The following is a 57,671-nucleotide window of genomic DNA, read 5'->3' as shown; positions in this document are numbered from 1 at the left end:
CCGCGGAGCTCAGCCGCCGATGAGGTCTGCGGCGAGCTGCACCACCCGGTCGTCCTCGGCCACCGGCGTGAACCCCAGCCGTACGACGACCAGGTCCTCGGACGGCACGACCACGATCCACTGGCCGTCGTGGCCCTCCGCGAAGTAGGCGTCGGCAGGCAGGGTCGGCTCGACCAGCGTGCCGTCCGGGAGCTCGTTGGCCCACCAGCCGGCGGCGTACCCCTCCCGCTCGCCACCCGCGTCGACCGCGGTGGTCGTCTCCGCCATCCAGCCCTCCGGCAGCAGCTCCTCACCCTCCCACTCGCCGTCCTGCAGCGCGAGCTGACCGATCGCCGCCCAGTCACGCGGGGTCGCCCACAGGTAGGAGGAGCAGACCGGGGTGCCCGACGCGTCCGGCTCGAGCACCGCGCTGGACATGCCGAGCGGGGCGAAGACGGTCTCGCGGGGCAGGTTGGCGCCCAGACCGGTCCGTTCGCCGAGGATGTCGCAGAGGAGGGTGGTGCTCCCGGAGGAGTACTGCAGGTGGGTCCCGGGCTGGTGGGCCAGCTCCTGGCTCGCGACGTAGTCACCCATGTCGGGCTCGAGGTAGAGCATCCGCGTGATCGGCGTCCCGAGGTCGTAGGTCTCGTCCCACGCCAGCCCGCTGGTCATCGACAGCAGGTCGCGCACCGTGATCGTGGAGCGCTCGTCGCCGCGCCACTCCGGTCGCAGGTCGTCGTCGTCGAGGCTCACCTCGCCCTCCGCGACCAGGCGGCCGACGACCAGGCTGGTCACGCTCTTGCTCATCGACCAGCCCAGCTGCGGCGTCGTGGCGTCGAACCCCTCGGCGTAGCGCTCGGCCACCAGCTCGCCGTCCTGCATGACCAGCACCGCGCGGGTCCCCAGCTCCTCGCGCGCCCCGGCGTCGAGGTCGTCGCCGAAGGCGCGCGCCACCGCGGCCTCGGTGTCGGGGGCGGGTGTGGGCTCCGGCACGTCCGCGTACGGGTTGGTCGTCGTCACCGCCAGGGGGTCGGGCAGCTCGGGGGCCTCGTCGGCCAGGGTGCAGCCGAAGCCGTCCGTGGCGAACGCGCGCTGCCGGGCGAGCAGGCCCAGGATCGAGCCCTGCACCGCGCCGTCGTCCGTGGTCGCCGTCCGCAGCACCGGCACCAGCGGGTTGGGCGGGAGGTCGTCCTCGGGGTCGTCGCGGCCCGCGATGGTCTCCAGCGCGCACGCGTTGTGGGCGGCGTACCCGGTGCCGGTCAGGAGCAGCGGGCGCTGCCACCAGTAGCCGGCCACCAGGGCGACGAGGAGGAACAGGAAGAGGCCCAGCAGGAGCCGCCGCACGATGCGCACGGAGCGAAGGCTACGACCATGCCGCCGCGACGTCCGGTGGTGAGGGCATGCTGGTGCCCGTGCGCTTCACCGAGAACGAGCTGACTGTCGCCCTCACCGGCGCCGCCAAGGTGCTGGTCGCCGCCCGGAAGGACGTACGCCGGGGGCGTCTCGACGTCGACGAGACCTGGGCCGCGATGTCGGGCTACGAGCGCTTCCAGCTGCTCGACGGGATCGGCGACCAGCTGCTGCCCGTGCTGGTGGCGCTGCCCGACGTGGACGTGGAGCCCGGAACCGCTCCGACGTTCACCGACACCCAGGTCCGCGAGGCGGTCGAGGGCCAGCTGGGGGAAGGGGTGTCGGGCCGGCTGCGACGCAGCGTCGTGGTGCGCGCACGGGTTGCCCTCGTCCAGAGCGCGCTCGCCGCGCTCCCGCCGCGTTCCGACCCGGACGGGCTGGTGGTCCCGGACCACCCGCCGGAGTCCTGACGGCGCTCAGCCCAGGACCAGCCACACGCCGACGACGCCCGGGACCGTGCCGACGAGCAGCCACGGCGTCAGCACGGGCCGCCGGTGGATGGCCAGCCCGATCGCGACGCCCATCACGCCGAAGGCGCCGGCGATCACGCACAGGCCGACCCGGCCCACCGTGTCCTGCCCGTCGAGGAAGAACGCGGCGATCACCAGGCCGACGCACAGGTGCAGGATCGTCGTGACGGCGAGGACGGACATCACCCACTGCTGGACCCGCGCCAGCCGGGCGTCGGCCTCGGGGTCGCGCGGCGGCCGTGGCGCGGTCGGGTCCATCAGGTGACGGGCCCGACGGGGCTGGGTCGGCTCGGGCATCGTCCGATTGTGCCCGGTGGTCACGCCGCGGCCGGCTGCGCCTCCCCGATCGGGTCCAGCGCCCGGTCGCCGTCGTACGCCGCCTGGTCGAGCAGGCCCTCCCGCTTGGCGACGATCGTCGGCACCAGCGCCTGGCCGGCCACGTTGGTCATCGTCCGCATCATGTCGAGGATCGGGTCGACCGCGAGCAGCAGGCCGACGCCCTCGAGGGGGAGGCCCAGGGTGCTGAGCGTCAGGGTCAGCATGACGACGGCACCGGTGAGGCCGGCCGTCGCCGCCGAGCCGACCACCGAGACGAACGCGATCAGCAGGTAGTCGGACAGTCCGAGCTCCACGCCGAAGAACTGCGCGACGAAGATCGCGGCCAGGGCCGGGTAGACCGCCGCGCAGCCGTCCATCTTGGTGGTCGCGCCGAGCGGGACGGCGAAGGAGGCGTACTCGGGGGCGACGCCGAGGTTGCGGGTGGTGACGTACTGGGTGACCGGCATCGTGCCGACCGAGGAGCGCGACACGAACGCCAGCTGCAGGGCGGGCCAGGCGCCGGAGAAGAACTTGGCCGGGCTCAGGCCGTGGAGCCGCAGCAGCACCGGGTAGACGACGAAGAGCACCAGCGCGCAGCCGATGTAGACGTCGAGCGTGAAGACGGCGAGCGGGGAGACCAGGTCCCAGCCGTACGTCGCCACGGCCGAGCCGATCAGGCCGAGCGTGCCCAGGGGCGAGAGCCGGATGATCCACCACAGCACGGTCTGCACCACGGCCAGGAACGACTCGGCGAACGCGAGGAAGGGCTCCGCCTTCGCACCGGTCCGCAGCACCGCCACACCGATCAGCAGCGCGACCACCACGATCTGGAGGACGTTGAAGTCGAGGACGACGGCGCCCTCCTCCACCGAGCCGCTGAGTCCCAGGATGTTGGCCGGGACGATGCCGGTGAGGAAGTCGAGCCAGGAGCCGGTGCTGTCCGGCGCGGCCGCACTGCTGCCGTCGACGTTGGTACGGAGACCCGGGTCGGTGAGCAGGCCGAGGGCCATGCCGATCGAGACCGCGATGGCGGCCGTGATCGCGAACCACAGCAGGGTCTGGCCAGCGAGCCGCATCGCGTCGGTGACCTCGCGCAGCCGGCTGACGCTCACGACGATGGCGAGGAAGACCAGGGGGACGACGATGGTCCGGAGCAGCGTGACGAAGGTGCTGCCGAGGATCTCGAGGAAGGTGGTCAGCCCGGCGACGTCGTAGGTCCGGGCGACGAGCCCGAGGACGACGCCGACCACGAGGCCGAGCAGGATCTGCGCCCAGAAGGGGAAGGCGCGGCGGGGGGTGGGGGACACGGGGAGGACCTTTCCGAGAGGCTTCAAGCGGTGGGCACGACCTCAGGGCAACACGCCGCGCGGCCGCCGGGATTCCGTCTCCCGACGTGGCTCCGGGCACATCGCGGACCACGTGCTCCGGACGTGACGAGCGGCCGGTGGGAGCGCATCCCACCGGCCGCCCGGTTCGCCGGAGACGGGTCAGGCCCCGGCGTACACCTCCTCGCGGGTCTCGAGGGCACGGGCCTTCCGCTCCTGGGCCACGGCCCAGACGATGCCGGAGATCCACATGACCGCGACGACGGCCGCGATGAGGCCGACTGTGCCGCCGGTGGCGCCGAGCGCCTCGGCGATGGTCTTGGAGTTGGTGAGGACGATGAGGCCACCGGCCGCGACACCGAGGACGCGGGCGGGGAGGTGCTTGACCAGCCAGGCGGCGATCGGTGCGGCGATGACACCACCGGCCAGCAGCGCCAGCGCGTAGTCCCACGGGATGCCCGAGCTGCTCAGGGCGAACAGGAAGCCCAGCGAGCCGCCGACCGCGACCACGAACTCGGAGGTGTCGATCGAGCCGACGACCTTGCGGGGCTCGAGGCGACCCGACGACAGCAGCGTGGTGGTGCCGACCGGTCCCCAGCCGCCGCCGCCGATGGAGTCGAGCGTGCCGCCGACGAGGCCCATGGGGACGAGGAACTTCGCGCCGGGACGGGCCTTGAACTTCGGGCGGCGTCCGCCGAGCACGAGGAACCGGTAGATCACGTAGAGGCCGAGGGCCATCAGCAGCCCGGCGACCCAGGGCTTGGCCGTGTCGGCCGGCAGGCTGGCGAGGAACGTCGCGCCGGCGAAGGCGCCGACGAAGCCCGGCAGCGCGAGCGTGGACACCGTCTTCCAGTCGACGTTGCCCAGCTTGTGGTGGGAGAAGCCGGAGACCAGCGAGGTGCCGATCTCGGAGAAGTGGACGGCTGCCGAGGCTGCGGCGGGGGCGACCCCGACGGCCAGCAGGAGGGTGGAGGACGTGACGCCGTACGCCATCCCGAGTGAACCGTCGACGAGCTGGGCCAGGAGGCCCACGAATCCGAGGACGAGCAGCTTGCGCATGTGATGACCCGTTTCTTGATTGTTCCTGCTATTCCTACTGAACAACTCAAAATTATGGGGATGGTGGACCAGTCAGGTCAAGTCCCCGGATCCGGCGTGTCCGGCAGGATGGTCCCCATGTCGCAGTGGCTGGAGAGTCTGAGCACCCTGCAGGTGCTGTTGCTGGTGCTGGCCGTGACGTTCGGGCTCTCGGTGCTCGCCGTCATCGTGGGGGCCGTGCTCGTGCGGCTCGGCATGCGTCGCCCGGCGGTCGTCGAGTGGGCCTCGCAGCTGGCCGAGCGCGTCTTCACCCTGGTCAAGCGTCCGCTCACGATCGTGGTGCTCGACGAGGTGGCGGCGGTGCTGCGGACCGGCCACTACACCGAGAACATCTCGCGGGCGATCACCGAGAACCACGACCAGCTCAAGGCGCTCATCGCCGAGAAGGTGCGCCAGGACCCCAACGTGCGCCTGATCGGCAAGCTGCCCGGCTACGACGCGATCGTCGGCGAGGTCACCGAGACCACCCTGCGGGTCGTCGTCGAGATGCTGGCGGACCCCCGCACCGACGAGCTGGTCAGCGACCTGCTGCGCAACAACCTCGAGCAGATCAAGCAGGCGGTCCGCAGCGAGGCCCACGTGGACGTCGAGCCCCACGACCCGCCCGACCCGGTGACCCGACCGCGCCGGTGACCCGCCGTCAGTCGAGGCGGTCGAGCAGCTCGGTGACGCGGGCGTGCCGTCGGCGTACGACCTCGCGGTCGGCCTCCTGCGCGATCGCCACCTCCGCGCGCTCGAGCACGAGGTCGGCCTGGCGACGCACGGGCTCGCGCTGGTCCTCGTGGGTGAGGCAGGGCACGAGCCGCTCCAGCGACTCGAGCAGGTGGACGTAGACGACGACGTGGAAGTCGGCCGACTGCCGGATGGCGTCGAAGCAGACGCCCACCATCATCCCGAAGGTCACCGGGTCGCCGTGGATCAACCGGGGCCGACCACCGGGCCCTGCCAGCACGGTCGGGGGAAGCGAGCGCTCGGCGAGCCGACAGAGCGCGGCGCCGAGGTGGTCGGTGCAGGCGCAGGCGGTGATCGGGTCGTTGATGGCCGGTGACAGCGAGCGCACGGCGACCTCGACAAGCTGCTTCACGGGGAACTCGGCGTCCTGGTCGTGCGTGCGTCGCGGCCCCGTGACGAAGCCGTCGGCGATCTTCTCGCAGGTCTCGCGGGACAGGTCCGCGGCCGCGGTCCCGTCGCCGGTCCAAGCCGTCGCGACCGGGGTGCGGCCGACCAGGAACTTGCCGGGCCGGTGGTCGAAGCGGATCACCAGGTCCTGCTCCTCGCAGAGCTCGACGAGCTCCTCGAGGTCGATCAGCTGCAGGTAGCCGGTCGACGCCGCCATGATCGAGGTCCCCTCGCCCTGCAGCTCGACGTCGCTGTCGGCGCGGCGGACGTCGTCGGCCTCGGCCGGGTCGGGGAAGAGCGAGTCCATCGTGCGGCCGACGTCGCGGGCGATCAGGCCGACCAGGTTCATCGCCTGGATCGTGGTCGCGATGTGGTGCACGAACACGATCAGCATGACGACCGCGGCGAAGGTCAGCGCGATCGTGACCATGACCGAGATCCGGGGGAGGTCCTCGGGGCTGTCGCTGGTGCGGCGCAGCACGAGCACGGCGTAGACGAAGACCGCGACGAAGGAGCCCATCGCGGCCTGGTTGACGCGGTCACGCACGAAGTTGGTGAGGATCCGCGGGCCGAACTGGGTGCTCGCCAGCTGCATGGCCACGATCGTCACCGACAGCACGGTCGCGGCCACGGCCACCATCGAGGCGGCGACGGTCGTCAGCACGTTCTGGGCCCCCACCGGGCCGCCGGTGGTCAGCAGGCCTCCGAGCGTGCCGTCGTACCGGTCGTCCAGCCAGAGGGTCAGCGTGGCCAGCACGGCGGCGGCCAGGCACATGCCCAGCGGGACGAACCAGAAGCCCGCGCGGAGCCGCTCGTGGAGGCTCTGCCACCAGGTGTGCACGTGCGCTCCGCTCCTCGACCGTCGATGCTCGGAGCAGCATGGCCCACGACGGGCGGCTGCGCCATCCGTCGGCGGGTACGGTGCGCGTACGAGCTCCTCGGGAGGTGACGGCGATGAAGCGACAGCTGCCGAAGCGGCGCGACCTGGCCCCGCTGCTGAAGTTCAAGGAGCCCGTCTGGTCCCCGAAGGAGCGGCGCCTCGCGCGGGCACTCACGGTCGAGGACCTGCGGCGGATCGCGCGCCGGCGTACGCCGAAGCCGGCGTTCGACTACACCGACGGCGCCGCCGACGGCGAGGTGTCGCTGGCCCGGGCGCGGGAGGCGTTCGCGGACGTCGAGTTCCGTCCTTCGATCCTGCGTGACGTCTCGGACGTGGACACCTCACGGAAGGTGCTCGGCCAGCGGGTGGCGCTGCCGTTCGGGATCGCACCGACCGGCTTCACCCGGATGATGCACGCGGAGGGCGAGATCGCTGGTGCGACGGCCGCAGAGGCGGCCGGCATCCCGTTCTCGCTGTCGACGATGGGCACCACCTCGATCGAGGACGTGGCCGCCGCGGCGCCGGGCGGTCGCCACTGGTTCCAGCTCTACATGTGGAAGGACCGCGACCGCTCGATGGCGCTGGTCGACCGGGCGGCGAAGGCGGGCTACGACACGCTGCTGGTGACGGTCGACGTCCCCGTCGCCGGTGCGCGGCTGCGCGACGTCCGCAACGGCATGACGATCCCACCCACGCTGACGCCGCGCACGGTCGTCAACGCGGTGCCGCGGCCGGCCTGGTGGATCAACTTCCTCACCACCGAGCCGCTCGCCTTCGCCTCGCTCGACTCCTGGTCGGGCACGGTCGCCGACCTGCTCGACACGATGTTCGACCCGACGGTCACCTACGACGACCTGGCCTGGATCCGGGACCAGTGGCCGGGCAAGGTCGTGGTGAAGGGCGTGCAGACCGTCGACGACGCCCGCCGGGTGCGCGACGTCGGGGTCGACGCCGTCCTGCTCTCCAACCACGGTGGCCGGCAGCTCGACCGCGCCCCGGTGCCCTTCCACCTGCTCCCCGAGGTGGTCGCCGCCGTCGGCGACGACCTCGAGGTGCACCTCGACACCGGCATCATGTCGGGGCAGGACGTCGTCGCGGCGGTGGCCCACGGTGCCCACTTCACGCTGGTCGGGCGGGCCTACCTCTACGGCCTGATGGCCGGTGGTCGTGAGGGCGTCGACCGGATGGTCGAGATCCTCACCGGCCAGGTCGAACGGACGATGCGGCTGCTGGGCGTGCGGACGCTCGACGAGCTCACGCCCGAGCACGTCGTGATGCTGCGTCGGCTCCGGCCTCGCTGAGACCGCGACGCAAGCCCTACGGTCGACGCGTGACTCCCCCCACGACCCTGGTCGAGGCGGACGGCAGGACCGCCGTACGTCAGCTGGCGCTGATCTCGGCGGTCCAGGTGATGGCGGTGGCGACGTGGTTCGCCGCGTCGGCGGCGGCGCCCGCGCTGCGCGCCGAGTGGGAGATGGGCCGGATCGGTGAGGCGCTGCTGACGATCGGCGTCCAGCTCGGCTTCGTCGTCGGGGCGCTGGCCTCCGCGGCCACGAACCTCCCCGACCGGGTCGACCCGCCCCGGCTGATGGCGCTCGGCGCAACCGTCGCGGCCCTGGCGACGCTCGCCACGGCCACCCTCGTCGACGGGGTCGTGGCAGGGGTGGCGCTCCGGATCGTGACCGGGACCGCGCTGGCGCTGGTCTACCCGGTCGGGATGAAGCTCGTGGTGAGCTGGTTCGTCGACCGGCGGGGGCTGGCGGTGAGCATCATGGTCGGCTCGCTCACCCTCGGCAGCATCCTCCCGCAGCTGATCGCCGGCTCGCTCGGATCCGCCTGGCGTACGGCGCTGCTCGTCTCGGCCGGGCTCGCGCTGCTGGCCGCGGTGCTGCAGCGGTGGATCGTGGTCGGCCCGCTCGTGACTCGGTCCGACGGCTTCCACCCGGGCGTGGTGCTCGACGTGTGGCGCGACCGCGCACCGCGGCTGGCCAACCTCGGCTACCTCGGCCACATGTGGGAGCTCTACGCGTTGTGGGCCTGGGCTCCTGCCTTCGTCAGCGCGAGCCTCGCGGCCCGCGGCGACCGGCCGTCGGCGGTGACGGTCGGCGTGATCGTCTTCGTGTCGATGGGGCTGTGCGGGCTGCTCGGCTGCGTGGCCGCCGGCTGGCTCGGCGACCGGCTCGGGCTGGCGCGTGCCGCTGCCGGCGCGATGGTCGTCAGCGGTTCGTGCTGCCTGCTGGCCGCACTCGCCTTCGGCGGGCCGGCGTACGTCCTGGTGCCGCTGCTCATGGTCTGGGGCGCGTCGGTGATCGCGGACTCGGCGATGTTCTCGGCCTGCCTGGGCACCGTGGTCGACCCACGCTACGTCGGCACTGCCCTGACGCTGCAGACCGCGCTCGGCTTCCTGCTGACCGTGGTCACGATCCAGCTGGTGCCGGTCGTCGCCGGGGCGGTCGGCTGGCCGCTCGCGGTGGCGATGCTCGGCCTCGGGCCGCTGCTCGGGGCGGTGGCGATGGTGCGGTTGACGCCGCTCCTGTCAGGCCGCTGAGGGGGCAGGTTCGCGAGTGAGTCTCGGGGTTCGTGCCCGTTGTTTCCAGCACACGCCCACGGTCTACCCGGCCGGCCGGCTAAACCACACGACCCCCCTCAGCCCTCCTCGAGCGCCGCCGTCACCCGCCGGTGCGCCTCCCAGATCGACTCGGGAAGCCGGTCGAACTGCTGGAGGTGCTCCTCCCGGAAGCCCATCTCCTGCCGCCAGCGGTCGACGTCGATCGACAGCACCCGGTCGAGGTCCTCCTGGGGGACGTCCATGCCGGTGAGGTCGAGCTCCTCCTCGGTCGGCAGGATGCCGACGGGCGTACGCCGGCCGGTCACCTCGCCGTCCTTGAGCTGCATCAGCCACAGCAGCGGACGGAGGTTGTCGCGGTAGCCGGGCCACAGGAAGTGGCCGTCGTCGGGGTCCTTCTGGAACCAGTTGACGTGGGCGAAGATGGGCTGCTCGGTCGCGGCGCCCACGATGCGCAGCCAGTGCTCGGCGTAGTCGCCCTCGGCGTAGGCCATGAAGGGCCGCATCGACATCGGGTCGTAGCGCAGCTGGCCGTCGACGCCCTCGGCGGCGAAGGTCGCCTCGGCGCCGAGGGTGAGGCCGTCGTAGACGCCCTCGGCGAGGTCGGTGATCGCGCGGACCAGCGGCTCGCGGTCGGAGGTGCGGCCGCCGAAGATGATGCCGTCGATCGGCACGCCCTTCGGGTCCTCGAAGTCCTCGGCCACGTTGGGGACGTTGGCGAGCGTGGTCGTGAAGCGGCTGTTGGGATGGGCCCATGGCGAGTCGTCGCGCGCCGACCGGTCGGAGATCTTCTCGCCCTTCCAGTCGTGCCAGCCGGTGACGTCGGACGGCGGGGCGGGCGTCTTGCCCTCCCACCACACCTCGTGCGTGTCGGTGTTGTAGGCGACGTTGGTGAAGAGCACCTCGGTGCGCTCGGCGACCGACTCCAGCGCGGTGGGGTTGGTGCGCTCGTTGGTGTCCTTGGCGACGCCGAAGACGCCGAACTCCGGGTTCATCCCGTAGAGCCGGCCGTCGGACGGGTCGACCCACAGCCAGGCGATGTCGTCTCCGTAGAACGACACGTGGTAGCGGTCGCCGAGGCCCTCGGGGGCGAGCATCATCGCGAGGTTGGTCTTGCCAGACGCGCTCGGGAAGCCGCCGCAGACGTGCCACTTCTTGCCGGTCTGCTTGTCGGTGATGCCGATCAGCATGAACTGCTCGGAGAGGAAGTCGCGCGAGGCCCACCCGTCGTACGCCGCCTGCCGCAGGCCGTGGGCGATCTTGCCGAGCAGCGCGTTGCCGCCGTACGACGACCCGTAGTGGAGGATCGTCCGCTCGTCGGCGACCGTCACGAACCAGCGCTGGTCGTCGGCGGTGCCCTGGCCGAGGTTGGGCAGGTCGCCGGTGACGTGGACCGCCCGGACGAAGTGGTCCGGCTCGGCGAGCTCGTTGATCAGGTCGATGCCGACGCGGGCCATCCGGATCATGTGGAGCACGACGGTGCGGTTGTCGGTCAGCTCGACGCCGGCGGCGTACTTCTCGAGCGGCGAGCCGGGAGGCGACATCAGGTACGGGATGACGTACATCGTCTTGCCCGCGAGCTGTCCGCGCATCTTGTCCTCGAGCAGCGGCTTCATCTCCTCCGACGGGCGCCAGTTGTTGTAGACGCCCTTGTCGGAGGGGTTGCTGGTGGCGACGACGGTCCGCTCCTCGGAGCGGGCGGTGTCCTTGTAGTAGCTGCGGGAGTAGTAGCGGCCCTCGCCGGCCGGCTCGATCTCCCCGGCGTCGAGCGCCTCGCGGACCAGGCGCGCGTCGTCGGCGGCGCTGACGACCTCGATCCGCTCCGCACCGGTGACCCCCGCCCAGTGCGCGACGTAGGCGCGGACCGCCTCGTTGCGCAACCCGGCAGCGTCCAGGACGTCCTCCACGTCGGGCATCTCGCTCCACCTCTCCGCCGCCAGCAGCACGGCAACCGTGTCGACTGTGGGTGGCACCGTACAAGCCCGGGGGCCCTGTGGGACAGGAGGGTGAGGGCGGGGGCTGCCGGTCAGCCCGCCGAGGTGGGTGCGCCGAGCTCCACCATCCGGTCGAAGCCACCGCCGTTGAGGACGTCGGTGAAGCCCGCGTCCTCCATCCGCTCGACGGCCGCGGCGGCACGTCGGCCGGTGGCGCAGTAGACGACGTACGCGTCCTCCCGCGGCAGGTCGGCGACCGCCTGCTCGAAGTCGTCGGTGCCGATGTCGGCCGGCAGGGCATCGGCCACGTGACCGGCGTCGTACTCCTCCGGGGTCCGGACGTCGATCACGGTCGCGCCCGTCTCGATCCGCTCCCGGACCAGGTCGGCGTCGGCGAGCTCCGGGGCGGGCCCGGACTCGCCGCTGGACGCCCCCTCGGGGTCGCCCGGGACCGCGACCAGCCCGATGACGGTGAGCCCCACGAGACCCACCACGACGGCCAGCACGACGGCCACGACCCGCCCTGCGCTCGACATGTCGCCAGTCTGCCTGCCTGCCGGTGAGGTCCGGCGCTCACCCGACGGGGTGTGGGGCCGGCGGTCCGCCCGATGACAGGTTGGGTCCGGACCGTCAGGGAGGCGGTCCGGGAAGGGAACGAAGATGGAGCTCGTGCTCTGGATCCTGGCCGTCATCCTCGTCATCGCCGGCGTCGTGTCGCTGGTGCGCGGAGCGATGCTCCAGGGGATCCTGCTGATCATCGTCGGGCTGCTGGTCGGCCCGGGCGGCGTGAGCCTGTTCACCTAGGCCGGTCGCACCGCTGACGTGTCGGCGACGGGCCCTATGTTGGGGCCCGTCGCCGATCCACGTCCCGGGAGAGCAGGTGAGCAGCGGGTGACCCTCTTCGTCCACCGGGCCGAGCGCACCGACGTGCTCGCCGACGGCCTGGCCGACCTGCTCCTCGACCCGCTCGAGGACCCCTTCGCCGGCGAGCTGGTCGTCGTGCCCGCCAAGGGGATCGAGCGCTGGCTCTCGCAGCGGCTCTCCCACCGGCTCGGCTGCGGCCCGGACGAGGGTGGGGTCTGTGCGGGGGTGGAGTTCCGCTCTCCGCGCTCGCTGGTCGCCGAGCTGACCGGCACCACGCGCGACGACCCGTGGCGTCCCGACGCGCTGGCGTGGCCCCTGCTGTCCGTGCTCGACACCTGTCTCGACGAGCCCTGGGCTGCCTCGCTCGCGGCCCACCTCGGCCACGGCCGTACCGGTGAGGAGGCCGACCTGCGGCGCGGTCGCCGCTACGCGGTGGCCCGCCGGGTCGCCGGCCTGTTCGCGTCGTACGCCACCCAGCGGCCGCAGGTGCTGGTCGACTGGCTCGCGGGGGAGCCGACCGACGGCCTCGGGCGACCGTTGCCCGACGACCTGGCGTGGCAGCCGCCGCTCTGGCGCGCCCTGGTCGACGAGGTCGCCGCGCCGGCGCCCCACGAGCGGCACGCCACCGTGCTCGAGCGGCTGCGCGGCGGGGCCACCGACCTGCCGGCCCGGCTGTCCCTCTTCGGCCACACGCGGCTCCCGACCACCGAGATCGAGCTGCTCGACGCGCTCGCGACCCACCACGCCGTCCACCTGTGGTTGCCCCATCCCGGTGACGCCCTGTGGCAGGCGCTGAGCGACGCCCCCGGTCCCGGTCCGCGCCGCGACCACCCGGGCCACCTCAGGGTCGGCCACCCGCTGCTGGCCACCCTCGGCCGCGACGTCCGGGAGCTGCAGGCACGGCTGGCCGAGGTCGACACCGTCGACGAGACGCGCCCCGCCCCGGATCGTCCCGACAGCCTGCTGGGCTGGCTGCAGTCCGACCTCTCCGCCAACACCGTCGCCCCGGCCGGTCGCTCGCTCGCCGACGACGACCGCTCGGTCCAGGTGCACCGCTGCCACGGACCGGCCCGCCAGGTCGACGTGCTCCGCGAGGTCCTCCTGGGTCTGCTCGAGGACGACCCGACGCTGCAGCCGCGCGACATCCTCGTGATGTGCCCCGACATCGAGACCTACGCCCCGCTGATCACGGCGGCCTTCGGACTCGGCGAGGTGGTCCCCGCGGCCCACCCCGGCCACCAGCTGCGCGTGCTGCTCGCCGACCGGGCCCTGAGCCGTACCAACCCGCTCCTCGGGGTCGCCGCCCAGCTGCTCGACCTCGCCGGCAGCCGGGTCACCGCGAGCCAGCTGCTCGACCTGGCCCAGGCGCCGGTGGTCCGCAGCCGGTTCGGCTTCAGCGACGACGACCTCGACACGATGGCCGCCTGGGTCCGGCAGGCCGGCATCCGGTGGGGTCTCGACCAGGAGCACCGGGAGCCGTACGGCCTCTCGGGGATCGTCCACAACACCTGGCAGTTCGGTCTCGACCGGATCCTGACCGGGGTCACCATGAGCGAGGACGCGCGCGCGTGGCTCGACGTGACCCTGCCCCTCGACGACGTCGGCAGCAACCGCGTCGACCTCGCCGGGCGGGTCGCCGAGCTGGTCGCCCGGGTCCGGGAGGTCACCGACCGGCTCACCGGGACCCGACCGCTGGGTGCCTGGGTCGAGGCGCTCGCCACCGGCATCGCATCGCTGACCCACACCCGCCGCGCCGACCAGGGCCAGGTCGGACAGCTCCACCGCGAGCTGTCCGGCGTGCTGGGCGAGGCCGGCGCCCGCGCGACCACCGAGCTGCGGCTGCCCGACGTCCGAGCCCTCCTCGGCGACCACCTCGCGGGCCGTCCGACCCGCGCCAACTTCCGCTCCGGGACCCTCACGGTCTGCACCATGGTCCCGATGCGCTCGGTGCCCCACCGGGTGGTGTGCCTGGTGGGCGTCGACGACGGCGTCTTCCCTCGGGTCGGAGCCGTCGACGGCGACGACGTGCTGGCGCGTGACCCCGTGGTCGGGGAGCGAGACGTGCGGTCCGAGGACCGCCAGCTGATGCTCGACGCCGTCCTGGCTGCCACCGAGCGGCTGGTGGTCACCTACACCGGAGCCGACGAGCACACCGGCCAGGCCCGCCCCCCGGCGGTGCCGCTGGGTGAGCTGCTCGATGCACTCGACCGCACCACTCCCGAGCCGATCCGTGAGCGCGTCGTCGTACGCCACCCGTTGCAGGCGTTCGACGTCCGCAACGTCGCGCCGGGCCGGCTGGGCGTCCCCGGGCCCTTCACCTTCGACGAGCGGCTGCTCTCGGCGGCGCGGACCGCGGCCTCGCAGCGCCCCGCCCCACCCGCCTTCCTCGACGAGCGGCTCCCGCCGCGTCGGCCCGACGACGTGGCGCTGGTCGACCTGCTCGGCTTCTTCGCCGATCCGGTCAAGGGGTTCTTCCGGTCCCTCGACGTGACCCTGCCGTGGGAGGTCGACGGTGTGGCCGACGCGATGCCGGTCGAGATCGACCAGCTGGAGACCTGGGGGGTCGGCGACCGGATGCTCGCCGACATGCTGCGGATGGTCCACCCCGACCAGGCGCTCGGCCTGGAGTGGCGTCGCGGGTCGCTGCCGCCCGGCCAGCTCGGGTGGCGCAAGGCGCAGGAGGTGCGCGACCAGGCGATGGCGCTCGCCGTCGCGGCGCTCACCCACCGCCAGACCACCCCGCGCAGCCACGACGTCGACGTCGCCCTGCCCGACGGGCGACGGCTGACCGGCACCGTCGGCCCGGTCTACGACGGGCGGCTCGTCGAGGTCGGCTTCTCCCGCCTCGGCGGCAAGCAGCTGCTGCAGGCGTGGGTGCGGCTGCTCGCCCTGGCGGCCCACGACCCCGACAAGCACTGGACCGCCCTGGTCGTCGGCCGTGCCGCCCGCGGCACCACCGTGGCCCAGCGACTGCTCGGCCCGGCCGACCATGCTCCCGACCTGCTGCTGCGCGACCTCGTCGACCTCTACGACCGCGGCCGGCGCGAACCGCTGCCGCTGCCGGTCAAGACGTCGTACGCCTGGGCCTCGGCGGTCCACCAGGGTGACGACCCGGTGCAGGCCGCCGAGCGTCGCTGGAAGTCGAGCCTGTACCCCGGCGAGAACGAGCTGCCCGCCCACGTCCGGGTCTGGGGTCGGCACGCGCCGCTCCCGGCCGTCCTCGGCGAGGTTCGTCCCGACGAGGACGACCTCGGACAGCCCCACCGCCTCGGTGCCCTGTCGGTCCGGCTGTGGGGCCCTCTCCTGCGCGCCGAGAGGAGCCTGTGATGGCCGGCTCCCCGACGCCCTTCGACCTCACCGGCGCGCTGCCCGCGACCGGCACGACCACCGTGCTCGAGGCCAGCGCCGGCACCGGCAAGACGTTCGCCCTCGCCGGTCTGGTCACGCGCTACGTCGCCGAGGGCCACGCGCGGCTCGACGACATGCTGCTCATCACCTTCGGTCGGGCCGCCAGCCAGGAGCTCCGCGAGCGGGTGCGTGCGGCGCTCGTCGTGGCGGCCGACGCGCTCGACGACCCGACCCGGGTCCCCGACGACAACGCCCTCCTCCGCCACCTGGTCGACGCGCCGGCCGGCGAGCTCGCCCTCCGCCGGGGCCGGCTGTGCGACGCGCTCGCGTCCTTCGACTCCGCGACCATCGCCACCACCCACCAGTTCTGCCAGCTGGTGCTGCGCTCGCTGGGCGTCGCCGGTGACTCCGAGGCCGGCCTGACCCTGGTCGAGAGCCTCGACGACCTGGTGTCCGAGGTCGTCGACGACCTCTACCTCGCGCGCTTCCGGCAGGACCGGGAGAAGCCGCCCTTCTCGCGGGCCGAGGCCGGCGCGCTCGCCCGCGACGTCGTCGCCAACCCCCACACCACGCTGACCCCCGAGCAGCCCGAACCGGGGTCGGGCGCCGCGGCGCGGGTGGCCTTCGCCACGGAGGTGCTGCGCGAGCTCGAGCGCCGCAAGCGCCGCCTCGGCGTGCTCGGCTTCGACGACCTGCTCAGCCGGCTGGCCCAGGCGCTCGCCGACGACGACGCACCGGCGAGGCAGCGGATGCGCGACCGGTGGTCGATCGTCATGGTCGACGAGTTCCAGGACACCGACCCCGTGCAGTGGGACGTGCTCCACCGCGCGTTCGACGGCGCCAGCACCCTGGTGCTGATCGGCGACCCCAAGCAGGCCATCTACGCCTTCCGCGGCGGAGACATCGCCACCTACCTCACCGCCGCCGAGGGCCGCGACGTCCGGACCCTCGACACCAACTGGCGCAGCGACCAGCCGCTCGTCGCGGCCACCCACGCGGTGCTCCGCGGCGCCAGCCTGGGCGACGACCGGATCCAGGTCCGCGACGTCCATGCCCACCACACCGCCCACCGGCTGGCCGGCGCCCCCCGCAACGACCCGTTCCGGCTGCGGCTCGTCACCCGCCAGCAGTGCGGGGTCCCGCCCCACAGGACGGTCGGCATCGACCGGCTGCGCGACCACATCTCGGCCGACCTCGCGGCCGACGTGAAGGCGCTGCTGGCCAGCGATGCGACGTACGACGGGCGTCCGGTCGCGGCCGGTGACGTCGCCGTGATCGTCGAGGCCCACAAGGACGCGCGAGCCTGCCGCGACGCGCTGGCCGCGGCCGGGGTCCCCGCCGTCTACACCGGTGACACCGACGTCTTCTCCTCACGGGCGGCCGCCGACTGGCTGTGCCTGCTCGAGGCCTTCGAGCAGCCGCAGCGCAGCGGCCTGGTCCGGGCTGCGGCCACCACGATGTTCTTCGGGGAGTCCGCTGCGAGCCTCGCGGCGGGGGGCGACGATCTCACCGACCGGGTGGCCCACACGCTGCGGGAGTGGGCCGACCACGCCCGGGAGCGCGGGGTGGCGGCCGTGCTGGAGGCGGCTCAGGTCGCCGGGATGGGCGACCGGGTGCTGGGCTGGCAGGGCGGCGAGCGCCACCTCACCGACCTCGCCCACCTCGCGCAGGTGCTCCACGAGACCGCCCACCGGGAGCGGCTCGGGTCCCCGGCCCTGCTCGACTGGCTGCGCGACCAGACCTCCGAGCGGCGCGGGGCGGGCGAGCGCAACCGGCGCCTCGACAGCGACGCCAAGGCCGTCCAGATCATGACGGTGTGGGTCAGCAAGGGACTCCAGTACCCCCTCGTCTACCTGCCGTTCGCGTTCAACCGCCACGTCCCCGACCCGGTCAACGTCCTCTACCACCGCGGGGCCGAGCGGTGCCTGGACATCGGCGGCCGTCGATCCGGCTTCGCGGCGATCCAGGCCCTGGGCCGGCAGGAGTCCGCCGGCGACGACATCCGCCTCACCTACGTCGCGCTCACCCGTGCGCAGTCGCAGGTCGTCGCCTGGTGGGCACCGTCCTGGGAGGAACCCCACGGCGGCCTCTCCCGGCTGCTGCGCGGCCGGGGACCGGGTGAGGCCACCGTGCCCGAGCAGGCTCCCGGCCGGCCGTCCGACGAGGAGATGATCCAGCGGCTCCGCCACTGGCAGGAGGAGGGAGGACCCTCCCTGGAGCGCTCCGAGGTCGTCGCCGCACCCGAGTCACCCGTCGCTGAGCTGCCGCCCGGACTGTCGGTTCGCCGGTTCACGCGGTCCATCGACACCGCCTGGCGTCGTACGTCCTACTCCGGGCTGCTGCGCTCCGCCGGCGACGCTGTGGGCGTCGCCAGCGAGCCCGAGGTCGGCGTCGTGGACGACGAACCCTTCGAGACCCCCGTCATGGTCGCCGAGCCCCCGGCGGCGGGGGCCGAGCTGCCCTCCCCGATGGCGGACCTGCCCGGTGGCGCCGACTTCGGGTCGCTCGTCCACGGGGTGCTCGAGGAGGCAGACCCGCTCGCCCCCGACCTGGAGGCCGAGCTCGCGCGCCACGTCGCCGAGCAGCTCCCGTGGTGGCCGGTCGACGCCACGCCCGGCGAGCTCGCCGCTGCCCTGGTCCCGCTCCACCACAGTCCGCTGGGGCCGTTGCTGCCCGAGCTCACGCTGGCGCAGATCGGCCGGCACGACCGGCTGCGCGAGCTCGACTTCGAGATCCCGCTCGCCGGCGGCGACCTCGGGCCGTTCCCCGACATCCGGGTGCGTGAGCTGGCCGCGGTGCTCGACCACCACCTCGAGGCAGACGACCCCGTCCGCCCCTACGCCCACCGGCTGCGCGAGCCGGGCCTCGGTGACCAGTCGCTGCGGGGCTACCTCTCCGGCTCGATCGACGTCGTGCTCCGGGCGCCCGGGCCGCGCTACCTCGTGGTCGACTGGAAGACCAACTGGCTCGGTGAGGGCGAGGGCGCGCTCACCGCCGCCGACTACGCCCCCGACCGGGTGCGCGAGGCGATGCTCCACTCCGACTACCCCCTGCAGGCGATGCTCTACACCGTCGTCCTCCACCGCTACCTCCGCTGGCGCCAGCCCGGCTACGACCCCGAGGTCCACCTCGGCGGCGTCCTCTACCTCTACGTCCGGGGGATGTGCGGCCCCGACACCCCGGTGGTCGACGGCCACCCCGCCGGCGTCTTCAGCTGGCGCCCACCTGCGGGCCTGGTGACCGACCTGTCCGACCTGCTCGACGGGAGGCGACCATGAGCGTCGTCGAGGATCCCCACGACGTACGGATCGCCGTGGGAGCCACCGGGTTGCTCCGCGACCTCAACCGCGCCGGCGTCCTCGACGCCGTCGACCTCCACGTGGCCGCCCGGGTGACCACCCTCGCCCACGACGAGGACCCCCTGGTCGCGCTGGCCGTCGCCGTCGCCGTCCGCGCGGTGCGGGGCGGGTCGGTCTGCGTCCGCCTCGACGGGCTGGTCGCCGAGGACGACGAGGTCGCCTGGCCCGATCCGGCCACCTGGCGCGCGGCGATCGCCGCCAGCCCGCTGACGCGCGATCCCGAGGTGCTCCACCTCGAGGACGACCGCCTCTACCTCGACCGCTACTGGCGCGAGGAGGTGCAGGTCTGCACCGACGTGCTCGCCCGGGCGAGCACCGGCCGGGTCGAGCGTCCGGAGGGCCTCGACCGGGTGTTCCCCCTCACCGGCTACGACGAGCAGCGCGACGCGGCCGCCCTGGCGCTCGCGCAGCCGACGACCGTGCTCACCGGCGGCCCCGGAACGGGCAAGACGACGGCGGTCGCGGGGCTGCTGGCGCTGCTCGCCGAGCAGGCCGAGCAGCAGGGCGCGCCCCGGCTCCGGATCGCCCTGGCAGCTCCTACCGGCAAGGCGGCGGCGCGGTTGCAGCAGGCGGTCGAGAAGGAGGTGGGCAACCTCCGCGACGAGGCCGATCGCGGCCGGCTGGCGGGGCTCCGGGCGATGACGCTCCACCGGCTGCTCGGCACCCGTCCCGACACCTCGGCCCGGTTCCGCCACCACCGAGACAACCGGCTGCCCCACGACGTGGTGGTCGTCGACGAGGCGTCGATGGTGTCGCTGACGATGATGGCGCGGCTGCTCGAGGCGCTGCGCCCTGACGCGAGGCTGGTGCTGGTGGGCGATCCCGACCAGCTCGCCTCGGTCGAGGCCGGGGCGGTGCTCGCCGACCTGGTCGACGGCCTCGGCGCGCGACGCGACGTCGAGGTCGCGGCCCTGGCCACCTCCCACCGGTTCGGGGAGGCCATCGGCGCGCTGGCGGCGGCGGTCCGCGACGGCCGGGCCGACGACGCGGTCGCGTTGCTCCGTCAGGGCGACCCCCACGTCGTGTTCGAGGAGACCGAGGACCCCGGCCCGGTGCTGCGCGACGTGCTCCTGCCGCGTGCTCGGCAGCTGCGGCTGGCGGGCCTCGACGGCGCGGCCGACGAGGCACTGGCGCTGCTCGACGGCCACCGGCTGCTCTGCGCCCACCGTGACGGTCCCCATGGCGTCCACCACTGGAACCACCAGGTGGAGCGCTGGCTCAGCGAGGAGCTCACCGAGGGCCTCTGGTCCGCCTGGTACCCCGGTCGCCCGTTCCTGGTGACCGCCAACGACTACGGCCTCGGCATCTACAACGGCGACACCGGGGCCGCCGTGCTCCGACGCGGGGTCCTGCGTGCGGTCGTCGCCGGTGTCACCGGCCCGCTCGACCTCGCCACCTCCCGGGTGAGCGACGTCGAGACCATGCACGCGATGACCATCCACAAGAGCCAGGGCAGCCAGGCCGGCGAGGTCACGGTCCTGCTGCCCGACGTCGAGTCGCGCCTGCTGACCCGCGAGCTCCTCTACACCGCGATCACCCGGGCCCAGGACCGGGTCCGCGTCGTCGGCAGCGAGGCATCGGTCCGCGCCGCCGTCGACCGGCCCGTGGGACGTGCCAGCGGCCTGCGGGAGCGGCTGCGCGAGGGCGGCTGAGCCGCGCGTTCCACCCCTCGTGCGGTGTCACGTCGCGGCAACACGACGACGCTAGTGTCGGGGGGTGCCGTACCTCCTGCGTGTCTCGCTCCCCGACGTCCCGGGCTCGCTGGGACGCGTGGCGACCGCGATCGGTGAGGCCGGCGGTGACATCGAGGCGATCGAGATCGTCGAGAAGCGCTACGACGGGACGGCGGTCGACGACGTCTTCCTGGAGATGGTCGACGGCACCATGCCGGACACGATCGTCTCGGCCTGCACCCAGCTCACCGGCGTCGAGGTGCTCTGGATCAACCGGTACGCCGCGGGCAGCAACGTCTTCCTCGACCTCGAGGCCGTCGAGGACCTGACCGCCCACCCGGCGCGGGCGCTGGACCGGCTGGTGGAGCTGCTGCCGGTGGTCTTCCGCTCCGACTGGGCGGCGCGGGTGCACCGCGAACGCGGGGTCCTGGTCTCGACCGCTGCGGCGCCCGACGAGGTGGCCTGGGTCGACGTCTCCGCTCCAGGACCGCTCGAGGACGAGGACGACGACCTGGTCCTCGCCTGCCCGCTGGGCCCGGACGAGGCGCTGCTGATCGGGCGACGCGGGGGACCGGAGTTCCTCGACTCCGAGCTGGCCCGGGTCAAGCACCTCGCGAGCCTGGCGCGCTCCATCGCCACCTAGGACCTGGGCAGCGTGAGCACCTCGGCCCCGTCCGCGGTGATGGCGATCGTGTGCTCGCTGTGGGCCGTCCGGCACCCGGTCGCGCTCCTGAGGGTCCACCCGTCGGCGTCGGTGACCAGGTCGGCGGTGTCGGCCATCACCCACGGCTCCAGCGCCAGCAGCAGCCCGGGGCGCAGCTGGTAGCCACGACCGGGCCGTCCGGTGTTGGAGACGTGCGGGTCCTGGTGCATCGTCGAGCCGATGCCGTGACCTCCGAACTCGGTGTTGATCAGGTATCCGGCCTCGGTCAGGACCGTTCCGATGGCATGGGACAGGTCGCCGATCCGGGCCCCCGGCGCGGCGGCGGCGATCCCCGCGGCCAGGGCGCGTTCGGTGGCATCGATCATCGCCACGCTCTCCGCTGGCCGGGACTCGCCCACGACGAAGCTGATGGCCGAGTCCGCGGCCACGCCCTCCAGGGAGACGGCGAGGTCGAGGGACAGCAGGTCGCCGTCGGCCAGCGCGTAGTCGTGAGGCAGCCCGTGGAGCACGGCGTCGTTGACCCCGGTGCAGATGTGGTGGCCGAACGGCCCGCGCCCGAAGGACGGCGCGTAGTCGACGTAGCAGGACTGCGCACCCGCCTCGTCGATCATGGTCCGGGCCCACCGGTCGATGTCGAGCAGGTTGGTGCCGACCGCGCTGCGGCTCCTCAGCGTCTGCAGGATGTGGGCGACGAGGGCCCCGGTGTCGCGGGCGCGGGCCACCTTGGCGGGGTTCAGGATCTCGATCACGCGGCGCCTCCTGCGGTCCAATAACTATCCCGGTCATGTTATCCCGGTACTAGAATTGGTGCCATGGTCAGGTTGCCGCTCACGCCCGCGGAGGTCGAGCGCGGCCAGCGCCTCGGCGCCCTCCTCCGTCAGGCCCGCGGGGAGCGCTCGATGCTCGCCACGGCCCTCGACGCCCGGGTCTCGCCCGAGACGCTCCGGAAGATCGAGTCTGGTCGCGTCGCCACCCCCGCCTTCCCCACCATCGCAGCGATCGCCGACGTCCTGGGCCTCTCCCTCGACGCCCTGTGGGCCGAGGTCAACCAGACCTCCTCGGGCGCTCCCGGAGGGGCGGTCGCAGGGTCGCGGCGACCGGTCGCCGGCTAGGCCACCGAACGGATCCGCGTGACCAGCACCGAGCCCAGGACGCTCGCGGCGAACGACACCAGGTAGACGGTGCCGTAGCCCAGCGACCAGCCGTCGCCGCGCGTGGCCACCGACCCTCCGGCCTCGCGCACCACGACCAGGATCGCCCCGGCGAGCACCGGGGCGAGCACCTGCGGCAGCGCGTTGGCGATGTTGATGACCCCGAGGTCCTTGGCCCGCTCCTCGGCCCGCGGGAGCACCTGCGTGATGAGGGCGAAGTCGACCGCGGTGTAGATGCCGAACGCGCAGCCGAGCACGATCGCCGCCACCACCGCCGCCGGCCACGTCTGCCCGACGGCCAGGATCAGGGACGCAACGCCCGAGACGACCCCTGACCAGATGACGAACACCTTGCGTCGACCGAGCCGGTCGCTCCAGTGCCCGAAGACGGCCGTCGTCACGATGGTGGCGACGGCGTACAACGCCGTGAGCACCAGGACCCGACCGGGCGCGTCGTCCTCGCTGACGCCGAGGCCGTCGATGACGTAGAAGAGCAGGTAGAGCGTGGCGACGTAGTTGCCGAGGTTGACCAGGAACCGGGTGATCCACGCCCAGGCGAAGTCGGGGTGCTCGCGCGGGGAGATCCAGAACGAGCGGACGAACGAGCCGATCGCGAACGGCGGCGGCCGGTGGTCGGCCGGCAGCGCGAGGTCGCGCGAACCGAGGGCGTACGGGAGCGTCAGCAGGAGCAGCACCACCAGCGTGGCGAGGTAGCCGGTCGCGATCGAGCCGGTCAGCCCCGCGATCGCCACGCCGGCCACGATCCCGATCGTCTGGGCGATCGCCACCAGACCACCGATCAGGCCGCGTCGGGCGACCGGCACCTGGTCGGGGATCGCCGCCATCGCGGCGGCGTACATGGCGTTGAGGAACACCTGGGCGGCGCACCAGCCGAGCAGCATCACGGTCACCGACTCGGCGGCCGCGAGGACGAGCAGGGAGAGCGCGCTGCCGGCGGCCCCGGCCAGGACCCACGGCAGCCGGCGTCCGCGGCGCAGCGTCGTCCGGTCGGAGAACGCCCCGAAGACCGGGTTGCAGATCGTCGAGACGGCGGCTCCGACGCCGAGCACGAGGGAGAGCACCGCCTCCTTGCGGTCGGGCGAGATCGTGGCGGCCTGCTCGGCGAGCAGAACCTGGATCGGTCCGAACCACCCGGAGTAGATGCCGAGGTTCAGCAGCGTCAGGGCCGCGACCCAGCGTGCGGGAGGAGCGAGGGTGGGCTCGGACAGCGCCGACCTGGGCGCCGCGGTCTGGGTCACCCGCACATCATGACGTCACGAACGGCGTTCCAGGAGGAAGAGCGGGATCAGTCGATCGGTCTTCTGCTGGTAGGTCCCGTACCTCGGCCAGGTCCGGACCGCGCGTTCCCACCACACGTCGCGCTCCGGGCCGTCCGCCAGCTCGCGCACGTCGTACGTCGCCTTGTCGGCGCCGTCCTGGAGGTCGACCTCGGGACGGGCGCGGAAGTTGTGGGCCCAGACCGGGTCGTCGTCGGACCCGCCCTTGGACGCCACGGCGAGGTAGGCGCCCTCGTGCTCGACCCGCATCACCGGGTTCTTGCGCAGCTTGCCGCTGCGGGCTCCGACCGAGGTGATGACCACGATCGGGTCGCCGGTGGACGCCAGCGTGTTGGCCCTCGCGCCGTCGGAGGCCTCGAAGGCCGCCACCTGGTTGCGGACCCAGGCCGCCGTGCTGGGCTCGTACTCTCCCGTGAGTGCCATGTCTCACACCCCATCACGCGCCCGGGGGCGACGCCAGAGGCTGGGTAGCGTGGCGGACATGGCCACGAGGACCGACGTCTACAGCCACGGGCACGACGCGAGCGTGCTGCGCGCCCACGGGGCGCGCACGATCGCCAACTCCGCGGCCTACCTCGAGCCCGACCTGCAGCCGGGGGTCTCCGTGCTCGACGTCGGCTGCGGCGTCGGCAGCATCACCGCCGAGATCACCGACCGGGTCCACCCCGGCAGGGTGGTGGGGGTCGACGTGGTGTGGGAGGCGGTGCGCGCCACGCGCGAGGCCTCCGCGGACGTGAGGGTCGCGCTCGCCAGCGGCTACCGGCTGCCCTTCGCCGACGGCTCGTTCGACGTGGTCCACGCCCACCAGGTGCTGCAGCACCTCAGTGACCCGGTCGCGGCGCTGCAGGAGCTCCGCCGGGTGTGCCGGCCCGGGGGAGTGGTGGCCGTGCGCGACGCCGACTACGCCGCGATGACGTGGTGGCCGGACGCCGCCGGGCTCGACGACTGGCTCCGGGTCTACCGCGCCGTCGCCCACGGCAACGACGCCGAACCCGACGCCGGACGCCGGCTGCGCGCGTGGTGCCGGGCCGCCGGCTTCACCGACCTGGCCTGCAGCGCGAGCATCTGGTCCTTCGCCTCGCCGGAGGAGCGGCGCTGGTGGGGGCACCAGTGGGCCGAGCGCAGCCAGCACTCCGCCTTCGCCCGGCAGGCCCTCGAGCGCGGACTGGCCGCCGAGGAGGACCTGGGACGGATCGCGGAGGCGTGGCGGGAGTGGGCCGAGGACGAGGACGGCTGGTTCCTGGTGCCCCACGCCGAGGTGCGCTGCCGGGCCTGACGTCCGGGCCCCGGCGACCGGGCCGATAGCGTGCCCGCATGAGTGCGATCGACGGCGTGTCGGAGACCTTCGACCCCGACCAGTGGGACGACGTCCCGGGCTTCGAGGACCTGACCGACCTCACCTACCACCGGGCGCGGGCGCACGGCACGGTGCGGATCGCCTTCGACCGGCCCGACGTCCTCAACGCCTTCCGGCCGCACACCGTCGACGAGCTGCTGCGGGTCCTCGAGCACGCCCGCACCTCAGCCGACGTCGGCTGCGTGCTGCTCACCGGCAACGGACCGAGCGCCAGGAACGACAAGTGGGCGTTCTGCACGGGTGGTGACCAGCGGATCCGGGGGCGGGCGGGCTACCAGTACGCCGAGGGCGAGACGGCCGACACGGTCGACCAGGCGAAGATGGCCCGGCTCCACATCCTGGAGTGCCAGCGGCTGATCCGGTTCATGCCCAAGGTCGTGGTCTGCCTGGTCAACGGCTGGGCGGCCGGCGGCGGCCACAGCCTCCACGTCGTCTCCGACCTGACGATCGCGAGCGCCGAGCACGCGCGGTTCAAGCAGACCGACGCGGACGTCGGGTCCTTCGACGGCGGGTTCGGGTCGGCGTACCTCGCCCGTCAGGTGGGTCAGAAGTTCGCCCGCGAGATCTTCTTCCTCGGCGACGTCTACACCGCCGAGGACGCGCACCGGATGGGCATGGTCAACCGGGTCGTGCCGCACGCCGAGCTCGAGGCCGAGGCACTGGAGTGGGGCCGCAAGATCAACGGCAAGTCCCCGACGGCGCAGCGGATGCTGAAGTACTCCTTCAACCTGATCGACGACGGTCTGGTCGGCCAGCAGCTCTTCGCCGGGGAGACGACGCGGCTGGCCTACATGACCGACGAGGCGCAGGAGGGTCGCGACCAGTTCCTCGAGAAGCGCGAGCCGGACTGGTCGCCCTACCCCTGGTACTACTGAGCCGCTGCAGCTCCTCGGCCCAGCGACGGTCCGCGCTCGAGGGTGACCCCGACCACGCCTCGCGTCACCCGTACCGGAGGATGCGGCCCGGGTACGACGTGCTCATCGTTGTCTGCGTAGCCGAGCGGTGACGGAGCACGCCATGACGATCGAGCTGGACGACGCGGGTGCGCGAGCTCCTCGGCAGCGCGCTCGGGTGGACGAGGGGCCCGTCATGAGATCGGTCGAGCTCGAGCTGTGCGCCGAGTTCCCGTCGGTGCCGATCGACCAGGTGACCACGCTCGTGGAGTGCCTGTGGGCCCACTTCGACGACGCCACGGTCCGGGACTTCGTGCCGGTGCTGGTCCGCAAGCAGGCGAAGGAGGAGCTGCGTGACCACCTCGGACCCGACGTGCTGGGACGGGGCGCCACCGGCCGCCACCCCGCGACCGTCCCGACGGCTGGAAGCCCTCGTCGGTCCAGGCGTCGCCACCTCATGCTCCGCGGGTGACGTGGGACACCGGGCGACGCAGGACAGTGGCCGCAGGCGGAGGGCTGTGGTGGTGCGGCCTCCGACGTCAGGACGCAACCGCACGATCCAGGGTGACTGACGAGCCGGCCGTCGGGCCGGGGTGACCCTCGGACCGACGACGCGACGGGGTGGTGGCCCATGAGCTCTCGGTTGACCGGGCTGCTCCCGATCGCGGGGTGGGTGCGGTCCTACGACCGTGGCTGGCTGCGTGGGGACCTGATCGCCGGGCTCACCGTGCTGGCGCTGATCGTCCCCAAGAACCTCGGGTACGCCGACATCGCCGGGATCCCGGTCCAGAACGGGCTCTACGCGGCGGCTGCCGGAGCGATCCTCTACGGGATCTTCGGGACCAGCCGGCAGATCTCCGTCGGGCCGAGCTCCGGCCTGGCGGCCGTCGCCGCCAGCGCGGTGCTGGCCGCCGGCATCACCGACGAGAGGGAGGTCGCGGCGTTCGTCGCGGGGATCACCCTGGCCTCCGGAGTCCTGTTCCTGGTCTTCGCGGTGATCAAGGCAGGGTGGATCGCGCAGTTCCTGTCACGTGCCGTGGTCACCGGGTTCCTGTTCGGCGCCGCGATCGACGTGGTCATCGGCGAGCTGTCCAAGCTCACCGGGACCGACGCCAGCGGCTCCAACTCGCTGCGGGAGCTCTGGTCGTGGCTGGGCGGCGTGGACGAGACCCACCGGACGACGCTCGTCGTGGGTGTCATCTCCCTCGTCGTCATCTTCGGGCTCCGCGTCGTCGCACCCCAGGTGCCCGGAGCGCTGGTCCTGGTGGTCGGTGGTCTGGCAGCCTCTTGGCTGTTCGACCTCGGGGACCGTGGTGTGGCACTCGTCGGAGACGTGCCGCGCGGGCTGCCGTCCTTCGTGGTCCCCGACGGTGGGCTGATGTGGGAGCACGCAGGCACCGGGGCGCTGGCGGCCTTCGCGCTGGTGCTGATCGGGTTCTCCCAGACGGCGGGCGACGCGCGGATGTTCGCCGCCAGGCACCGCTACCCGATCGACATCGACCAGGAGTCCGTCGCGCAGGCGATGGCGAACGCCGGAGCGGGGGTGTTCCAGGGCATGCCGGTCTCGACGAGCCTGTCGGCGAGCTCGCTGAACGACCATGCCGGCGCCCGGTCGGGGGTGGCCTCCCTCACCACCGGGGTCGGGGTCCTGCTGACCCTCCTCGTGCTGGCTCCCCTCTTCTCCGACCTGCCGAAACCGGTGCTGGCCGCCGTCATCACCGAGGCGGTGGTGATGGGGATGATGAACTTCCCGGAGGTCAGGCGGCTCGCGCGCGTCCAGAGGTTCGACTTCTGGGTCGCGATGGCAGCCTTGCTGGGGACCCTGGTGTTCGGCGTCCTCTCGGGCGTGCTGATCGGCGTCGGTCTCTCCATCTTCTGGCTCATCTCGGTCGCGACCCGACCCCACATCCCCGTGCTGGCGCGCGAACCCGGCACCCCCGCGTTCCGTGAGCTCAGCGAGCACCCGGATGACGAGCAGGTCCCCGGCGTCGTCGTGCTGCGCATGGACGGCGGGCTGTTCTTCGCCACCTCGGACGCCCTCGAGGACCGGGTCCGCGAGATCATCCACCTGGCCCCCGACCTGACCGGGATCGTGCTCGACTGCGGCGGGATGGACTTCGTCGACTCCCAGGGCTCCGCCACGCTGGACGACATCATCACCCTCACCGACGACGCCGGGATCGTGCTGCGCCTGGCGCGGGTGAAGCCCGGGTTCAGGGCGCTGCTCGAGCGTGACCACGTCCTCGAGCGCCTCGGCCCGGACAAGGTCCACGGCAACATCCTGCTCGCGCTGCAGGCGCACCTCGACGCCCCCGAGGGACCAGCAGACGGTGCCCGTGGGGAGTCACCGACACCCGGCGGCTGACAGGACCCATCACCAGGAAGCCCGGGTCGGGGTCCCGATATCGTCCCCCCAGCAGGCGTGGCGTCTTCCGGAGACGTCCACCACACACGCACCGAGGAAGTCTCGTTGGAGCCAGTGACCGCCGGCCCTGCCCCGGCGCGCATCGTCGTCCTCACCGGCGCCGGCATCTCCGCGGAGAGCGGGTTGCCGACCTTCCGCGACGCCGACGGGCTGTGGGAGGGCCACGACCCAATGCAGGTCGCGACGCCCGAGGCGTACGCCACTGACCCGGCGCTGGTGCACCGTTTCTACGACGAGCGCCGCTCCGCGCTCGCCCGGGTCGGACCCAACGCGGCCCACTCGGCGTTGGCCCGGCTCGAGGAGGCGCTCGGCGACGACCTGCTCGTCGTGACCCAGAACATCGACGACCTCCACGAGCGAGCCGGGTCCCGCCGGGTGCTGCACATGCACGGCAGGCTCCGTTCGGCGTGGTGCACCGCCTGCGACGCCCGCCACGACTGGATCGGCCCGCTGGGTCACCACCCCGCCTGCCCGGACTGCGGCACGAGGGAGCTGCGCCCGGACGTCGTCTGGTTCGGCGAGGTCCCGCACGGGATGGACCGGATCGAGGAGGCGCTGTGGGACTGCGACCTCTTCGTCTCGATCGGCACCTCCGGGCTGGTCTACCCGGCCGCGGCCTTCGTGCAGTACGCCGTGGCGCGCGGCACGCCCACTCTCGAGCTCAACCTCGACGCCAGTGACGGCACCAGCGACTTCGACGAGTCACGCCGCGGGCCGGCGACCCGACTGGTACCGGCGTGGGTGGACGAGGTCCTGGCGGACTATCGGAGATGAGGGGTCAGCGGGCGAGCTCGGCCAGCAGCAGGTCGCGGTAGCGGCCGTCGGGGTCCTCGACCCCGAGCCGGGGCACCCAGCCGCCGAGCATCTCGGCGAAGAGCGCGCCGCTGGTGATGATCCGCGGATCCATGTGGCCGAAGACCTCGAGCGCCACGGTGCCGTAGAGAGTGGCCCAGCCCTGCATGAACACCCAGATCAGGCCGCGGTGGTCGGCGGGGATGTCCTCGACGTCGACCGGGAACATCGGGTCGCGCAGCGCCTCGGCGACCGCGGGGGGGAGCTCGTCGAGCTCGGGATGGGCGTAGTGGGTCCGCTGCCAGACCTCGAGGAGCAGCGAGTGCATGTAGAGCCCCGAGGTCCACGCGGTGATCACCTCGCGCCGATGGCAGTGGGAGTCGGCGACCGGGTTGGCGAAGACCAGCGAGAACTCCGCCTTCTCCCGCAGGCCCCAGCGACGGAACGCCACCGAGGCACAGATGAGCCGGGCGAGCGGGTCGTCCTCGGGCTGGGTCGCCGCGGCCTCCCGGAACTCGTCGGTCGCCGCCTTGTCGATCTCGTAGGCCACCACGTCGACCAGCTCCTGGTAGCTGCCGACGTAGCGGTAGAGGGCCGGGGCGGTGAGCCCCATCCGGGACGCGATCGCGCGAAGGGAGAGCTCCTCGCCGGCCGAGAGCAGCTGCCGCGAGGTCGCGACGATCTCGTCGAGCGTCGCCTCCCGCTGCCGCTGGCGCCGCGTCATGGTCTGGTCCGTCACCACTGAAACCTCCGAAATGTCTTGACGCGGCGAGTTTACACTGTTTACGGTGAACACCGTTCACTTTCCTGAAGGGGTAGTTCGATGCTCGATCGCTGGAGCGGGATCCTGGTCCGTCGGCCGTTGGCCGTCCTCCTCGCCGGACTGGCGCTGGCGCTGGCCGCGGGGGTGTACGGCGCCGGGGTCTTCGGCTCGCTCTCGCAGGGCGGCTTCGACGACCCGGACACCGAGTCGTCCCGGTCGCTGGCCGTGCAGCGCGAGGCGCTCGGCAACCAGGGCGTCGACGTGATCGCCATCTACTCCAGCGAGGACCTCCGCGTCGAGGACCCCGAGTTCCGCGAGCGGGTCGAGGCGACCCTGGCCGGTCTCCCGGAGGACACCACCACCGAGGTGGTCCCGTGGTTCGCGGCCGAGGACCCCGGGCTCGTCAGCACCGACGGCCACTCCGCCCAGGTGCTGATCTCGCTCGCCGGCGAGACCCAGGACGACTACCTCGAGAGCTTCGAGGAGCTCGAGCCCACGCTGGCCGCCGAGGGCCTCGAGACCGACGTTGCAGGAGTGTTCGCGACGTACGCCGACGTCAACGAGCGGACCGAGGAGGACCTGCAGCGGGCCGAGACGATCTCGCTCCCGGTCGTGGCCGTCCTCGCGATCCTGATCTTCGGCAGCCTGGTGGCCGCCTCGATGCCGGTGCTCGTCGGAGCGCTCGCCGTGATCGGCGCCCTCGCCGTCGTCCGCGGGATCACCCTCTTCACCGAGGTCTCGATCTTCTCGGTCAACGTGATCACCCTGCTCGGGATGGGTCTGGCGATCGACTACGCCCTTTTCGTCGTCAGCCGCTTCCGCGAGGAGCTCGCGAAACGACCCGTCGACGATCCCGACGGTGTCTCCGAGGCACTCACGACCACGATGCGCACCGCGGGCCGGACCGTGCTCTTCTCCGGCCTCACCGTCGCCGCGGCCATGTCGTCGCTGCTGGTCTTCCCGCAGGCCTTCCTGCGCTCGATGGGGTACGGCGGCATCGCGGCGGTCCTCGTCGCCATGCTGGCCGCCCTCACCGTGCTGCCCGCCACGCTGCGGCTGCTGGGCCGGCGGATCGACAAGGGACGCGTGATGCGCCGGGCCCGGGCGCGGGCGGGGGTCGACGACGCCAACGGGGCCTGGGCCCGGATCGCGGCCGCGGTGATGCGCCGGCCGGTGACCGTCCTCGTGGTGGTCACCGCCGGGCTGCTCTTCCTCGCCGCTCCGTTCCTCGGGGTGAAGTGGGGCTCGGTCGACCACCGGATCCTGCCGCCGGACTCCGACGCCTACGTCGCGGCCGAGAAGCTGGCGACCGACTTCGGTCCCGAGACCTCGACGGCCACCGTCGTGCTCGACGGCACCGCCGAGCAGGACGTGGTGGCGTACACCCGCGACCTCGCGGCGGTCGACGGCATCACCGGCGTCCAGCCGGTCGCGGCCGAGGGTGACGTCACGATGCTGCGCGCCAGCTGGGAAGGCTCCTCGCAGAGCCAGGCATCGCAGGACACCGTCGTCGACATCCGGGCCGTCGAGCCCGCCAGCGGCGAGTCGCTGGTCGGCGGCCTGACCGCCGACACCGTCGACCTCGGGGCCTCGGTCTCCGACCACCTGCCGTGGATGGCGCTCGTGGTGGTGGTCGTGATGATGGTGCTGCTGTTCCTCGCCTTCGGCTCGCTGGTCCTCCCCGTCAAGGCGATCCTGATGAACGCGCTGTCGATCACGGCGTCCTTCGGGGTGGTCACGTGGATCTTCAGCGACGGCAACCTCGAGGGGCTGCTCGACTTCAGCTCACAGGGCTTCCTCGACATGACCAACCCGATCCTGATGCTGGCGATCCTCTTCGGCCTCTCGATGGACTACGAGGTCTTCCTGCTCTCGCGGGTCCGGGAGGAGTGGGACCGGACGGGCGACAACGACGCCGCCGTCGCGATGGGCGTCCAGAAGACCGGGCGCATCATCACCTCGGCCGCCCTACTGCTCGCGGTCGTGATCGGGGCCTTCTCCTTCAGCGGCGTGCTCTTCATGAAGATGATCGGTGTCGGCATGCTCGTCGCGCTCCTCATCGACGCGACGGTCGTCCGGGCGCTCCTCGTCCCCGCGACGATGAAGCTGCTCGGCGAGTGGAACTGGTGGGCGCCGGGCCCGCTGCGCCGGTGGTGGGAGCGGTACGGCTTCCGCGAAGAGCCGGCGTCGACTGGTGAGGTTCCCGAGGCAGGCGCGGACCGGGATCTCGTGAGGGCCGACTCGTAGGGGACCTCTCTCGGTTGGGTAACGGTGGATCCGAAACGCTACACACGGGCTGCAACGCGTGTGGAGCGCACTCGAGCCACCGTTACCGAACAGGAACGGCCGCAACGCCTCACCCCAGGTCGGGACGGAGCAGCACCCCGACGTGCGGCGGGAGGATCAGCCGGTCCCCGCCGACCGGTGAGCCGACCGGCTGGGTCGACCCGGGCGTCGCGAAGGCCACGACGTAGGCCACGTCGTGGTCGAGCGGCACCGTCACGGGTCGGTCGGAGAAGCTGACGCCCAGCACCACGGCGTCGACACCCTTGCCTCGCCGGACCACGAGCCACCGTTCGTCCTCGTCGACCGAGGCGCGGACCGTGCGCAGGTCGGGGTCGGTGAGGACCGGCATCGTCCGCCGCAGCGCCGCGAGCTCGCGGTAGACCCCGAGCAGCGTCCGGCCGCGGGGGGAGTCGAGCTCGGACCAGTCGAGCCTCGACCCCTCGAAGGTCGCCGGGTCCTGCGGGTCGGGAACGTCGTCGCCCCAGGCCATCCGCTCGAACTCGCGACGCCGGCCCTCCGTCACGGCCTGCCCGAGGTCGGCCTCGGGGTGGTCGGTGAAGAAGGCGAACGGCGTCGAGGCGCCCCACTCCTCGCCCATGAAGAGCATCGGGGTGAAGGGCGAGGCGAGTGTCAGCAGGGCAGCGACGGCGAGCTGGTCGTCGTCGAGCGACTCGGTGAGCCGGTCACCGCGGGCGCGGTTGCCGACCTGGTCGTGGTTCTGGTTGGCGACGACGAGCCGCCAACCGGGGACCCGCTCCGTGTCCAGCGGTGACCCGTGGTCGCGGCCGCGGAACGACGACCACGTGCCGTCGTGGAAGAACCCGCGCTCCAGCACCTTGGCCAGCGCGCCCAGCGGCTCGAAGTCCGCGTAGTAGCCGTCCGTCTCGCCGGTCAGCGCGACGTGCAGCGCGTGGTGGAAGTCGTCGCTCCACTGTGCGTCGAGGCCGAGCCCGCCGGCCTCCCGCGGCGCGACCACGCGGGGGTCGTTGAGGTCCGACTCGGCGACGAGGAACAGCGGCTTCCCGACGTACGCCGCCAGTGCGGCCGTCTCGGACGCCATCTCCTCCAGCAGGTGGGTGTCGCTCCCGTCCACCAGGGCGTGGACCGCGTCGAGGCGGAGCCCGTCGACGTGGAAGTCGGTGAACCAGCCGCGGACCGAGTCGAGGACCAGCCGACGGACCTCGTCGCTTCCCTCGCGGTCGAGGTTGACCTGGTCGCCCCAGGGGGTGTCCCCGTCGACGAGGTAGGGACCGAACATCGTCAGGTAGTTGCCCGAGGGGCCGAGGTGGTTGTGCACCACGTCCTGCACCACGCCGAGACCGCGTGCGTGGCAGGCGTCGACGAACCGCTGGTAGGCCTCCGGCCCGCCGTAGGGCTCGTGGACCGCCGACCACAGCACGCCGTCGTAGCCCCAGCCGTGCCGGCCGTTGAACGCGTTGACCGGCATCAGCTCGACGAACCCGACCCCGATCTCCGCGAGGTGGTCGAGCCGCTCGATCGCGGCGTCGAGGGTGCCCTGGGGTGTGAAGGTGCCGACGTGGAGCTCGTAGACGACGGCGCCCGCGAGCGGCCGACCGTGCCAGGCGTGGTCGGTCCAGGCGAACGCGCCGGGGTCGAAGGTGCGCGACCGGCCGTGGACCCCTCCGGGCTGCCGGAGCGAGCGCGGGTCGGGGACCGGGGTGTCGGCGTCGTCGAGCAGGTAGCCGTAGTCGGCCTCGCCCTCCGGCACCGGTCCGGCCGGGCGCCACCAGTCGCCCTGGCTGCGGGTCATCTCGACGACCTCGTCGCCGACCGCGAGCCGGACCCGGGAGGGGAGGGGGGCCCACACCTCGAACCGCCCGCGCTCCCGGGGCTGCTCGGGCAGCGCCTCGAGCAGGGCGACCGGCAGCTCGGTCAGCAGGTCTGCGACGGGCACCGAGCCGTCGCTGGTGACCACGGCGCCGGTCAGGGCGTCGCGCCAGCGACCCGCGGGCAGGGCGAGCGTGGTGTCGCCCCAGCCGCCGCGGGCGGCCAGGCCGACCGGCAGCCGGGTGGCGACGGTGACCAGGCCGCCGCGGTCGAAGGCCAGGGCGTGGCCGGCCGCCTCGCCGGTGGCCGGCACCGCGTCGTACGCCGTGAAGAGCTCGGGCCGGTCGCGCCGCAGCCGCAGCGTCTCGCGCACCAGCAGCAGCTTGGGGTGGCCGGGTCGGTCCTCGGCGACCAGCCGGCGTCGGACGTCGAAGTCGACCGGGCGCCGGTTGTCGGGGTCGACCAGGCTGTCCTCGCGGAGCTCCGAGCCCTGGTAGACGTCCGGCACCCCGGGCATCGTGAGCCCGACCAGCTTGGCGGACAGCGCGTTGCTCCGGCCGGCGTCACCGACGGCGAGCAGCACCTCGTCGAGCACGGCGCGGACCCGCTCGTCGTCGAAGGCCGCGTCGACCGCAGCGTGCACGGCGTGCTCGTAGGCCTCGTCGGGCGCGGTCCACGTCGTCCGGTCGCCGGCCTCGCGCATCGCCTTCTCGGCGTACGCGTGGAGGCGCTCGCGCAGGGCGGGATCGTCGGACCACGTGCCCACGACCGCCTGCCACAGCAGGTTGCCGAAGCCGGCGTCGGGAACGGGGGCGAGCGTGAGCAGCCGGTCGAGGGCGCCGGCCCACAGGTCGGGCACCTCGGCGAGCACGGCGATCCGGGCGCGGACGTCCTCGCCGCGCTTGGTGTCGTGGGTGGAGGCGGCCGTCATCGCGTGCGGTCGCTCGGCCTGGCGCACCGCCATGGCCTCGTGGAAGTCGTGCGGCGTCACCGAGAAGACCGACGGGTCGCCGCCGACCTCGTTGAGCGAGGTGAGCCGGGCCCACCGGTAGAAGGCGCAGTCCTCGACGCCCTTGGCCATCACCATGCCGCTGGTCTGCTGGAACCGCTGGGTCGCGTCGGCCGCGCCGTCGCCGAGGACCGGCGCGACCAGGTCGAGCACGTCGGCCAGGTCGGGACGGTGGCGCCGCGCGGCGGCGAACGCCTCGTCGAGGTGGCTGCGTCCCTCGGGCAGGTAGGAGCGGTAGACGGGGAAGCAGGCGAGCAGCTCGGCGACGACGTCCTCGAGGACGCCGGCGGCCGGAGCCTCGTCGAGCCAGGGTGCGAGCTCGCGGGCGATGCGGCGGGTCTCGGCCAGCAGGGTCGTGTCGGCCACGGTCCGCTTGGTGCCGTGGATCATGGCCGGCCAGTCGACCGGCGCGCCACGGAGCCGGTCCTCGAGCGCGCCCAGCGGCTGCTCGCCGGCCGGGTCGGTGAGCACCCGGTCGACCAGGGCGAGGGCGTCGTAGCCGGTGGTGCCGGCCGTGGCCCAGGAGTCGGGCAGCCGTTCGCCGGGCTCGAGGATCTTCTCGACGAGGACGTACGCCCCACCGGTCAGCTCGGCCAGGTCGTCGAGGTAGCCGGCGGGGTCGCGCAGCCCGTCGGGGTGGTCGATCCGCAGCCCGTCGACCAGCTCGTCGGCGAACCAGCGCGCCACCTCCTCGTGGGAGCGCGTGAACCACTCGGGGTCCTCGACCCGGATCGCGGCCAGGGTGCTGACGGAGAAGAAGCGGCGGTAGTTGAGCTCGCTGTCGCCCCGGCGCCAGTGGACGAGCTCGTAGTGCTGTCGCGCGTGGACGGCGTCGGGATCGGCGGCGGCGTCCGCGGCGGCGGTTCCGGGAGCCAGCGGGAAGCGCTGGTCGTGGTAGTGCAGCTCGCCCGCGAGCACCCGCAGGTGCTCGATCGTGCCGTTCTCGCGGAGGTCGTCGTCGCCCACGACCGGGATCAGCAGCCGCCCGCCGCCGGCGTCCCAGTCGATGTCGAACGCGTCGGCGTACGGCGACTCGCGGCCGTGGGTCAGGACGTGCCACCACCAGGCGTTCTCCCAGGGGCGGGCGATGCCGACGTGGTTGGGGACGATGTCGACCAGCACCCCCATCCCCAGCCGCCTGGCCTCGCTGGAGAGGGCCGAGAGGCCCGCGCCCCGGCCGCGGGACGGGTCGATCGCGGAGTGGTCGGAGACGTCGTACCCGTGGTCGCTCCCGGACTCCGCCGCCAGCACGGGCGAGAGGTAGACCCAGTCGACGCCGAGCTCGTGGAGGTACGCGAGGGTGCGCGCCGCCTCGAGGAGGTCGAAGTCCTCGGTGATCTGGAGCCGGTAGGTGCTCGCGGGGGTCTGCACGGCACCATCCTTCCAGTCGGTGCCGCGGCACCGTCGGGGTGAACCGGCAAGGGGGGTCGGGCTCGCTCGGGTCACCACCCGTGCGGTGCCGTGCGGCCCCGTGGGCATCTCCTACCATCGGCCCCGTGAGCGGATTCAGGGATCGGCTGGGACGGGTGCAGACCGAGACGTGGCTCCGCCTGGCGTTGGGGGGTGGCACCCTCCTGGTCGTCCTCGTGGCCACGATCGTCTGGGGGCCGGACCCGGAGGAGGTCGCCACCCGGCTGGAGGACAAGTACGGCGTCGACGAGGTCTTCTGGGACCAGGGGTGGTCGAAGCGGCGCAGCGACCTGGTTGTCGACGGCCGGGACCTCAGCGATGACTGCACCGTCGACGGGACCTGGGGCTCGCTGGACGACGTCGAGATCGTGTGCACCCGCGACGTCGGGATCGGCCGCGTCGAGGCGCCGTGACCGACCGAGGGTCACGAAGCCTGACCCCGGCCACGGAGAGGACCCTGCCGGTCGAGGTGGTCGCGGCCGAGGGCGCCGATGGTTGCGGCGTGCTCCCCGAGGGGTGAGGAGGCGGACCAGCCGTCACGTCGGGTGACCTCCCGCACCTCCACCATGGCCTCGCCGGCCGAGGTGTAGAAGCCGTAGGACAGGTCCCGTCGGGCCTTCTCGAGCAGGTCGCGCACGTGGAAGAGCGAGGTGTTGTCGATGCCGCTGGTGCGTACGTCCACGGGAGTGACCCGCTCAGCCTCGAGCGCGGCGAGCATTGCGTCCAGCTGCTGCACGCCCCGGGGGCCGAGGTCGGTCACCCGACGTCCGCGCCAGACCACCGCGCAGTAGACGACGACCGCTGCGCCGAGCGTCCCGACGACCCCCCACGCCACCGTGAATTCCGCCCCCTGGAGGGAGCCGACGACGACGACCACGAGGAGCAGCAGGCCGACCGCGCCCAGGATGCGCAGCACCGCGCCGCCGAGGGTGCCCTCGGCGAAGCGCCCGGACGCGCCGGTCGGCGGTCGACTCACCTCACCCACTGTGGCACTCCCGCCCGGTCACCGACCACCGGGGACCATGTAGTCGCCCTGCTGGGTGTAGCCGGCGTCGCGCAGCACCTGCAGCTGGCCGGCGTGCTCGCCCGGGCCGTCGGTGCCGACGTAGACCGGCCGCTGGTAGTCGATCGCTTCCTGCAGCGGACCGCTTCCCATGGCGTTGACGTGCCCGCCCGGGTCGAGGTCGGTGAGGAGTCGGACGTCCTGGGAGTTGCCGATCACGGGTACGGGGTCCGGCCCCAGCTGGGGGTTGGCGCTGGGGTAGTCCAGGGGCGGCTGGCTGCGCCCCTCGATCATCCGGCCCAGGGCGAGGTTGTCCACCTTGAGCTGCAGCGGACCGGTGACCGCGCCCTGGACGCCGCTCTGGACCGTGGCCCCGCCCACCGTCTTGAGGTAGTCGGTGGGCGAGTGCGGGCCGGCCCCCGTGAAGTAGTTGACGTTGCCCTTGGTGAAGCCCTCCGCCGCACCCGAGATGCCGCCCGAGACGACGGCCTGGCGCATCATCGTCCGGGCGCCCATCTTCACCGCCATGCCCGCGGCGACTCCGCCGAAGGCCCCGAAGGCGCCCGAGACCGCGACCTCTCCCCAGTTGACGTTGCCGGTCGTGACCTGCTGCACCATGGTGTCGACGCCCGCCGAGATCAGCATGCCGCCGACGATCTGGGCGCCGGGCACCGGCACGAACATGGCGGCGGCCCCGAGGGCCGTGAGCCCGGCGCCGATGAGGAACTCCTTGCTGGTGACGCGGTCTGCCACGGTCGCGGCCATCGTCGTGAAGCCGTTGTGGCTCGCGTTGTAGGCCCGCAGGTCCTCGTCGGTCAACGGGTCCAGGCCGAGCGGGTCCAGGGCGTGCAGGGGGTCGTTGCCCGCGTAGGAGTACGGGTTGTGTGCCCAGCCGGCGCCCGCGGTCGTGGTGACCGGGTCGACCGAGAGGAAGCCCCGGCTGGACGGGTCGTACACCCGGGCACCCAGCCACTCCAGACCGGCGACCGAGAGCCCCCCGTCGGCGCCGACGCCCGTGCCACCGGCGAGCAGGCCCGCCGTCGCGGGCCCCCCGGTGGCCCACGGGTCCGTGCCGGTGTCGCGCCGCCCGCGCCAGCCGGCAGCGGCCCAGCTCTCGCCGAGGCCGGTGAGCGGCCCGGCGGTGAGGACGGAGAGGTCGCCGACGCGGACCGGGGTGGGCGCGAAGCCCGCGGAGTCCCAGTGGATCGCGACCCCGGCGACCTCCGCCAGCTGGCCGGTGGCGTCGACGTGCAGCTCGGTGCGCCGGGTCTCGCCGTCCGGGAGGTGGTCGGTGACGGTGCTCAGCCATCCCCGGCCGCTCCAGGCGAGGTCGCGGACGGCGCCGTCGCGGGACTGCTCCCGGATCCGGCGGCCCGCGCCGTCGTAGGTGTAGCGGGCGGTCGCCGTGCCGTCGCTGGTGGAGACGAGCTGGCCGGCCGCGTCGTGGTGGTGCTCGAGGGTCGAGTCGCCGGCCGTCTCCGCCACCAGGCGGCCGGCCAGGTCGTAGCGCCACCGGGTGGTGGAGCCTCCCGTCCTGGCCTCGACCAGCTGACAGGCCTGGTCGTAGCCGAAGGCGGTGTGGTCCTCGCCACGGGTGAGCCCGACGATGCGGCCCTGGTCGTCGCGGTGGACCTCGGTACGGGTGAACCCGGACTCGTCACCGACGGTGTGGGCCACCACGGCCCCCTCCGCGTGCTCCCACCGCTGCACGATCGCGCCGGCGGTGGCCTCGACCACGCGCCCGGCGAGGTCCCGTGCGAAGGTCGCGCGCCCCAGCAGCGGGTGGTCGACGGCGATGACGTCGCCGCCCTCGTCGCAGGTGTAGTACGTGGTCACGCCGTCCGGGGTGGTCATGCTCGTACGCCGTCCGTCGGCGTCGTAGCCCCAGGAGACGGTCTGGCCGTTCGCGGAGCGGCTGACCAGCCTGCCCAGCCCGTTCCACTCCAGCTCGATGTCGCACGCGGCGTCGCGCGTGGTGTCGGTGACCGTGGCCCGACGCGTCCTCACGTCGCGGGTGATCCGCGCGACCATGCGTCCGTTGACGGTCAGCGACTCGTCGAGGCCGGCTGCGTCGTACCCCACCTCGATCACGTCGCCGACAGGGTCCTGCTGCCACACGAGGCGACCGGCGCCGTCGTAGCGGGCGCGGGTGGTGCGGCCGAGGGCGTCGGTCAGTCGCGTGCAGCGGTCGAGGGCGTCGAACTCGCGGACGGTGGTGTGGCCGAGCGGGTCGGTGACCGACACCGCCCGTCCACCGGCGTCGTAGCCGTACCGGGTGACCCCGCCGTTGCCGTTGACGACCTCGACCAGCTGCCCGGCGGCGTCGTAGCGGAAGGTGCGGTGGCCGTACCAGGTGTCGGAGGACTCCACGACCCGGCCGGCGGCGTCGTAGCGGTAGCGCGCCACGCCGTGGCCCGGGCGGCGGGAGGCGACGACCCGACCGCAGGCATCGTGCTCGATGCGACCGGTCTCGCCGGTCGGCATGGTCACCGCGACCAGCCGGCCGTCCGCGTCGTGGGACCGCGTCGTCCGGCCGCCCCGGGGGTCGAGGACGGCGGCCAGCCGGCCGCAGGCGTCGTACTCGTAGGAGGTGGTCCGGCCGGCGGGCGTGGTGACCCGGGTGACCCGCCCGGCGGCGTCGCGCACGATGCGGGTCAGGCCGCCGTCGACGTCGAGCTGCTCGACCGGCCGTCCACACCGGTCGTGGACCCACATCTTCGCCGAGCCGTCGACGCCGCGTCCGGAGACGGGCCGACCGAGCTCGTCCAGACCGATGGTCCGGGTCGCGTCGCCCTGCGCGACCGTCAGGGTGCGGGCGCCCCGGTCGCGCCGCTGCTCGGAGCGCACGCCCGTGGGGTCGACCGACACGGTCGGCATGCCGTTGACGTCGTACTCGGTGCGCCAGCTGCCGCCGGACGGGTCGATGGTCTCGACCAGCCGCGACATGGCGTCGTGGGTGTAGCGCCAGACCGCGCCGTCCGGCAGCTCCACGGCGGCGAGGTTGCCGAGGTCGTCGGTCCGGCGGGTGATCGCGCGACCCAGCGGATCGATCGTGCGAGCCGCGTCGCCGGCGTCGTCGTGCTCGATGTCGGTGCGGGCGCCGGTGGGGTCGATGACCGTCGAGAGCCGTCCGGCGGTGGTGTGCTCGAAGCGCCAGACCGCGCCGTCGGGATCGCGCCGGGAGGCCAGGGCCCCGGAAGGTGCGTACGTGTAGGTGGTCCGGTGCCCCAGCGGGGTCGTGGCCGCGACCACGCGCCCCTGGGCGTCGCGGTCGAGGCGCGCCACGTTGCCGAGGGCGTCGGTCGTCGCGACGAGGTCGCCGTGCGCGTCGTAGGTGAAGGAGACGCTCACCCCGGCGGGGTCGACGAGGTGCGTGAGCAGTCCGTCGCTCCAGGTCATCTCGGTCCGGCCCCCCTCGGGGTCGACCAGGAGGGAGGGGCTGCGCTCGTCGCCGGTGTAGGTGTACTCGGCGATCCCACCCGCCGCGGTGACCACGGTGGTGAGCCGGTCCGCGTGGTCGTACCCGTAGGTGAGGTCGGCGCCGGTCGGTGTCACCTCGCGGACGGTCCGCCCCCGGTCGTCGAACTCGCGGACGGTGGCGGAACCGTCGCGCTCGGTGACCAGGACCCGGTTGCCGTGGGCGTCGTAGGAGAACGACTGGCGCTGCTCGTCGGAGTCGACGGCGCCGACGAGCCGGCCCTGCTGGTCGGAGATCCAGGTGTTGGAGCGACTCCCGTCGGCGTCCGAGACCACCGTGACGTTGCCGGGGAGGTAGACGAAGCGGCTCACCCGACCGTGGCGCGAGCGCTGCGTGGTGACGCGGCGGTGGGCGTCGTAGGCGTTCTCGGCCTCGACGACGCCGTCGGCGTCGGTGACCGCGTCGATGAGCCCTTGCTCGTTCCAGCGGTACGTGCGCGTGCCCAGTCCGGTCCTGACCTCGACGAGCCGGCCGGCCCCGTCGTAGGCGTACGTCACGTCGCGGCCGGAGGAGTCGGCGGCGCGGACGACGCGGTCGAGGTCGTCGTCCCAGGTGAGGTCGATCTCCCGCCCACGCTCGTGGGTCAGGCGGAGGACCCGGCCGGCCGCGTCGCGGTCGAGGCGGACGGTGGTGCCGGGCCCCCGGGTGTGCTCCAGGAGCCGACCGTCGCGGGTGTGGGTCCACCGCTCACCGTCGTTGGAGGTGGCGACGAGGTGGTCGCCCTCGCGCGCCAGCCAGAGGTTCGTCCCGCGGCCGCGGTCCCAGCCGTCGCCCAGCCGGGGGAACACGACGACGCGGCCGTCGGACAGCCGGAGCCGGGCGGCCTCGTCGTCGAGGCCCAGGGCGGCCTCGGTCCAGCTCGACCAGCCGGGGCCGAAGCCACCGACACCGGTGTCGAAGGAGTTGTAGGTCCGGTCGAGGACCAGCGAGGCCGAGCCGGCGGTGAAGGCCAGGTCGGTCTCGGTCTCGGTGAAGTTGCCGGTGGCGGCGTTGACCGGGTCGTCGGCGTAGCCGCTGGTCGGCATGGCGCCGAAGGCCTGCGGCGGGTCGATGGTGATGTCCTGGCGGCTGGCGTCGATGCCGCGCGCCTGCAGTGCCGCGGTGAACGCGCTGTTGGACAGCGTCGAGACCTGGCCCTCGCCGCCGGCGGCCTCGAAGGCGGCGGCGATCGTGGTGGCCCACCGCACGTCCTCCTCGTTGGCGGCGAGGTACTGGGCGAAGCCGGCGAAGACGTCGTCGGCGCGCAGCTCGCCCCAGCCGCAGCCGGCCACGAACGTCGAGTAGGCGCTTCGGCAGCTCGTCGGCTTGCCGGCGAGGGAGGCGTTGGCGCCGCGCGAGCCGTTGGCGAAGGTGCGCAGGTCCGAGGGCCGGGCCGAGGAGGTCCCGCCCCCGCTGCTCCCGCCGCCCGACCCCGGGGTCGGGGTCTCCCGGGGCTTGGGTGGGATCACGGTCGGCTCGAAGGAGCTCGGCTCCGGCATGTCGGGGACCGGCGCGTCGTTGCCGTCGGTCATCCAGTCCCAGCCCTTCTCGAGCAGGCCGCGGTCGTCCTGCTCCCGCTGCCACTCCCGGGCCCGCTGGCGTCGCTCCTGCTCCGCGGCGGCCTCCTCCGCGAGGTCGCCGGTGTAGCGGGCGACGTCGCGCAGTCGGGCGGCCACCTCCTCGGCATCGGCCTTGGCGGTCTCCTGGTTGCGGGCGAACAGCTCGGAGAAGTAGCCGCGGAACTCCCTGCTGGCGGTGACCACCCAGCTGGCCCGCGACCCGCCCTGGCCCTCGATGACCCCGGCGGCGGCGTTGCACAGGCGGATGAGCTCGTCCGCCGCGGCGTGATCGAAACGGACGTCTTCGGTGACGGGCCCCAGACCCACGACTGCTCCTCGAGATTCGCCTACGTCGCACGGGCTCGAGGGCTCAGCACAGTCCTCGCCCGTGGCCGGGCAAGAACGTCGATCCCCCGTCGTGCTGCGGCGGAGGCTACCGGGTGGTGGGGGAGCACGCGGAGGAATGGCGACTTCTGCGCCTCGTCGGACTCACGCGCCGGCGTCGCCCTGCTCGTCGGCCCGGCGCTCGGTCAGCCTGCGCTGGCCGCGTCGTTGGAGGGGGATCAGCAGGGGCAGCAGCGCGAGCAGCACGAAGGGCCCGGCGATCGGCAGCACGCCCCGGTCGTAGAGGACCACCACGACCACCGTCCCGACGACCGCGACGAGGACGGCGGGCAGCCAGGTGCGGGCGCCCCGTGGATCGGTGGTCGGCGCAGGGGTCGGCATGGGGCGGATCCTAGGTGCCGTCCGCCGGCTCAGTCTCCGTTGGTCGACTGGGCCTTGATCGAGGCCGCGACGGAGTGGTCCGGGTCGGACTCCGGCGGCGTCTGCTCCCGCAGCACGACCACGGTCCTTCCGGCGACCTCCAGGGTCGCGCCCGCCGCGAGGGGGTCGCGCTCGTCGGCCGAGCCCGCGGTGTCGATGACGACGTCCCACCCGGCGGCGTACTCCTCGCTCGGGAGGGTCGCGGTGACCCCGTCCCCGCCGGCGTTGAAGTAGAGCAGGAAGTGCTCGTCGGTGATCGGGTTGCCGGTCTCGTCGGTGCCGGGGATGCCGTGGCCGTTGAGGTACATGCCGATCGCGGCGCCGCCCTCGGCCTGCCAGTCCTCACCCTCCATCGGGGTGGCGTCCAGGTCGAGCCAGACGATGTCGTTGAGGCGGGTGCCGTCGCCGGTGCGCACGGTCGTACCGGTGAAGAATCGCTTGCGGCGGAACGTCGGGTGCTCCTTGCGCAGCCGCGCGACCGCAGCCGTGAACTCCACCAGCGGTGTGTCGACCTTGTCCCAGTGGACCCACGAGAGCTCGGAGTCCTGGGCGTAGGTGTTGTTGTTGCCCTGCTGGGTCCGCCCGAGCTCGTCGCCGTGCAGCAGCATGGGGACGCCCTGGCTCAGCAGCAGCGTGGTGATGAAGTTGCGCTGTGCGCGGGCCCGCAGCTCCAGCACCTGCGGGTCGTCGGTCGGTCCCTCGACGCCGTGGTTCCACGACCGGTTGTGGCTCTCGCCGTCGTTGTTGTCCTCGCCGTTGGCGTCGTTGTGCTTCTCGTTGTAGGACACCAGGTCGCGGAGCGTGAAGCCGTCGTGGGCGGTCACGAAGTTGATGGAGGCGAAGGGCCGGCGGCCCGAGTGCCCGTAGTAGTCCGAGGACCCTGCGAGCCGGCTGGCGAAGTCACCGAGGCTGGGCTCGCCGCGCCAGAAGTCGCGGACGGTGTCGCGGTAGGCGCCGTTCCACTCGGTCCACAGCGGCGGGAAGCCGCCGACCTGGTAGCCGCCCGGGCCGATGTCCCACGGCTCGGCGATCAGCTTCACCTGGCTCACGACCGGGTCCTGCTGCACCATCTCGAAGAAGGTCGCCAGCTTGTCGACGTCGTAGAACTCGCGAGCCAGCGTGGCCGCGAGGTCGAACCGGAAGCCGTCGACGTGCATCTCGGTCACCCAGTAGCGCAGCGAGTCCATGATCAGCTGCAGCGAGTGGGGCTGGCGCACGTTGAGGCTGTTGCCGGTGCCCGTGTAGTCCATGTAGTAGCGCTGGTCGTCCTCGACGAGCCGGTAGTACGCCGGGTTGTCGATGCCCTTGAAGCTCAGCGTCGGACCGAGGTGGTTGCCCTCCGCCGTGTGGTTGTAGACGACGTCGAGGATCACCTCGATGCCCTCGTCGTGCATCGCCTTCACCATGGACTTGAACTCCTGGACCTGCTGCCCCTCGCCACGCGCGGCGTAGGCGGAGTGGGGGGCGAAGAAGGCGAGGGTGTTGTAGCCCCAGTAGTTGCGCAGCCCCTGCTCGAGCAGGGTGCTGTCCTGGACGAACTGGTGGACCGGCATCAGCTCGAGCGCGGTCACGCCGAGCTTCTTGAGGTGGCCGACCACCGAGGGGTGGGCGAGACCGGCGTACGTCCCCCGGTGCTCCTCGGGGACGTCGGGGTGGAGCTGGGTGAGGCCCTTGACGTGCGCCTCGTAGATCACCGTCTCGTTGTAGGGCGTGTCCGGGTGCCGGTCGCCCTCCCAGTCGAAGTAGGGGTTGATCACGACACCGAGGGTCATGTGGGCCGCGGAGTCGTCGTCGTTGCGGCTGTCGGGGTCGCCGAAGTCGTAGCCGAACAGGGACTGGTCCCAGTCGATCTCGCGGGTGGTGGCCTTGGCGTACGGGTCGAGCAGCAGCTTGTTCGGGTTGCAGCGGAGGCCGCGCTCCGGCTCGTACGGGCCGTGGACGCGGTAGCCGTAGCGCTGTCCGGGCTGCACCTGCGGCAGGTAGCCGTGCCAGACGTGGGCGTCGACCTCGGTGAGCTCCACCTTCGTCTCGGTGAAGCCGCCGCGCGGGCCCACCTCGAACAGGCACAGCTCGACGCGCTCGGCGACCTCGCTGAACAGGGCGAAGTTCGTGCCCCGCCCGTCGTACGTCGCGCCGAGCGGATAGGCCGTTCCGGGCCAGACCTGCACTGGTGACCTCTGTTCGTCGTGTCGGATCCGGTGTTGGATCGATACAAGTCTATCGGTGGGTCTGCGACCCCTCGCACCGAACGGGGTCCCTCAGTCGACGGACATCCTGAGCGAGACGTAGAGCCCCGGGGCCGGGCCCAGGTCGGCGTCGTCGTTGAGGCTGACGATGAGCGTGGCCAACCGGTCGTCGAGGTCCCGCTCCGCGACGAAGCCGGTGGCGTTGTCGCTGCGCACCTGCCACCCGCGGTCCTCGGCCGTCACGAGCGCCTCGGCGAGCACCTCCGCGGGGTCCTCGTCCGGTGGGATCTCGAAGATGCGCAGCACCTTGGCGGGTTCGGGCTTGCCGAGCATGCCGCCGCTGCTCCCGCGGTCCTCGTTCCGGTCGACCTCCTCCATGCCGGCGAGGGTCCCGGTGGCCATGGGGTCGTCCTGGAGGGACGACAGCTCCGGGGCGCAGGCCGACAGGAGCACCAGCACGCCTCCGATGAGCAGCCGTCGCGCCAGGGGGCTAGCGACCGTCCTCACTGAAGTGCTGGTAGTCCTCGAGGGTCGTCCACGCACCGCCCCACTCCCACCCGATCTCGTCGAAGGCGGCCACGACCGGACCGTCCGGCGTGATCATGCCCGGTCGCACCCGCTCCCGTTCGAGGTACGACGACGCCCGCTCGGGCAGCACCACCTGGCCGGATCGGTAGGGGTTCTGGAAGGTGTTGACGTCGACCGCCAGTCCGTAGGCGTGCTGCGAGAACGAGCTGCCGCCGGTGGTGAGCCGGCATACGAAGCCGCCGGTGCCGTTGCCGTCACCGGTCGGCGGCGCCTCCTCGTCGAGCGAGCGGACGATCAGGACCTGCTCCATCGGGAACCGCGCCTCCCACAGGCGTCGGAAGACCTGGTCGAGGTCCTCGGCCACGCGGGCGTGCACGAGCAGCTCCCCGGTGTGGCGCCGGCCGTCGAAGCCCAGGAACACCACGCGCAGCCAGGCGAGCTCGTCGCGGGCGACCGGGCAGCCGGGCTCCCACGTCGAGCGGTCGACGACCGCGCCCGGCGCGGGTGAGACCAGGCGGGAGGCGTAGCCGCGACCCGGCAGCATCGGCACCGTGTCGGGCAGCGTGAACGCCCGCCGGACCAGCGCCGGCGGGGTCGGGCGCACGACGCCGTACCCGTCCGCGGTCTCGGGGAGCGCACGCCGGAACAGCCAGGGCGGAGGCTCGCTGCCGGGACCGTACGCCGCGCCCCGCAGCGTGCCGTCGGTGCTCGGCGGTCCGGGCCGACGGGGTTCGCGTGGCGGCCGGGTCCTGGGCGACTCCGCCGGGGTCGGCGAGGGGGACGTCGACGGGGACTCCGACGGCCGGGTCTCCGGCTCCGGCTGCTGGTCGGCGGAGCCGCACCCGGCCACGACCAGGACGCCGGCCAGCAGGGCCGCCGCGGCCGCCGTACGTCTCGTCACACTCCGAACCTACGTGGGCTACTGGCGAGTAAGGTATGGCCGCATGAAGCGCAGCATCTACGACGAGGACCACGAGGCCTTCCGCAGCTCCGTCAGGGAGTTCCTGGACCGCGAGGTCGTGCCCGACCTCGACGAGCACGCCAGCAACCACGGGCTGCCGCGCGACTTCTGGCTCGCCGCGGGCAAGCAGGGCTTCCTCGGCCTCGAGGTCCCCGAGCAGTACGGCGGCATGGAGGCGGGTGACTACCGCTTCAACGCGGTGCTGACCGAGGAGCTCGCCAAGGTCAACATGACGCTGCCGAGCTGCGTCGGCATCCACGCCGACATCGTCGCGCCCTACCTCGTCCACCTCACCAACGACGAGCAGAAGGAGCGCTGGCTGCCCCGCTTCTGCACCGGGGAGCTGCTGACCGCGATCGGCATGACCGAGCCGTCCGGCGGCTCCGACCTCGCGGCCCTGCGCACCACCGCCGTCCGCGACGGCGACGGCTGGATCCTCAACGGATCGAAGACCTTCATCACCAACGGCGGCTCCGCCGACCTCGTCGTGGTCGCGGCGCGCACCTCCCCGGAGAAGAAGGCGAAGGGCATCTCGCTCTTCGGCGTCGACACCTCCGCCGAGGGCTACTCCGTCGGCCGGGTGCTCGACAAGGTCGGCCAGGACGAGTCCGACACCGCCGAGCTCGCCTTCGAGGACGTCCGGGTCAGCAACGACGACCTGATCGGCGAGCTCGACACCGGCTTCATCTCGATGATGCAGTTCCTGCCGCAGGAGCGGCTCGGCTCGGCCGTCACCAACCTCGCCCACGCCGCCCAGATCCTCGACGAGACGGTCGCGTACGCCAAGGAGCGCAAGGCGTTCGGCCAGCCGATCGGCTCCTTCCAGAACACCCAGTTCCTGCTCGCGGACCTGGTCACCCGGGTCGAGGTCACCCAGGCGTACGTCGACCAGTGCGTCCTCGCCCACACGCGCGGCGAGCTGACCGCGGTCGACGCGGCGAAGGCGAAGTGGTGGACCTCGCAGGTCCAGAACGACGTCCTCGACCACTGCGTCCAGGTCTTCGGCGGCTACGGCTACATGAACGAGTACCGCGTCGCCCGGGCCTGGCGCGACGCCCGCGTCACCAAGATCTGGGCGGGGTCGAACGAGATCATGAAGATGCTGATCGGGCGAGACCTGGGGTTGTGAGGGTGGCGGGGTGACGTGTGGTCTCCCCGGTCGGCCGGGGAAAGCCCGGGGTTCGTCCCCCGAGCAACGGGCACGAACCCCACGACTCGCTCGCACGGCTGCGCGCGGCCACACCCCCAGGTCAGCGCAGCCTGCCCTTGCTTGCGGGGCGTCGCGGCGAGGGTGACGATCGGAGCATGACCAGTGACGCCGGGACGGCCGGCCTCGACGTGGGCCCTCACGACGACGAGCCGCACACCGGAGGGTTCAACAACCGCCTGAACTGGCTGCGGGCGAGCGTCCTGGGCGCCAACGACGGCATCGTCAGCACGGCCGGCCTGGTGATGGGCGTCGCCGGCGCGACCAGCGACTCGCAGGCGATCGCCGTCGCGGGCCTGGCCGGGCTCGCGGCCGGGGCCTTGAGCATGGGCGCGGGGGAGTACGTCTCCGTCAGCACCCAACGTGCCTCCGAGAACGCCCTGCTCGCCAAGGAGCGGCGCGAGCTCCGGGAGGAGCCCGACGAGGAGCTCGCCGAGCTGGCCGGCCTCTACGTCGAGAAGGGCCTCAGCGAGGACCTCGCGCTCCAGGTCGCCCGCCAGCTCCACGAGCACGACGCCCTGGCGGCGCACGCCGAGACCGAGCTGGGGATCGACCCCGACGACCTGACCAACCCGTGGCACGCCGCCTGGGCCTCGATGCTGGCCTTCACCGTCGGCGCGCTGCTGCCGCTGCTGACCATCACGCTCACCCCGCCCGACGTACGGATCTGGGTGACGGTCGTCGCGGTGGTCGTCGCGCTCGCGGCCACGGGCTGGGCGAGCGCGTGGTTCGGCCGCGCGCCGACCCGACCGGCCGTCGTCCGCAACGTGGCCGGGGGCGTCTTCGCGATGGCGGTGACCTACGCGGTCGGTGCGCTGCTCGGCACGCGCATCGGCTGAGCCTGCGCAGGCGCCCGGCCCGTGGACGCCCGCAGCACGAGCTCGGGCTTGTAGAGGTACTCCTGCGACGGCACCGGGAGGCCGTCGATGGCGTCGGCGAGGGCCGAGACCGCGGCCGCGCCCAGCGCCTGCACGGGCTGCCGGACCGTGGTCAGGGGCGGGTCGAGGTACTGGATCAGGCGCGAGTCGTCGAACCCGACCACCGAGACGTCCCGGGGTACGTCGAGGCCGGACTCGCGTGCGGCCTGGATCGCACCGAGCGCCATCAGGTCCGAGCCGTTGACGATCGCGGTCGCCCCCTTCGCGAGCAGCTGTCGGGCCGCAGCCGCGCCGCCCTCGGCCGTGAACAGCCCCTCGGCGATCCAGCCCTCCGCGGCCGCGGGCGACAGGCCGAGAGTGTCGACGAGGGCGCGGACGAAACCGTCACGCTTGCGCAGTGCCGGGACGTAGCGACGCGGGCCGATGGCCAGACCGATCCGCTCGTGGCCGAGCTGGACCAGGTGGCCGACCGCGACCTTCATCGCCTCGACGTCGTCACACGAGAAGAACGGGGCGGCGATGCCCTCGGCGTACCCGTTGACGAACACGACCGGCATGCCGCGGGAGATCAGCCCCTGGTAGCGCTCGTGGTCGGCGCGGGTGTCCGCGTGGCGGCCCGAGACGAAGAGGATGCCGGCCACGCCGTGGTCGAGCAGCGACTCGACGTACTCGTCCTCGCTGATGCCGCCCGGCGACTGGGTGCAGAGGACCGGGGTGAAGCGGCGAGCCGCCAGCGCGTCCTCGATGACCTGCGCGAACGCGGGGAAGATCGGGTTCTCCAGCTCCGGGACGACCAGCCCCACGAGACCCGCGCTGCGCCGGCGCAACCGGCTGGGCCGCTCGTAGCCGAGCACGTCGAGCGCCGTCAGCACCGCGGCGCGGGCACCGTCGCTGACGCCGGGCTTGTCGTTGAGGACGCGACTGACCGTCGCCTCGCTCACGCTCGCCTGCGCGGCGATGTCGGCCAGGGTTGCCATGGGGAGAATGAAAGCGCCTCGACAGGATCCGCGCAAGGATTTCGCAAGAGCGTCGCAAGGTCTTCCATTTCTTGCAGGCTTCTTGCTATGGTCCCGCGACAGCCTGTCAGACCGGTCACACCGACCCTCGATCAAGGAGCACCCCCATGCGCCGTCTGCTGCCCGCACTCGCCGGCACCACCGCGCTCGCGCTCGCCCTGGCCGCCTGCGGCAACGACGGTGGCGAGTCGACCTCGAGCAACGAGCCCGACGCGCAGTCCAGCGTCGACCCCGCCTCCCTCGAGGCCGAGCTGACCTGGTGGGACACCTCGGACCCCACCAACGAGGGCCCGGCCTTCCAGGAGCTGATCTCGCAGTTCAACGAGGAGTACCCGAACGTCACCGTCAACTACGAGTCGGTGCCCTTCGACGAGGCGCAGAACAAGTTCAAGACCGCGGCGCAGACCGACTCCGGGGCGCCCGACATCCTGCGCGCCGAGGTGGCGTGGGTGCCCGAGTTCGCCTCGCTGGGCTACCTCTACGCCCTCGACGGCACGCCCCTGCTGGAGGAGACCAACTTCCTCGAGACCCCGCTGTCGAGCAACGTCTTCGACGGCAAGACCTACGGCGTCCCGCAGGTCACCGACACCCTCGGCCTGATGTACAACAAGGAGCTGTTCGAGAAGGCCGGCATCGAGGAGCCCCCCACCACGTGGGACGAGGTCGACGAGGCCGCGAAGGCGCTCCAGGGCGTCGGCGCCGAGGGCATCTACCTCAACGCCGCGGGCTACTTCACGCTCCCCTTCATGTACGGCGAGGGCGGCGACCTGGTCGACGTCGAGGCCGAGCAGATCACGGTCAACTCGCCCGAGAACGTCGCGGGCCTGCAGATCGCCCAGGACATGGTCAAGAGCGGTGTCTCGGTCAAGCCGGACGCCAACGACTCCTACGGCACCATGATGACCCTCTTCAAGGAGGGCAAGGTCGGCATGATCATCAACGGCCCCTGGGAGGTCGCCAACATCGATGCCGACAAGGCCTTCGGTGGCTTCGACAACCTCGGCGTCGCGCCCGTCCCGGCCGGCTCCGGTGAGCCCGGCGCCCCGGTCGGCGGCCACAACTACGTCATCTACTCGGGCATGGACGAGGAGAAGGCCGACGCGGCCACCGCGTTCGTCCAGTTCATGACCAGCCCCGAGTCGCAGGCCTTCATCGCCGACGAGCTCGGCCTGCTGCCCGCCAACGCCGACGCCTACGACCTGATCGAGGGCAACGAGAAGGTCGCGGCCTGGGAGCCGGCCCTCGAGGCGGCCCAGCCCCGTCCGTGGATCCCCGAGGGTGGCCTGTTCTTCACCCCGCTGGACCAGATGGCCACCGAGGTCCTGATCCAGGGCAAGGACCCGCAGGCGGCGCTCGACGCGGCGGCCGCGACCTTCAAGAGCGACGTCGTCCCCGAGTACTCCGAGTGACCTGCTCCTGACGCGGACGAGGGGCCGGGCCTGCCGGCCCGGCCCCTCGACCCGTACGCCCGAAACCCCAGCTCCGCCCCGCCCCTGGAGGTGCCGATGGCCACGACCACCCGGACGCCGGCCGACCCGACGAAGCCCGCGTCGCCGAAGGAACCCGGCCGGCTGCGCCGCAGCTACGACCGCAACTGGTACGCGTGGGCGATGGTGCTGCCGACCGTGCTGGTCCTCGGCGTGCTGGTGCTCTACCCGCTGGCCCAGGGCATCCTCCAGTCCTTCACCGACCTGACCGAGGCCAACCAGCAGGAGGTCATCTGCACCAAGACGCTCGGGGGTGGCGAGACCTGCGAGGAGAACCCGAACCAGGCCGAGTTCGTCGGGCTGAAGAACTACGTCGACGTCCTGACCGGTCAGCGCGGCGACTTCTGGCTGTGGTTCACCAACACGGTCGTCTGGACGACCGCGTGCGTCTTCTTCCACTACACGATCGGCCTGGGCCTCGCGGTGATGCTCAACCGCGACTTCCGGGGCCGCGGGATCTACCGGGTGCTGCTGATCGTGCCGTGGGCGGTCCCGGCGTTCGTGAGCGCGTTCGCCTGGCGATTCATGTTCAACCAGAACTTCGGGCTCGTGAACGCCGTGCTCGGCAAGATCGGCATCGACCCGGTCGCCTGGACCGATCACCGCTGGACCTCGCTCTTCACGGCGATCGTCGCCAACGTCTGGCTGGGCGTCCCCTTCATGATGGTCGCGCTGCTGGGCGGCCTGCAGTCGATCAACAACGACCTCTACGAGGCGGCGGCGATCGACGGTGCCTCGCCGTGGCAGCGCTTCTGGAACATCACGATGCCCGGGCTGCGCCCGGTGAGCTCGACGGTGATCCTGCTGGGCACCATCTGGACCTTCAACATGTTCCCGATCATCTTCTTCGTGACCGGTGGCGAGCCCGCCGGCCAGACCGAGATCCTCGTGACCGGCGCTTTCCGGGCGGCCTTCGAGGGCATCCGCAACTACTCGCTGGCGGCGACGTACGGCGTGCTGATCCTGTCGATCCTGGTGGTGTACGCCGGGATCTACCGGCGGGTCCTCAGCAAGCAGGGAGAGGTGTTCTGATGAGTGCCCCGGTCGAGGTCCTGCCGTCCCTGGTGGACGTCCCCCCGAAGCCCCGCCGCCACCGCACCCCGCTCGCCTCCGTGGCGTTGCACGGGACGATGCTGGCTGCGGTCGCCATCGCGCTGTTCCCGGTGGTGTGGGTGTTCCTGAGCTCGCTCAAGCCGCGCCAGGAGATCCAGCGGTCCACGATCGACCTGGTCAGCAGCCCGTCCCTCGACAACTACCGGGCGGTGCTCTTCGACACGAACTTCCCGACCTGGTTCCTCAACTCGGTGATCGTCGCGGTCTTCACCATGCTGATCGGGATCATGATGTCGGCGACCGCCGGCTACGCCCTGAGCCGCTTCAACTTCGCCGGCAAGCGAGGGCTGATGTGGGTCTTCCTGCTGACCCAGATGTTCCCGGTGGCGATCCTGATCGTGCCGATCTACACGATCATGGCCAACCTCGGCCTGATCGACACCAAGCTCTCGCTGATCATCGCCTACTGCACGGTGGCGGTGCCCTTCTGCGCCTGGATGCTGCGCGGCTACTTCGACACCATCCCCAAGGAGCTCGACGAGGCGGCGGCGCTCGACGGGCTCGGCCCGTTCCAGACCTTCTGGCGGGTGATCCTGCCGCTGGCGCGGCCGGGCCTGGCGGTGACGGCGTTCTACACGTTCATCACGGCGTGGGGCGAGGTCGCGTACGCGATCGCCTTCATCCAGACCAGCGACAACTACACCCTCGGTGCCGGGCTCAAGCAGTTCGTGCCGCAGTTCAACCAGCGCTGGGAGCTGCTCACCCCGGCGGCGATCCTGATCACCATCCCGGCCGGCATCGTGTTCTTCTTCGCGCAGAAGCACCTCGTCGCGGGGCTGACCGCGGGCGGCACCAAGGGCTGAGCGCTCCGGCTACGGTCGGTCGCATGCGGATGTTCGTGGCGCTCGTGCCGCCGGTGGAGGCCGTCGAGCACCTCGACGAGTTCCTGGCCGTCCGCCGGGAGGCCGCGCCGTTCCGCTGGACGCTGCCGGAGCAGGTCCACGTCACGCTCGCGTTCCTCGCCGAGGTCCCCGACCGTGCCCTGGAGGACCTCGTCGAGCGGCTCGCCCGCGCCGCGGCCCGGCGTACGCCGGTGGCGACCCGGATCGCCGGCGGCGGTGCCTTCCCGAACCCGGCCCGGGCGCGGGTGCTGTGGGCGGGGCTCGGCCTCGACGACGTGGGCCGGACCGAGGTGGGACGGATGGCCACCGGCGCACGGGCGGCGGCGTCGCGGGCGGGCGTCGCCGTGGACGGCCAGCGGTTCCGGCCGCACCTCACCGTGGCCCGGCTCGGCCGGCCCGCAGAGGTGTCGTCCTGGGTAAGGCTGCTCGACTCCTACGACGGTCCGGCGTGGACCGCCGACACCGTCTCGCTGGTCGCCTCGCACCTCGGCGAGGGGCCGCGCAACCGGCCCCGGTACGAGCTCGTCGAGCAGCTCCCGGTCGGGTGAATCCCGCGCCGCGCGCTGAGATGGCTGCCCCGACGACCCGACGTCCCCTAGGTTCGGCTGCGTGAGGATCGCTGTAGCCAGGGAGACCAGAGACGGGGAGTCCAGGGTCGCGATGGTGCCCGAGCTGGTCGGGAAGCTGACCGGGCTCGGGTACGACGTGGCCGTGGAGCCGGGCGCGGGCAACCACGCGCTGATCGCCGACGAGGAGTACGCCGAAGCAGGGGCGGTGCTCGACGAGGCCGCCCTCGACGGCGCCACGCTCGTCGTGTCGGTGCAGCCGCTCGACCTCGCGACGGCGCGACGGCTGGCCCCGGGGACCTCGACGATCTCCTTCCTGCCGACGATGCTCGAGCACGACCTGGTCGCCGCCTACCGCGACGGTGGCGTCACGTCGTACGCCGTGGAGCTGGTCCCGCGGATCTCACGGGCCCAGTCGATGGACGCCCTGTCCTCGCAGGCGCTCGTGGCCGGCTACCGCTGTGCCGTCGTCGCGGCCGGCATGCTGAGGCGCTTCTTCCCGCTCAACATGACCGCGGCCGGCACCGTCCAGCCCGCGCAGGTCGTGGTCCTCGGCGCCGGTGTGGCCGGCCTGCAGGCGATCGCGACCGCCAAGCGGCTCGGTGCCGTCGTCTCGGCCTACGACGTCCGGGCCGCGGCCGCGGAGGAGATCGCCTCGATGGGCGCGAAGCCGATCCACCTCGAGCTCGAGACCCTCGAGGGGTCAGGCGGCTACGCCCGCGAGATGACCGAGGACCGGGCGGCCCGGCAGCGGGAGCTGCTGGCGCCGTACATCGCCAAGGCCGACGCCCTCATCACCACCGCCGCCGTGCCGGGCCGGGCGGCACCGATGCTGGTGACGCGCGAGATGGTGGAGCTGATGTCGCCGGGCTCGGTCGTGGTCGACCTGGCGGCGGAGTCGGGCGGCAACGTCGAGGGCTCGGTCGCCGGCGAGGTGGTCCGGATCGGCAACGCCCAGGTCTGGGGCGGGCGCAACGTGCCGAGCCAGATGCCCGGCCCGGCGTCCCGCCTGTACGCCCAGAACATCGTCAACCTCGTCACCCTGATGACGCCCGCCGACGAGGAGGGCGTCACGTCGTTCGCCCCCGACCCGGACGACGAGATCGTCGCGGGGTCGTGCGTCACCCGCGACGGTGCGATCCAGCACGAGCCCACCCGCCTCGCGGTGGAAGGAGAAGCCGCCCATGAGTGAGCCGATCGTCTGGCTGACCATCTTCGTCCTCAGCGTCTTCGTCGGGATCGAGGTGATCTCCAAGGTCTCCTCGACGCTCCACACGCCGCTGATGTCCGGCGCCAACGCCATCCACGGCGTGATCCTGCTGGGCGCGATCATCGTGACCGCCCACGCCTCCGGGGTCGCCCTGGTGGTGGGGCTGGTCGCGATCGTGCTCGCCGCGGTCAACATGGTCGGCGGCTTCGTCGTCACCGACCGGATGCTGCAGATGTTCACGCGCAAGCGGACCCCGAAGAAGGGAGCGGCCGCGTGATCCCCACCTGGGCCCAGCTGGTCTACCTGCTCTGCGCGGTCGCCTTCATCCTCGCCCTCAAGGGGCTGTCGGGGCCGCGGACCGCGCGCGCCGGCAACCTCGTGGGCGCTGCCGCCGCGGTCGTCGCGTGTGCGCTGCCGTTCTTCTACCTGGAGCGGATCGACAACCTGTGGCTGATCCTGGGCGCCATCGCCGTCGGCACCGCGGGTGGCGTCTACGGCGCGCAACGGGTGCAGATGACGCAGATGCCGCAGATGGTGGCTCTCTTCAACGGCGTCGGCGGTGGCGCTGCTGCGCTGGTCGCGCTGCTCGAGCTCGAGGTGATCGTCGATGCGCCGGCCGACGCCACGGGCTGGTTCGTGCTGGTCGCGACCGCGTTCACGATCGTGGTCGGCTCGGTGTCCTTCGCGGGCTCGGTCGTCACGTTCGCCAAGCTCCAGGACCTGATGACCTCGCGGCCCGTGGTCTTCCCGGGGCTGGCGGTCGTCTTCGCCGCGACGCTGCTGGCAGCGCTCGGGCTCTCCGGCCTCCTCGTCGCCGACCCGGTGATGTGGATCGGCATCGTGCTCGCCCTGATCGGGCTCGCCTTCGGGCTGCTGCTGGTGCTGCCGGTGGGGGGTGCCGACGTCCCGATCGTGATCTCGCTGCTCAACGCCTTCACCGGCCTCACCGTCGCAGCGGGCGGCTACGTCCTCTCCAACACGCTGCTGCTCGTGGCCGGCACGCTCGTCGGTGCTTCCGGAACGTTCCTCACGCTGCTGATGGCCAAGGCGATGGGTCGCTCGGTGGCCAACATCCTCTTCGGGGCCCTCAAGGGCGGCTCGACCCTCGGCGCCGGCGAGGCCTCCGACCGGCCGGTGCGCTCGGCCGGCCCGACCGACGCCGCGATCATGCTGGGGTACGCCGACCGCGTGATCATCGTCCCCGGCTACGGCCTGGCCGTCGCGCAGGCCCAGCACACCCTCCGGGAGCTCGTCGACGTGCTGGTCGAGCGCGGCGCGGTCGTCGACTACGCCATCCACCCGGTCGCGGGGCGGATGCCCGGCCACATGAACGTGCTCCTCGCGGAGGCGCAGGTGCCCTACGAGCAGCTGCGCGAGATGGAGGAGATCAACGGCGACTTCAAGGACGCCGACGTCGTCCTGGTCGTCGGCGCCAACGACGTCGTCAACCCGGCGGCGAAGACCACCCCGGGTGCGCCGATCTACGGCATGCCGATCCTCAACGCCGACGAGGCGAAGCAGGTCATCTTCATGAAGCGCTCGATGCGCCCGGGATTCGCCGGTATCGAGAACGAGCTGCTCTTCGACGAGCGCACCACGCTGCTCTTCGGCGACGCCAAGGACACCATGGGCAAGCTGCTCAGCGCGGTGAAGGCGCTGTAGGGCGGTCACGGCAAACTCTCGGTCAAACCGCCACGGCCGACCCGGGCGGCACCGCATACTGCGGGGGTGTCTCGGGAGAGCGTGGCGGGTATGGGCGCGTCAGCCCTCGCCGCCGCCTGCCACCGGCACCGGGTCGCCCTCCTGCTGGTCCTGCTGTTCACCTCCTCCTTCGGGGTGCTGCTGACGGCCGACGCCGCGAGCCGGGTCCCGGCCGCCTGGCCTGCCGCCGGGCTCCTCACCGGGCTGCTCGTCGTCCTCGACCGCGCCCACCGCGCCACGACGAGCGCCCTCGCCGGCGCCCTCCTGGTGCTCGCGCACCTGCTGGCGGGCTACGACCCGCTGACCGCCATCGGCTTCTCGCTGGCCTGCGTCGCCGGCACCTGGGTCGCCTGGTGGCGGCTGCACCGTGGCCTCGGCGTACGCCGGGTCGGGCTGGCCGAGGAGGGTGACGTCTCGCGGCTGATCGCCGCGGCGTCCCTGGGCTCGGCCGTCTCGGCGGTCGCGGTGGCGGCGGTCGTGGCCGTCACGGGCGTGGGCTCGCCCTGGCTCGCGCTGGTCGCCGTCTTCGGGACCCATGCCGCGGCCCAGCTGATGCTGCTCCCGCTGTTCCTCGAGGGACCGCCCTTCGGTGCGCTCGCACCGGCGCGTGAGCGGGTGGTGCAGTCGGTGCTCACGCTCGGGGTCGCGGTACTGATCTTCAGCTTCGCACCGGTGCCGCCGCTGGTCTTCGCGGTGATGCCGATGTTCGCGTGGCTGGCCTTCCGCGGGACGCTCCGTGAGGCGAGCCTGCTGCTCACGGCGGTGGGCGTGATCGCCACGACCATGACCATGGCGGGGCTCGGGCCCGTCCACGAGCTCGGCTCCCGCTACGACGTGGCGCCCGAGCTCGTCACCGGCTTCCTCCAGCTCTTCCTCCTCGACTGCGCCCTCATCCTGCTTCCGCTGTCGGTCATGGCCACGCAGCAGCGGATGGCCGCGGCCCGCGCCAACGCCCGGCAGCGCACGCTCCAGCGGCTGGTCGACGCCGCGACCGGGTCGGGCGTCCTCGCCAC

At 72.5% G+C, this 57,671-nt stretch carries 46 protein-coding genes (1 of these 46 only partly in view); 27 read left to right on the top strand and 19 right to left on the bottom strand.

Features of this window, described 5'->3' with window-relative positions:
- Positions 1-9 precede the first annotated feature (9 nt).
- Positions 10-1,332 carry a serine hydrolase domain-containing protein gene (locus tag EXE57_RS10835; protein WP_135077406.1) on the bottom strand — a complete coding sequence of 441 codons (1,323 nt, stop codon included), beginning with the start codon at positions 1,330-1,332 and terminating at the stop codon, positions 10-12.
- Between the two features lie 47 nt (positions 1,333-1,379).
- On the opposite strand from EXE57_RS10835, the gene EXE57_RS10830 reads away from it, so the two are divergent.
- Complete coding sequence (locus EXE57_RS10830; protein WP_135077404.1) at positions 1,380-1,799, top strand: hypothetical protein; 420 nt, start codon at positions 1,380-1,382, stop codon at positions 1,797-1,799.
- Between the two features lie 6 nt (positions 1,800-1,805).
- Here EXE57_RS10830 and EXE57_RS10825 read toward each other — a convergent pair whose 3' ends face one another.
- The 3 genes from EXE57_RS10825 to EXE57_RS10815 form a co-directional block, all read right to left on the bottom strand.
- Complete coding sequence (locus EXE57_RS10825) at positions 1,806-2,156, bottom strand: hypothetical protein (RefSeq protein ID WP_135077402.1); 351 nt, start codon at positions 2,154-2,156, stop codon at positions 1,806-1,808.
- Positions 2,157-2,176: 20 nt separating this feature from the next.
- Complete coding sequence (locus EXE57_RS10820; protein ID WP_135077400.1) at positions 2,177-3,484, bottom strand: dicarboxylate/amino acid:cation symporter; 1,308 nt, start codon at positions 3,482-3,484, stop codon at positions 2,177-2,179.
- A 180-nt stretch (positions 3,485-3,664) separates the two neighbouring features.
- Positions 3,665-4,561, bottom strand: coding sequence for a sulfite exporter TauE/SafE family protein (locus EXE57_RS10815; protein ID WP_135077398.1), 897 nt, complete (start codon positions 4,559-4,561; stop codon positions 3,665-3,667).
- 117 nt (positions 4,562-4,678) lie between these two features.
- On the opposite strand from EXE57_RS10815, the gene EXE57_RS10810 reads away from it, so the two are divergent.
- A complete protein-coding gene (locus EXE57_RS10810; protein WP_135077396.1) occupies positions 4,679-5,233 on the top strand; it encodes a hypothetical protein in 555 nt (184 codons plus the stop codon).
- Between the two features lie 7 nt (positions 5,234-5,240).
- Here the strand turns inward: EXE57_RS10810 and EXE57_RS10805 are convergent, their stop codons facing one another.
- Entirely contained in the window at positions 5,241-6,560 is a 1,320-nt protein-coding gene (locus EXE57_RS10805; RefSeq protein ID WP_135077395.1) for a DUF2254 domain-containing protein, read from the bottom strand.
- Between the two features lie 113 nt (positions 6,561-6,673).
- On the opposite strand from EXE57_RS10805, the gene EXE57_RS10800 reads away from it, so the two are divergent.
- Entirely contained in the window at positions 6,674-7,900 is a 1,227-nt protein-coding gene (locus tag EXE57_RS10800; protein WP_135077393.1) for an alpha-hydroxy acid oxidase, read from the top strand.
- Between the two features lie 29 nt (positions 7,901-7,929).
- Positions 7,930-9,147, top strand: coding sequence for an MFS transporter (locus tag EXE57_RS10795; RefSeq protein WP_208542819.1), 1,218 nt, complete (start codon positions 7,930-7,932; stop codon positions 9,145-9,147).
- 98 nt (positions 9,148-9,245) lie between these two features.
- Here EXE57_RS10795 and EXE57_RS10790 read toward each other — a convergent pair whose 3' ends face one another.
- Positions 9,246-11,081, bottom strand: coding sequence for a phosphoenolpyruvate carboxykinase (GTP) (locus EXE57_RS10790; protein ID WP_135077391.1), 1,836 nt, complete (start codon positions 11,079-11,081; stop codon positions 9,246-9,248).
- A 110-nt stretch (positions 11,082-11,191) separates the two neighbouring features.
- Entirely contained in the window at positions 11,192-11,635 is a 444-nt protein-coding gene (locus EXE57_RS10785) for a rhodanese-like domain-containing protein (protein WP_167305876.1), read from the bottom strand.
- Between the two features lie 124 nt (positions 11,636-11,759).
- Here EXE57_RS10785 and EXE57_RS19750 point away from each other — a divergent pair, with 124 nt between their 5' ends.
- The 5 genes from EXE57_RS19750 (at position 11,760) to EXE57_RS10765 (ending at position 20,986) form a co-directional block, all read left to right on the top strand.
- Positions 11,760-11,903 carry a GPGG-motif small membrane protein gene (locus EXE57_RS19750; RefSeq protein ID WP_167305875.1) on the top strand — a complete coding sequence of 48 codons (144 nt, stop codon included), beginning with the start codon at positions 11,760-11,762 and terminating at the stop codon, positions 11,901-11,903.
- Between the two features lie 87 nt (positions 11,904-11,990).
- Entirely contained in the window at positions 11,991-15,290 is a 3,300-nt protein-coding gene (gene recC, locus EXE57_RS10780; protein ID WP_135077387.1) for an exodeoxyribonuclease V subunit gamma, read from the top strand.
- Positions 15,290-18,589, top strand: a complete 3,300-nt coding sequence (recB, locus tag EXE57_RS10775; protein WP_135077385.1) for an exodeoxyribonuclease V subunit beta — start codon at positions 15,290-15,292, stop codon at positions 18,587-18,589. Before recC ends, recB begins: the two co-directional genes overlap by 1 nt.
- A complete protein-coding gene (recD, locus tag EXE57_RS10770; protein WP_135077383.1) occupies positions 18,586-20,322 on the top strand; it encodes an exodeoxyribonuclease V subunit alpha in 1,737 nt (578 codons plus the stop codon). The genes recB and recD overlap by 4 nt, the downstream gene beginning before the upstream one ends.
- A gap of 64 nt (positions 20,323-20,386) precedes the next feature.
- Positions 20,387-20,986, top strand: coding sequence for an ACT domain-containing protein (locus tag EXE57_RS10765; RefSeq protein ID WP_135077381.1), 600 nt, complete (start codon positions 20,387-20,389; stop codon positions 20,984-20,986).
- On the opposite strand, the gene map is transcribed toward EXE57_RS10765, so the two are convergent.
- Positions 20,983-21,756 (bottom strand): type I methionyl aminopeptidase, encoded by a 774-nt coding sequence (gene map, locus EXE57_RS10760; protein WP_135077379.1) that lies wholly within the window; start codon positions 21,754-21,756, stop codon positions 20,983-20,985. The genes EXE57_RS10765 and map overlap by 4 nt on opposite strands.
- Positions 21,757-21,819: 63 nt before the next feature.
- Here map and EXE57_RS10755 point away from each other — a divergent pair, with 63 nt between their 5' ends.
- Complete coding sequence (locus tag EXE57_RS10755) at positions 21,820-22,119, top strand: helix-turn-helix domain-containing protein (RefSeq protein ID WP_135077377.1); 300 nt, start codon at positions 21,820-21,822, stop codon at positions 22,117-22,119.
- Here the strand turns inward: EXE57_RS10755 and EXE57_RS10750 are convergent.
- Together EXE57_RS10750 and EXE57_RS10745 are read right to left on the bottom strand one after the other, a co-directional pair.
- Positions 22,116-23,417 carry an MFS transporter gene (locus EXE57_RS10750; RefSeq protein WP_244246786.1) on the bottom strand — a complete coding sequence of 434 codons (1,302 nt, stop codon included), beginning with the start codon at positions 23,415-23,417 and terminating at the stop codon, positions 22,116-22,118. The genes EXE57_RS10755 and EXE57_RS10750 overlap by 4 nt on opposite strands.
- 15 nt (positions 23,418-23,432) lie before the next feature.
- Positions 23,433-23,879: a nitroreductase family deazaflavin-dependent oxidoreductase gene (locus EXE57_RS10745; protein ID WP_135077375.1), complete on the bottom strand. Its 447-nt coding sequence runs from the start codon at positions 23,877-23,879 to the stop codon at positions 23,433-23,435.
- 58 nt (positions 23,880-23,937) lie between these two features.
- Between EXE57_RS10745 and EXE57_RS10740 the strand changes: the two genes are divergently transcribed.
- From EXE57_RS10740 to EXE57_RS10720, 5 genes are all read left to right on the top strand, one after another.
- A complete protein-coding gene (locus EXE57_RS10740; RefSeq protein WP_135077373.1) occupies positions 23,938-24,732 on the top strand; it encodes a methyltransferase domain-containing protein in 795 nt (264 codons plus the stop codon).
- Positions 24,733-24,770: 38 nt separating this feature from the next.
- The gene (locus tag EXE57_RS10735) at positions 24,771-25,688 is read left to right on the top strand and encodes a 1,4-dihydroxy-2-naphthoyl-CoA synthase (RefSeq protein ID WP_135077372.1); all 918 of its coding nucleotides are present in this window, start codon (positions 24,771-24,773) and stop codon (positions 25,686-25,688) included.
- Positions 25,689-25,902: 214 nt separating this feature from the next.
- Positions 25,903-26,178 (top strand): three-helix bundle dimerization domain-containing protein, encoded by a 276-nt coding sequence (locus EXE57_RS10730; protein ID WP_135077370.1) that lies wholly within the window; start codon positions 25,903-25,905, stop codon positions 26,176-26,178.
- Positions 26,179-26,337: 159 nt separating this feature from the next.
- The gene (locus tag EXE57_RS10725) at positions 26,338-28,071 is read left to right on the top strand and encodes a SulP family inorganic anion transporter (protein ID WP_135077368.1); all 1,734 of its coding nucleotides are present in this window, start codon (positions 26,338-26,340) and stop codon (positions 28,069-28,071) included.
- A gap of 114 nt (positions 28,072-28,185) precedes the next feature.
- The gene (locus tag EXE57_RS10720; RefSeq protein WP_208543079.1) at positions 28,186-28,905 is read left to right on the top strand and encodes an NAD-dependent deacylase; all 720 of its coding nucleotides are present in this window, start codon (positions 28,186-28,188) and stop codon (positions 28,903-28,905) included.
- A gap of 4 nt (positions 28,906-28,909) precedes the next feature.
- Here EXE57_RS10720 and EXE57_RS10715 read toward each other — a convergent pair whose 3' ends face one another.
- Positions 28,910-29,662 carry a TetR/AcrR family transcriptional regulator gene (locus tag EXE57_RS10715; RefSeq protein ID WP_135077366.1) on the bottom strand — a complete coding sequence of 251 codons (753 nt, stop codon included), beginning with the start codon at positions 29,660-29,662 and terminating at the stop codon, positions 28,910-28,912.
- A gap of 84 nt (positions 29,663-29,746) precedes the next feature.
- On the opposite strand from EXE57_RS10715, the gene EXE57_RS10710 reads away from it, so the two are divergent.
- A complete protein-coding gene (locus EXE57_RS10710) occupies positions 29,747-31,933 on the top strand; it encodes an MMPL family transporter (protein WP_135077364.1) in 2,187 nt (728 codons plus the stop codon).
- 109 nt (positions 31,934-32,042) lie between these two features.
- Here the strand turns inward: EXE57_RS10710 and treY are convergent, their stop codons facing one another.
- On the bottom strand, positions 32,043-36,140 hold the full coding sequence (gene treY / locus EXE57_RS20210; RefSeq protein WP_244246785.1) for a malto-oligosyltrehalose synthase: 4,098 nt from the start codon (positions 36,138-36,140) through the stop codon (positions 32,043-32,045).
- 125 nt (positions 36,141-36,265) lie between these two features.
- On the opposite strand from treY, the gene EXE57_RS10700 reads away from it, so the two are divergent.
- A complete protein-coding gene (locus tag EXE57_RS10700; protein WP_135077363.1) occupies positions 36,266-36,592 on the top strand; it encodes a hypothetical protein in 327 nt (108 codons plus the stop codon).
- Between the two features lie 11 nt (positions 36,593-36,603).
- Here the strand turns inward: EXE57_RS10700 and EXE57_RS10695 are convergent, their stop codons facing one another.
- The 6 genes from EXE57_RS10695 to EXE57_RS19955 form a co-directional block, all read right to left on the bottom strand.
- Positions 36,604-37,155 carry a hypothetical protein gene (locus tag EXE57_RS10695; RefSeq protein WP_135077361.1) on the bottom strand — a complete coding sequence of 184 codons (552 nt, stop codon included), beginning with the start codon at positions 37,153-37,155 and terminating at the stop codon, positions 36,604-36,606.
- Positions 37,156-37,182: 27 nt separating this feature from the next.
- The gene (locus EXE57_RS10690) at positions 37,183-42,525 is read right to left on the bottom strand and encodes a DUF6531 domain-containing protein (protein WP_135077359.1); all 5,343 of its coding nucleotides are present in this window, start codon (positions 42,523-42,525) and stop codon (positions 37,183-37,185) included.
- A gap of 162 nt (positions 42,526-42,687) precedes the next feature.
- Positions 42,688-42,924 (bottom strand): hypothetical protein, encoded by a 237-nt coding sequence (locus tag EXE57_RS10685; RefSeq protein WP_135077357.1) that lies wholly within the window; start codon positions 42,922-42,924, stop codon positions 42,688-42,690.
- A gap of 29 nt (positions 42,925-42,953) precedes the next feature.
- Positions 42,954-45,131 carry a glycogen debranching protein GlgX gene (gene glgX / locus EXE57_RS10680; RefSeq protein WP_135077355.1) on the bottom strand — a complete coding sequence of 726 codons (2,178 nt, stop codon included), beginning with the start codon at positions 45,129-45,131 and terminating at the stop codon, positions 42,954-42,956.
- Positions 45,132-45,221: 90 nt separating this feature from the next.
- Positions 45,222-45,656: a hypothetical protein gene (locus EXE57_RS10675; RefSeq protein WP_135077353.1), complete on the bottom strand. Its 435-nt coding sequence runs from the start codon at positions 45,654-45,656 to the stop codon at positions 45,222-45,224.
- The gene (locus EXE57_RS19955) at positions 45,640-46,578 is read right to left on the bottom strand and encodes a M15 family metallopeptidase (protein ID WP_135077352.1); all 939 of its coding nucleotides are present in this window, start codon (positions 46,576-46,578) and stop codon (positions 45,640-45,642) included. The genes EXE57_RS10675 and EXE57_RS19955 overlap by 17 nt, the downstream gene beginning before the upstream one ends.
- A gap of 43 nt (positions 46,579-46,621) precedes the next feature.
- Here EXE57_RS19955 and EXE57_RS10665 point away from each other — a divergent pair, with 43 nt between their 5' ends.
- Together EXE57_RS10665 and EXE57_RS10660 are read left to right on the top strand one after the other, a co-directional pair.
- Positions 46,622-47,767, top strand: a complete 1,146-nt coding sequence (locus EXE57_RS10665) for an acyl-CoA dehydrogenase family protein (protein WP_135077350.1) — start codon at positions 46,622-46,624, stop codon at positions 47,765-47,767.
- Positions 47,768-47,943: 176 nt separating this feature from the next.
- Positions 47,944-48,684, top strand: a complete 741-nt coding sequence (locus EXE57_RS10660) for a VIT1/CCC1 transporter family protein (RefSeq protein ID WP_135077348.1) — start codon at positions 47,944-47,946, stop codon at positions 48,682-48,684.
- Here EXE57_RS10660 and EXE57_RS10655 read toward each other — a convergent pair.
- Positions 48,645-49,700, bottom strand: coding sequence for a LacI family DNA-binding transcriptional regulator (locus tag EXE57_RS10655; protein ID WP_135077345.1), 1,056 nt, complete (start codon positions 49,698-49,700; stop codon positions 48,645-48,647). The two genes, EXE57_RS10660 and EXE57_RS10655, sit on opposite strands and share 40 nt — an antisense overlap.
- A gap of 146 nt (positions 49,701-49,846) precedes the next feature.
- Between EXE57_RS10655 and EXE57_RS10650 the strand changes: the two genes are divergently transcribed.
- The 8 genes from EXE57_RS10650 to EXE57_RS10615 all read left to right on the top strand — a co-directional run.
- On the top strand, positions 49,847-51,148 hold the full coding sequence (locus EXE57_RS10650; protein WP_135077343.1) for an extracellular solute-binding protein: 1,302 nt from the start codon (positions 49,847-49,849) through the stop codon (positions 51,146-51,148).
- Positions 51,149-51,244: 96 nt separating this feature from the next.
- Entirely contained in the window at positions 51,245-52,258 is a 1,014-nt protein-coding gene (locus EXE57_RS10645) for a carbohydrate ABC transporter permease (protein ID WP_135077341.1), read from the top strand.
- Positions 52,258-53,142 (top strand): sugar ABC transporter permease, encoded by an 885-nt coding sequence (locus EXE57_RS10640; protein WP_135077339.1) that lies wholly within the window; start codon positions 52,258-52,260, stop codon positions 53,140-53,142. Before EXE57_RS10645 ends, EXE57_RS10640 begins: the two co-directional genes overlap by 1 nt.
- Before the next feature lie 23 nt (positions 53,143-53,165).
- On the top strand, positions 53,166-53,729 hold the full coding sequence (gene thpR / locus EXE57_RS10635; RefSeq protein WP_135077337.1) for an RNA 2',3'-cyclic phosphodiesterase: 564 nt from the start codon (positions 53,166-53,168) through the stop codon (positions 53,727-53,729).
- A 61-nt stretch (positions 53,730-53,790) separates the two neighbouring features.
- Positions 53,791-54,939: an NAD(P) transhydrogenase subunit alpha gene (locus tag EXE57_RS10630; protein ID WP_135077335.1), complete on the top strand. Its 1,149-nt coding sequence runs from the start codon at positions 53,791-53,793 to the stop codon at positions 54,937-54,939.
- Positions 54,932-55,234, top strand: a complete 303-nt coding sequence (locus EXE57_RS10625; RefSeq protein WP_135077333.1) for an NAD(P) transhydrogenase subunit alpha part 2 — start codon at positions 54,932-54,934, stop codon at positions 55,232-55,234. Before EXE57_RS10630 ends, EXE57_RS10625 begins: the two co-directional genes overlap by 8 nt.
- On the top strand, positions 55,231-56,619 hold the full coding sequence (locus tag EXE57_RS10620) for an NAD(P)(+) transhydrogenase (Re/Si-specific) subunit beta (protein WP_135077331.1): 1,389 nt from the start codon (positions 55,231-55,233) through the stop codon (positions 56,617-56,619). Before EXE57_RS10625 ends, EXE57_RS10620 begins: the two co-directional genes overlap by 4 nt.
- Positions 56,620-56,709: 90 nt before the next feature.
- Positions 56,710-57,671 carry the 5' end (the start) of an ATP-binding protein gene (locus tag EXE57_RS10615; RefSeq protein WP_135077329.1) on the top strand. It continues 1,111 nt past the right edge of the window, so the window shows 962 of its 2,073 coding nt (coding positions 1-962); it begins with the start codon at positions 56,710-56,712; its stop codon lies off the right edge, out of view.

The organism is Nocardioides euryhalodurans (genome assembly GCF_004564375.1).
GTDB lineage: Bacteria > Actinomycetota > Actinomycetes > Propionibacteriales > Nocardioidaceae > Nocardioides > Nocardioides euryhalodurans.
This window is presented reverse-complemented; position numbering and strand designations above follow the sequence as displayed.

Excerpts from the sequence above, each read along its gene's own strand:
- EXE57_RS10830 (WP_135077404.1), top strand. The coding sequence starts at position 1,380 with ATGCTGGTGCCCGTGCGCTTCACCGAGAACGAGCTGACTGTCGCCCTC.
- EXE57_RS10825 (WP_135077402.1), bottom strand. The coding sequence starts at position 2,156 with ATGCCCGAGCCGACCCAGCCCCGTCGGGCCCGTCACCTGATGGACCCG.
- EXE57_RS10815 (WP_135077398.1), bottom strand. The coding sequence starts at position 4,561 with ATGCGCAAGCTGCTCGTCCTCGGATTCGTGGGCCTCCTGGCCCAGCTC.
- EXE57_RS10810 (WP_135077396.1), top strand. The coding sequence starts at position 4,679 with ATGTCGCAGTGGCTGGAGAGTCTGAGCACCCTGCAGGTGCTGTTGCTG.
- EXE57_RS10800 (WP_135077393.1), top strand. The coding sequence starts at position 6,674 with ATGAAGCGACAGCTGCCGAAGCGGCGCGACCTGGCCCCGCTGCTGAAG.
- EXE57_RS10790 (WP_135077391.1), bottom strand. The coding sequence starts at position 11,081 with ATGCCCGACGTGGAGGACGTCCTGGACGCTGCCGGGTTGCGCAACGAG.
- EXE57_RS10785 (WP_167305876.1), bottom strand. The coding sequence starts at position 11,635 with ATGTCGAGCGCAGGGCGGGTCGTGGCCGTCGTGCTGGCCGTCGTGGTG.
- EXE57_RS19750 (WP_167305875.1), top strand. The coding sequence starts at position 11,760 with ATGGAGCTCGTGCTCTGGATCCTGGCCGTCATCCTCGTCATCGCCGGC.
- recB (WP_135077385.1), top strand. The coding sequence starts at position 15,290 with ATGGCCGGCTCCCCGACGCCCTTCGACCTCACCGGCGCGCTGCCCGCG.
- recD (WP_135077383.1), top strand. The coding sequence starts at position 18,586 with ATGAGCGTCGTCGAGGATCCCCACGACGTACGGATCGCCGTGGGAGCC.
- EXE57_RS10755 (WP_135077377.1), top strand. The coding sequence starts at position 21,820 with ATGGTCAGGTTGCCGCTCACGCCCGCGGAGGTCGAGCGCGGCCAGCGC.
- EXE57_RS10745 (WP_135077375.1), bottom strand. The coding sequence starts at position 23,879 with ATGGCACTCACGGGAGAGTACGAGCCCAGCACGGCGGCCTGGGTCCGC.
- EXE57_RS10740 (WP_135077373.1), top strand. The coding sequence starts at position 23,938 with ATGGCCACGAGGACCGACGTCTACAGCCACGGGCACGACGCGAGCGTG.
- EXE57_RS10735 (WP_135077372.1), top strand. The coding sequence starts at position 24,771 with ATGAGTGCGATCGACGGCGTGTCGGAGACCTTCGACCCCGACCAGTGG.
- EXE57_RS10730 (WP_135077370.1), top strand. The coding sequence starts at position 25,903 with ATGAGATCGGTCGAGCTCGAGCTGTGCGCCGAGTTCCCGTCGGTGCCG.
- EXE57_RS10725 (WP_135077368.1), top strand. The coding sequence starts at position 26,338 with ATGAGCTCTCGGTTGACCGGGCTGCTCCCGATCGCGGGGTGGGTGCGG.
- EXE57_RS10710 (WP_135077364.1), top strand. The coding sequence starts at position 29,747 with ATGCTCGATCGCTGGAGCGGGATCCTGGTCCGTCGGCCGTTGGCCGTC.
- EXE57_RS10685 (WP_135077357.1), bottom strand. The coding sequence starts at position 42,924 with ATGCCGACCCCTGCGCCGACCACCGATCCACGGGGCGCCCGCACCTGG.
- EXE57_RS10665 (WP_135077350.1), top strand. The coding sequence starts at position 46,622 with ATGAAGCGCAGCATCTACGACGAGGACCACGAGGCCTTCCGCAGCTCC.
- EXE57_RS10660 (WP_135077348.1), top strand. The coding sequence starts at position 47,944 with ATGACCAGTGACGCCGGGACGGCCGGCCTCGACGTGGGCCCTCACGAC.
- EXE57_RS10655 (WP_135077345.1), bottom strand. The coding sequence starts at position 49,700 with ATGGCAACCCTGGCCGACATCGCCGCGCAGGCGAGCGTGAGCGAGGCG.
- EXE57_RS10650 (WP_135077343.1), top strand. The coding sequence starts at position 49,847 with ATGCGCCGTCTGCTGCCCGCACTCGCCGGCACCACCGCGCTCGCGCTC.
- EXE57_RS10645 (WP_135077341.1), top strand. The coding sequence starts at position 51,245 with ATGGCCACGACCACCCGGACGCCGGCCGACCCGACGAAGCCCGCGTCG.
- EXE57_RS10640 (WP_135077339.1), top strand. The coding sequence starts at position 52,258 with ATGAGTGCCCCGGTCGAGGTCCTGCCGTCCCTGGTGGACGTCCCCCCG.
- thpR (WP_135077337.1), top strand. The coding sequence starts at position 53,166 with ATGCGGATGTTCGTGGCGCTCGTGCCGCCGGTGGAGGCCGTCGAGCAC.
- EXE57_RS10625 (WP_135077333.1), top strand. The coding sequence starts at position 54,932 with ATGAGTGAGCCGATCGTCTGGCTGACCATCTTCGTCCTCAGCGTCTTC.